General features: G+C 36.8%; 52 protein-coding genes and 2 riboswitches (2 of these 54 cut by a window edge). Of the genes, 35 read left to right on the top strand and 17 right to left on the bottom strand.

Translation table 11 applies throughout. The features are described 5' to 3' along the window. From purF to purD, 5 genes are all read left to right on the top strand, one after another. A protein-coding gene (gene purF / locus DN392_RS25780) for an amidophosphoribosyltransferase (protein ID WP_000879030.1) crosses the window boundary here: on the top strand, positions 1-406 show its end. Its footprint begins 1010 nt before the window's first position; the window shows 406 of its 1416 coding nt (coding positions 1011-1416); the start codon falls outside the window, past its left edge; the stop codon is at positions 404-406. A 101-nt stretch (positions 407-507) separates the two neighbouring features. Continuing rightward, entirely contained in the window at positions 508-1548 is a 1041-nt protein-coding gene (gene purM / locus DN392_RS25775) for a phosphoribosylformylglycinamidine cyclo-ligase (RefSeq protein WP_001262447.1), read from the top strand. After that, on the top strand, positions 1545-2132 hold the full coding sequence (gene purN, locus DN392_RS25770; protein ID WP_000088568.1) for a phosphoribosylglycinamide formyltransferase: 588 nt from the start codon (positions 1545-1547) through the stop codon (positions 2130-2132). The genes purM and purN overlap by 4 nt, the downstream gene beginning before the upstream one ends. Before the next feature lie 24 nt (positions 2133-2156). Continuing rightward, positions 2157-3692: a bifunctional phosphoribosylaminoimidazolecarboxamide formyltransferase/IMP cyclohydrolase gene (gene purH, locus DN392_RS25765; RefSeq protein ID WP_000745432.1), complete on the top strand. Its 1536-nt coding sequence runs from the start codon at positions 2157-2159 to the stop codon at positions 3690-3692. A 221-nt stretch (positions 3693-3913) separates the two neighbouring features. After that, on the top strand, positions 3914-5185 hold the full coding sequence (purD, locus tag DN392_RS25760) for a phosphoribosylamine--glycine ligase (protein ID WP_061672126.1): 1272 nt from the start codon (positions 3914-3916) through the stop codon (positions 5183-5185). Between the two features lie 36 nt (positions 5186-5221). Here purD and DN392_RS25755 read toward each other — a convergent pair whose 3' ends face one another. From DN392_RS25755 to DN392_RS25745, 3 genes are all read right to left on the bottom strand, one after another. Then, positions 5222-5386: a type II toxin-antitoxin system antitoxin gene (locus DN392_RS25755; protein ID WP_001085171.1), complete on the bottom strand. Its 165-nt coding sequence runs from the start codon at positions 5384-5386 to the stop codon at positions 5222-5224. A 15-nt stretch (positions 5387-5401) separates the two neighbouring features. Then, positions 5402-6247, bottom strand: coding sequence for an SPFH domain-containing protein (locus DN392_RS25750; protein ID WP_000660682.1), 846 nt, complete (start codon positions 6245-6247; stop codon positions 5402-5404). A gap of 219 nt (positions 6248-6466) precedes the next feature. Beyond that, positions 6467-6844, bottom strand: a complete 378-nt coding sequence (locus tag DN392_RS25745) for a YgaP family membrane protein (protein WP_000812334.1) — start codon at positions 6842-6844, stop codon at positions 6467-6469. A gap of 338 nt (positions 6845-7182) precedes the next feature. Here DN392_RS25745 and pcrB point away from each other — a divergent pair, with 338 nt between their 5' ends. The 7 genes from pcrB (at position 7183) to DN392_RS30530 (ending at position 16270) form a co-directional block, all read left to right on the top strand. Further along, positions 7183-7872, top strand: a complete 690-nt coding sequence (gene pcrB, locus DN392_RS25740; protein WP_000272092.1) for a heptaprenylglyceryl phosphate synthase — start codon at positions 7183-7185, stop codon at positions 7870-7872. Positions 7873-7884: 12 nt separating this feature from the next. After that, positions 7885-10134, top strand: coding sequence for a DNA helicase PcrA (gene pcrA / locus DN392_RS25735; RefSeq protein ID WP_142292457.1), 2250 nt, complete (start codon positions 7885-7887; stop codon positions 10132-10134). A 15-nt stretch (positions 10135-10149) separates the two neighbouring features. Then, positions 10150-12159, top strand: coding sequence for an NAD-dependent DNA ligase LigA (gene ligA / locus DN392_RS25730; RefSeq protein ID WP_000031461.1), 2010 nt, complete (start codon positions 10150-10152; stop codon positions 12157-12159). Positions 12160-12175: 16 nt separating this feature from the next. Then, on the top strand, positions 12176-13369 hold the full coding sequence (locus DN392_RS25725) for a CamS family sex pheromone protein (protein ID WP_000717038.1): 1194 nt from the start codon (positions 12176-12178) through the stop codon (positions 13367-13369). A gap of 97 nt (positions 13370-13466) precedes the next feature. Next, entirely contained in the window at positions 13467-14237 is a 771-nt protein-coding gene (locus DN392_RS25720; RefSeq protein ID WP_048567196.1) for a TSUP family transporter, read from the top strand. Positions 14238-14390: 153 nt separating this feature from the next. After that, positions 14391-15938, top strand: a complete 1548-nt coding sequence (gene pruA / locus DN392_RS25715) for an L-glutamate gamma-semialdehyde dehydrogenase (protein WP_000259557.1) — start codon at positions 14391-14393, stop codon at positions 15936-15938. Positions 15939-16132: 194 nt separating this feature from the next. Then, positions 16133-16270, top strand: a complete 138-nt coding sequence (locus DN392_RS30530) for a hypothetical protein (RefSeq protein ID WP_000521651.1) — start codon at positions 16133-16135, stop codon at positions 16268-16270. Positions 16271-16514: 244 nt separating this feature from the next. Here DN392_RS30530 and DN392_RS25710 read toward each other — a convergent pair whose 3' ends face one another. After that, positions 16515-17078, bottom strand: coding sequence for a cysteine hydrolase family protein (locus DN392_RS25710; RefSeq protein WP_002108858.1), 564 nt, complete (start codon positions 17076-17078; stop codon positions 16515-16517). A gap of 240 nt (positions 17079-17318) precedes the next feature. Beyond that, positions 17319-17425: riboswitch (SAM riboswitch) on the top strand. Between the two features lie 123 nt (positions 17426-17548). On the opposite strand from DN392_RS25710, the gene DN392_RS25705 reads away from it, so the two are divergent. The 3 genes from DN392_RS25705 to DN392_RS25695 are packed head-to-tail and all read left to right on the top strand — an operon-like array spanning position 17549 to position 20099. After that, the gene (locus tag DN392_RS25705) at positions 17549-18568 is read left to right on the top strand and encodes a methionine ABC transporter ATP-binding protein (RefSeq protein ID WP_000622963.1); all 1020 of its coding nucleotides are present in this window, start codon (positions 17549-17551) and stop codon (positions 18566-18568) included. After that, on the top strand, positions 18558-19223 hold the full coding sequence (locus tag DN392_RS25700) for a methionine ABC transporter permease (protein ID WP_001261881.1): 666 nt from the start codon (positions 18558-18560) through the stop codon (positions 19221-19223). Before DN392_RS25705 ends, DN392_RS25700 begins: the two co-directional genes overlap by 11 nt. 21 nt (positions 19224-19244) lie before the next feature. Continuing rightward, on the top strand, positions 19245-20099 hold the full coding sequence (locus DN392_RS25695) for a MetQ/NlpA family ABC transporter substrate-binding protein (RefSeq protein ID WP_000721586.1): 855 nt from the start codon (positions 19245-19247) through the stop codon (positions 20097-20099). Between the two features lie 176 nt (positions 20100-20275). Here the strand turns inward: DN392_RS25695 and DN392_RS25690 are convergent, their stop codons facing one another. From DN392_RS25690 to DN392_RS25680, 3 genes are all read right to left on the bottom strand, one after another. Further along, the gene (locus DN392_RS25690) at positions 20276-20467 is read right to left on the bottom strand and encodes a DUF3926 domain-containing protein (protein ID WP_000544095.1); all 192 of its coding nucleotides are present in this window, start codon (positions 20465-20467) and stop codon (positions 20276-20278) included. Next, positions 20460-21641 carry an ArsA family ATPase gene (locus tag DN392_RS25685; protein WP_080483068.1) on the bottom strand — a complete coding sequence of 394 codons (1182 nt, stop codon included), beginning with the start codon at positions 21639-21641 and terminating at the stop codon, positions 20460-20462. The genes DN392_RS25690 and DN392_RS25685 overlap by 8 nt, the downstream gene beginning before the upstream one ends. 75 nt (positions 21642-21716) lie before the next feature. Further along, positions 21717-22199: a MarR family winged helix-turn-helix transcriptional regulator gene (locus tag DN392_RS25680; RefSeq protein WP_048567195.1), complete on the bottom strand. Its 483-nt coding sequence runs from the start codon at positions 22197-22199 to the stop codon at positions 21717-21719. Positions 22200-22417: 218 nt separating this feature from the next. Here DN392_RS25680 and DN392_RS25675 point away from each other — a divergent pair, with 218 nt between their 5' ends. The 10 genes from DN392_RS25675 to DN392_RS25630 all read left to right on the top strand — a co-directional run bounded on the left by DN392_RS25675 (position 22418) and on the right by DN392_RS25630 (position 33078). Beyond that, positions 22418-22654, top strand: coding sequence for a YiaA/YiaB family inner membrane protein (locus DN392_RS25675; protein ID WP_001254397.1), 237 nt, complete (start codon positions 22418-22420; stop codon positions 22652-22654). Between the two features lie 141 nt (positions 22655-22795). Beyond that, positions 22796-23086: an Asp-tRNA(Asn)/Glu-tRNA(Gln) amidotransferase subunit GatC gene (gatC, locus tag DN392_RS25670; RefSeq protein ID WP_000086999.1), complete on the top strand. Its 291-nt coding sequence runs from the start codon at positions 22796-22798 to the stop codon at positions 23084-23086. 15 nt (positions 23087-23101) lie between these two features. After that, positions 23102-24559 (top strand): Asp-tRNA(Asn)/Glu-tRNA(Gln) amidotransferase subunit GatA, encoded by a 1458-nt coding sequence (gene gatA / locus DN392_RS25665; protein WP_000051449.1) that lies wholly within the window; start codon positions 23102-23104, stop codon positions 24557-24559. Between the two features lie 14 nt (positions 24560-24573). Next, complete coding sequence (gene gatB / locus DN392_RS25660; protein ID WP_001047687.1) at positions 24574-26001, top strand: Asp-tRNA(Asn)/Glu-tRNA(Gln) amidotransferase subunit GatB; 1428 nt, start codon at positions 24574-24576, stop codon at positions 25999-26001. A gap of 470 nt (positions 26002-26471) precedes the next feature. Then, positions 26472-27377, top strand: coding sequence for a diacylglycerol kinase (locus DN392_RS25655; RefSeq protein WP_000977669.1), 906 nt, complete (start codon positions 26472-26474; stop codon positions 27375-27377). A 137-nt stretch (positions 27378-27514) separates the two neighbouring features. After that, positions 27515-28261, top strand: coding sequence for an HAD family hydrolase (locus DN392_RS25650; RefSeq protein ID WP_000416639.1), 747 nt, complete (start codon positions 27515-27517; stop codon positions 28259-28261). A gap of 154 nt (positions 28262-28415) precedes the next feature. Continuing rightward, entirely contained in the window at positions 28416-29780 is a 1365-nt protein-coding gene (gabT, locus tag DN392_RS25645; protein ID WP_048567200.1) for a 4-aminobutyrate--2-oxoglutarate transaminase, read from the top strand. A gap of 115 nt (positions 29781-29895) precedes the next feature. Continuing rightward, positions 29896-31263: a sigma-54 interaction domain-containing protein gene (locus tag DN392_RS25640; RefSeq protein WP_048567194.1), complete on the top strand. Its 1368-nt coding sequence runs from the start codon at positions 29896-29898 to the stop codon at positions 31261-31263. After that, positions 31256-32707, top strand: coding sequence for an NADP-dependent succinate-semialdehyde dehydrogenase (gene gabD, locus DN392_RS25635; RefSeq protein WP_048567193.1), 1452 nt, complete (start codon positions 31256-31258; stop codon positions 32705-32707). Before DN392_RS25640 ends, gabD begins: the two co-directional genes overlap by 8 nt. Before the next feature lie 47 nt (positions 32708-32754). Continuing rightward, positions 32755-33078, top strand: a complete 324-nt coding sequence (locus tag DN392_RS25630; protein WP_000263259.1) for a DMT family transporter — start codon at positions 32755-32757, stop codon at positions 33076-33078. Positions 33079-33119: 41 nt separating this feature from the next. Here DN392_RS25630 and DN392_RS25625 read toward each other — a convergent pair whose 3' ends face one another. The 4 genes from DN392_RS25625 to DN392_RS25610 form a co-directional block, all read right to left on the bottom strand. Next, positions 33120-34349: an aminopeptidase gene (locus tag DN392_RS25625; RefSeq protein ID WP_061672132.1), complete on the bottom strand. Its 1230-nt coding sequence runs from the start codon at positions 34347-34349 to the stop codon at positions 33120-33122. Positions 34350-34465: 116 nt separating this feature from the next. Beyond that, positions 34466-35548 carry a polysaccharide deacetylase family protein gene (locus tag DN392_RS25620; protein WP_001233726.1) on the bottom strand — a complete coding sequence of 361 codons (1083 nt, stop codon included), beginning with the start codon at positions 35546-35548 and terminating at the stop codon, positions 34466-34468. A gap of 156 nt (positions 35549-35704) precedes the next feature. Then, entirely contained in the window at positions 35705-36808 is a 1104-nt protein-coding gene (locus DN392_RS25615; RefSeq protein WP_000760994.1) for a polysaccharide deacetylase family protein, read from the bottom strand. A gap of 280 nt (positions 36809-37088) precedes the next feature. Next, on the bottom strand, positions 37089-38285 hold the full coding sequence (locus tag DN392_RS25610; RefSeq protein ID WP_001200508.1) for a NupC/NupG family nucleoside CNT transporter: 1197 nt from the start codon (positions 38283-38285) through the stop codon (positions 37089-37091). Positions 38286-38487: 202 nt separating this feature from the next. Next, positions 38488-38589: riboswitch (purine riboswitch) on the bottom strand. A 121-nt stretch (positions 38590-38710) separates the two neighbouring features. On the opposite strand from DN392_RS25610, the gene rlmD reads away from it, so the two are divergent. The 3 genes from rlmD to DN392_RS25595 all read left to right on the top strand — a co-directional run bounded on the left by rlmD (position 38711) and on the right by DN392_RS25595 (position 43435). Next, the gene (gene rlmD, locus DN392_RS25605) at positions 38711-40087 is read left to right on the top strand and encodes a 23S rRNA (uracil(1939)-C(5))-methyltransferase RlmD (RefSeq protein ID WP_000023589.1); all 1377 of its coding nucleotides are present in this window, start codon (positions 38711-38713) and stop codon (positions 40085-40087) included. A 160-nt stretch (positions 40088-40247) separates the two neighbouring features. Next, the gene (locus DN392_RS25600; protein ID WP_064056283.1) at positions 40248-41237 is read left to right on the top strand and encodes a tRNA dihydrouridine synthase; all 990 of its coding nucleotides are present in this window, start codon (positions 40248-40250) and stop codon (positions 41235-41237) included. A 179-nt stretch (positions 41238-41416) separates the two neighbouring features. Next, positions 41417-43435: a GAF domain-containing sensor histidine kinase gene (locus tag DN392_RS25595; protein WP_071743085.1), complete on the top strand. Its 2019-nt coding sequence runs from the start codon at positions 41417-41419 to the stop codon at positions 43433-43435. Positions 43436-43614: 179 nt separating this feature from the next. Here the strand turns inward: DN392_RS25595 and DN392_RS25590 are convergent, their stop codons facing one another. After that, positions 43615-44526, bottom strand: coding sequence for an endonuclease NucS domain-containing protein (locus DN392_RS25590; protein WP_064056281.1), 912 nt, complete (start codon positions 44524-44526; stop codon positions 43615-43617). Positions 44527-44756: 230 nt separating this feature from the next. Between DN392_RS25590 and DN392_RS25580 the strand changes: the two genes are divergently transcribed. Then, positions 44757-45275 carry a YehS family protein gene (locus DN392_RS25580; RefSeq protein ID WP_064056280.1) on the top strand — a complete coding sequence of 173 codons (519 nt, stop codon included), beginning with the start codon at positions 44757-44759 and terminating at the stop codon, positions 45273-45275. A gap of 95 nt (positions 45276-45370) precedes the next feature. Beyond that, positions 45371-46078 (top strand): M48 family metallopeptidase, encoded by a 708-nt coding sequence (locus DN392_RS25575; protein WP_064056279.1) that lies wholly within the window; start codon positions 45371-45373, stop codon positions 46076-46078. Between the two features lie 213 nt (positions 46079-46291). Here DN392_RS25575 and DN392_RS25570 read toward each other — a convergent pair whose 3' ends face one another. Together DN392_RS25570 and DN392_RS25565 are read right to left on the bottom strand one after the other, a co-directional pair. Next, positions 46292-46987: a hypothetical protein gene (locus DN392_RS25570; RefSeq protein ID WP_064449114.1), complete on the bottom strand. Its 696-nt coding sequence runs from the start codon at positions 46985-46987 to the stop codon at positions 46292-46294. A gap of 14 nt (positions 46988-47001) precedes the next feature. Next, positions 47002-48111 carry a mandelate racemase/muconate lactonizing enzyme family protein gene (locus tag DN392_RS25565; RefSeq protein WP_064449113.1) on the bottom strand — a complete coding sequence of 370 codons (1110 nt, stop codon included), beginning with the start codon at positions 48109-48111 and terminating at the stop codon, positions 47002-47004. A 92-nt stretch (positions 48112-48203) separates the two neighbouring features. Here DN392_RS25565 and DN392_RS25560 point away from each other — a divergent pair, with 92 nt between their 5' ends. Further along, the gene (locus tag DN392_RS25560; protein WP_064449112.1) at positions 48204-49475 is read left to right on the top strand and encodes a hypothetical protein; all 1272 of its coding nucleotides are present in this window, start codon (positions 48204-48206) and stop codon (positions 49473-49475) included. Here the strand turns inward: DN392_RS25560 and nhaC are convergent. Continuing rightward, a complete protein-coding gene (gene nhaC, locus DN392_RS25555) occupies positions 49464-50885 on the bottom strand; it encodes a Na+/H+ antiporter NhaC (RefSeq protein ID WP_046953732.1) in 1422 nt (473 codons plus the stop codon). The genes DN392_RS25560 and nhaC overlap by 12 nt on opposite strands. Positions 50886-51163: 278 nt before the next feature. On the opposite strand from nhaC, the gene DN392_RS25550 reads away from it, so the two are divergent. Continuing rightward, positions 51164-52279, top strand: coding sequence for a M20 peptidase aminoacylase family protein (locus tag DN392_RS25550; protein WP_061672139.1), 1116 nt, complete (start codon positions 51164-51166; stop codon positions 52277-52279). Between the two features lie 151 nt (positions 52280-52430). Continuing rightward, positions 52431-53039, top strand: a complete 609-nt coding sequence (locus tag DN392_RS25545) for an SAM-dependent methyltransferase (protein WP_061672140.1) — start codon at positions 52431-52433, stop codon at positions 53037-53039. Between the two features lie 136 nt (positions 53040-53175). On the opposite strand, the gene ahpF is transcribed toward DN392_RS25545, so the two are convergent. Next, complete coding sequence (gene ahpF, locus DN392_RS25540) at positions 53176-54702, bottom strand: alkyl hydroperoxide reductase subunit F (RefSeq protein ID WP_000599513.1); 1527 nt, start codon at positions 54700-54702, stop codon at positions 53176-53178. A 14-nt stretch (positions 54703-54716) separates the two neighbouring features. Then, a complete protein-coding gene (gene ahpC, locus DN392_RS25535) occupies positions 54717-55280 on the bottom strand; it encodes an alkyl hydroperoxide reductase subunit C (protein ID WP_000924420.1) in 564 nt (187 codons plus the stop codon). A 588-nt stretch (positions 55281-55868) separates the two neighbouring features. Here ahpC and mtnK point away from each other — a divergent pair. Both mtnK and mtnA read left to right on the top strand, forming a co-directional pair. Next, a complete protein-coding gene (mtnK, locus tag DN392_RS25530) occupies positions 55869-57098 on the top strand; it encodes an S-methyl-5-thioribose kinase (RefSeq protein ID WP_000033235.1) in 1230 nt (409 codons plus the stop codon). 12 nt (positions 57099-57110) lie between these two features. Next, positions 57111-57671, top strand: the 5' portion of a protein-coding gene (gene mtnA, locus DN392_RS25525; RefSeq protein WP_000392489.1) for an S-methyl-5-thioribose-1-phosphate isomerase. The gene runs 483 nt beyond the window's last position; the window shows 561 of its 1044 coding nt (coding positions 1-561); its start codon is at positions 57111-57113; the stop codon falls past the right edge of the window.

Below are 57671 nucleotides of genomic sequence, written 5' to 3'. Positions count from 1 at the left end.
GAAGCTTTCAGCAGTAAGAGGCGTAGTTGAAGGAAAACGAGTTGTGATGATTGACGATTCTATCGTAAGAGGAACGACGAGTAAACGAATTGTTCGTATGCTTCGCGAGGCTGGAGCGACAGAAGTTCATGTAAGAATTGCTTCACCACCTCTTAAGTATCCATGTTTCTATGGCATTGATATTCAAACGAGAAAAGAATTAATCGCAGCAAATAATTCAATAGAAGAAATCCGTCAAATCATCGGAGCAGATTCTTTAACATTTTTAAGTGAAGATGGATTAGTAGATGCAATTGGACGTCCATATGAAGGGAAATACGGCGGTCTATGTATGGCGTACTTCAATGGAGATTATCCGACAGCTCTTTATGATTATGAGCAAGAGCTTTTAGAAAGTATGAAATAAGAAGAAAAAAGCTTCTACTTCTTTTGATGTAGAAGCTAGCTTCTTTCTTAAAACGGCCGGCCCTGGATAGGGAGAAATTAAAAGACGAGGTGTAAATAACGATGGCGAATGCATATAAGCAAGCAGGAGTAGATATTGAAGCTGGATATGAAGCGGTATCTCGCATGAAAAAACACGTACAAACAACAATGAGAAAAGAAGTACTAGGCGGTCTAGGCGGTTTTGGAGGTATGTTTGATCTATCAAAATTTGCATTAGAAGAACCTGTATTAGTATCTGGAACAGATGGCGTGGGAACGAAATTGATGCTCGCTTTTATGGCAGATAAACATGACACAATAGGTATTGATGCAGTAGCAATGTGTGTAAATGATATTGTTGTCCAAGGAGCAGAGCCGCTTTTCTTCCTTGATTATATTGCTTGTGGTAAAGCTGAACCTAGTAAAATTGAAAACATCGTCAAAGGTATATCAGAGGGCTGTCGCCAAGCTGGTTGTGCATTAATTGGTGGAGAAACAGCTGAAATGCCAGGAATGTATTCTACGGAAGAATACGATTTAGCTGGTTTTACAGTTGGAATTGTTGATAAAAAGAAAATTGTAACAGGTGAAAAAATTGAAGCTGGTCAAGTATTAATTGGCTTAGCATCTAGCGGTATTCATAGTAATGGTTATTCTTTAGTACGAAAAGTATTACTAGAAGATGGAGAACTATCTTTAGATCGCATTTACGGACGCTTAGAACTACCTCTTGGTGAAGAATTATTAAAACCAACGAAAATTTATGTCAAACCTATTTTAGAACTATTGAAGAAATATGAAGTATACGGTATGGCGCATATTACAGGTGGCGGATTCATTGAAAATATTCCACGTATGTTACCAGAAGGAATCGGTGCAGAAATTGAATTAGGATCTTGGAAAATTCAACCGATCTTCAGTTTACTTCAAGAAGTGGGAAAACTAGAAGAGAAAGAAATGTTCAATATTTTTAACATGGGTATTGGTATGGTAGTAGCAGTGAAGGAAGAAGAGGCAAAAGATATTGTTCGTCTTCTTGAAGAGCAAGGAGAAACAGCTCGTATTATTGGACGTACTGTACAAGGGACTGGCGTTACCTTCAATGGGGGCACAGCACTATGAGTAGATTAGCAGTTTTTGCTTCTGGAAGCGGCTCTAACTTTCAATCTCTCATCAATGCGGTGGAAGAAAATAGATTAGACGCAGATATTAGTTTATTAGTATGTGATAAACCAGAAGCACGTGCTGTTGGACGGGCACATTATCATCATATTCCATGTTTCGCTTTTTCAGCGAAAGCATATGAGTCAAAAGAAGCATTTGAAAAAGAAATATTAAAGAAGCTAGAAGAGTATGAAATTGATTATGTTATTTTAGCTGGATATATGCGTTTAATTGGACCGACTCTACTAGAAGCTTACGGCGGGAGGATTATTAATATTCATCCATCGCTATTACCGAGTTTTCCAGGGAAAGATGCTGTTGGTCAAGCGTTAGAAGCAGGTGTGAAAGTAACTGGAGTAACGATTCATTATGTAGATGCAGGTATGGATACAGGGCCAATTATTGCGCAAGAAGCAGTGGTTGTTTCTGAAGGGGATACGAGGGAAAGCTTACAAAAGAAAATTCAACAAGTTGAACATAAATTATACGTAAATACAGTGAATCAAATTGTTCAATCTGTGAAAGAACCAACTGTTAACTAACATACAACCAGGGGTGAAGGATAAATGAAAAAGCGTGCATTAGTAAGTGTTTCAGATAAAACAGGAGTAGTAGAATTTGTTAAAGGTTTACTAGAACAAGGGATCGAAGTTATCTCAACAGGTGGTACGAAAAAATTACTAGAAGAAAATGGCTTACAAGTAATCGGTATTTCTGAAGTAACTGGGTTCCCAGAAATTATGGATGGCCGCGTAAAAACATTACATCCAAACATTCATGGTGGTCTATTAGCAGTTCGCGATAATGAAACGCATGTAGCGCAAATGAATGAATTAGGTATGCAGCCAATTGATTTTGTTGTTGTGAACTTATACCCATTCAAAGAAACAATCGCTAAGCCTGATGTAACATTTGCTGATGCAATTGAAAATATTGATATCGGTGGTCCAACAATGATTCGCTCTGCTGCGAAAAATCATAAATTTGTATCGGTAATTGTAGATCCAGTAGATTACGATGTTGTATTAGCAGAACTGAATGAGAACGGTGAAGTAAAAGAAGAAACAAAACGTAAATTAGCAGCGAAAGTATTCCGTCATACAGCGGCATATGATGCGTTAATCTCTAACTACTTAACAGAGCAAATGGGTGAAGAAAGCCCAGAAACATTAACAGTGACATTTGAGAAAAAACAAGATTTACGCTATGGAGAAAATCCACATCAAAAAGCAACCTTCTATAAAGCACCATTCGCTGTAACTTCTTCTGTTGCATACGCAGAACAATTACACGGTAAAGAATTATCTTACAACAATATTAACGATGCAGATGCAGCACTTAGTATTGTAAAAGAATTTACAGAGCCAGCAGTAGTAGCAGTAAAACATATGAATCCATGTGGTGTTGGAGTGGGTACTGATATTCATGAAGCATACACACGCGCTTATGAAGCAGACCCAGTATCAATCTTTGGTGGAATTATTGCAGCAAATCGTGAAATTGATAAAGCTACAGCAGAAAAGTTACACGAAATTTTCTTAGAAATCATTATTGCACCTTCTTTCTCAAAAGAAGCTTTAGAAGTATTGCAAAGTAAGAAAAACTTACGTCTACTAACTGTAAATATTGAAAAAGCGACAAGTGCAAGCAAAAAACTAACTTCTGTACAAGGTGGTCTTCTCGTTCAAGAGGAAGATACGTTATCATTAGATGAAAGTACAATTTCAATTCCGACAAAACGTGAACCATCAGAGCAAGAGTGGAAAGATTTAAAACTAGCTTGGAAAGTTGTAAAACATGTGAAATCAAACGCAATTGTTTTAGCGAATGATAACATGACAGTTGGTGTAGGCGCGGGACAGATGAACCGTGTAGGTTCTGCAAAAATCGCAATTACACAAGCTGGTGAAAAAGCACAAGGTAGCGCACTTGCATCTGATGCTTTCTTCCCAATGCCAGATACAGTAGAAGAAGCAGCAAGAGCAGGGATTACAGCAATCATTCAACCAGGCGGATCAATCCGTGACGAAGATTCTATTAAAGTGGCGGATAAGTATGGGATTACGATGGTGTTCACTGGCGTACGTCATTTCAAACACTAGTAGAGGATGTTTAAAAGGTCCGGTCAAGATAACTGTCGCATGTCGTCGTTGCATTGCCAGTGCGGTACTCATGTAGGAAAGCTACATTCCGTGTCCTCCAGTCAAATGCGCCTCGACCTGCTCGGTTCTCTTGATCCTCCCTTTTAAACTTTGATTGATATGAAAACAAACTAGGAGCAGAGCTTCTAGTTTGTACTTATTTAAGTATTGGGGGATGAAATATGAATGTTTTAGTAATTGGCCGCGGTGGGCGTGAGCATGCTTTAGCTTGGAAGTTTGTGCAATCTGAAAAGGTGGAAAAGGTATATGTAGCACCTGGTAATGAAGGTATGCGCGATGTTGCAACACCAGTTGATATTGATGAAAATGATTTTGACGCATTAGTTTTATTTGCTAAAGAGAATAAGGTTGAATTAACTTTCGTTGGACCAGAAATTCCGCTTATGAATGGAATTGTTGATCGCTTTAAAGAAGAGGGACTTCGTGTATTTGGCCCAAATAAGGCGGCTGCTGTTATTGAAGGTAGTAAGGCTTTTACGAAAGAATTGATGAAAAAATATGATATTCCAACTGCGGCATATGAAACTTTTACAGACTATGAAGAAGCAGTACAGTATATTCAAAAAGTTGGTGCGCCAATCGTTATTAAAGCTGACGGCCTAGCTGCTGGTAAAGGTGTAACGGTAGCAATGACGCTTGAAGAGGCATTACAAGCTGTGAAAGAGATGCTACAAGATGTGAAGTTCGGCGAAGCGAGCAAGAAGGTCGTTATTGAAGAGTTTTTAGATGGACAAGAATTTTCATTAATGGCATTTGTAAATGGAACAACTGTGCATCCGATGGTAATTGCGCAAGATCATAAACGAGCTTTTGATGGTGATAAAGGTCCAAATACAGGCGGAATGGGTGCGTATTCTCCCGTACCACAAATTCCAGGATCAGCAGTTCAAGAGGCAATAAAAATGGTATTACATCCAACTGCCAAGGCGATGATTGCAGAAAACCGTTCGTTTACAGGAATTTTATATGCGGGACTTATTTTAACAAATGATGGCCCAAAGGTAATTGAATTTAATGCACGCTTTGGTGATCCTGAAACGGAAGTAGTATTACCTCGCTTAGAAAATGATTTAGTTGATGTATGTAACGCTGTATTAGATGAAAGTGAATTAACGTTACAGTGGTCAGAGGAAGCGGTAATTGGTGTTGTACTTGCTTCGAAAGGGTATCCGGAAGCATATAAAAAAGGTGAAATTATTAACGGATTAGACACATTGCAAGATGTAATTGTTTTCCATTCAGGCACAGCTATGAAGCACGGTGACTTTGTAACAAATGGTGGCCGTGTACTATTTGTTACTTGTAAGGCGGACAGTTTACAAGCAGCGAAAGATAAGGTGTATAAAGCAATTGGTAAAATTGAGAGTGATGGTCTATTTTACCGAAGTGATATAGGATATCGTGCAATTGGTCATGAGATGACGAGAAGCTAATATGTAAAAATCCCGCTGATTTCTCAGCGGGATTTTTTATGCGTCTTTATCTTTTTTCAATTTTCCTTTTTGCTTTGCCATTTCTCGAAGTAAATACTCGATGTGTGCATTGACGCTACGAAACTCATCATTCGCCCATTTTTCGATGACTGCGTGTAATTCAGGATCAATACGTAATGGAAAGCTTTTCTTTTTAGCCATAATGATTACAACCTTTTAATATAGGCTTCCTGTATTAATAACTGGTTGCGCACCTTTATCTGAAACGATGGCAACTAATAAGTTGTTCACCATATTTGCTTTACGCTCGTCATCTAATTCAAGTACGCCTTCCTCATCTAACATATGGATTGAATCTTTCGCCATCTTCACAGCACCTTCAACAATCTCTTTTCTAGCAGCTAATACTGCTTTTGCTTGTTGACGTTGTAGCATTGCATGGGCAATTTCTGTTGCGTAAGCTAAATGTGTTAAACGAGTTTCTAATACTTCTACGCCAGCGATTTCAAGGCGCGCTTCTAACTCACGTTTTAATTCTTCAGAGATTTCTTCAGTATTTCCGCGTAACGTGATACAAGTTTCATCTTGGAAATTGTCATAAGGATATTTTGTTGCGACGTGGCGGATTGCTGTTTCACTTTGAATTTCTACAAATCGATCGTAATGTTCAACACCGAACATTGCTTTTGCAGAATCAACAACTTTATATACGATAACGGCTGCAATTTCAATTGGATTTCCCTCAATATCGTTTACTTTTAACTTCTTACTATTAAAGTTTTCAACACGTAACGATACAGTTTGACGGAATGCGAATGGAATTGTTAAAAATAAACCGTTTTGACGAATTGTTCCTAAATAATTACCGAAAAACGTAATGACTTTTGCTTGGTTTGGTTGAACAATACCAATACCTGTAGCAAGAACTGCGGCTAAAATAATAGTTAATGCCGCTCCTATGAAAATTTCTTGTACAAGGAAAAATACACCGATAGCGGCTAAAATTAAAATCCCGATAATACCGAGAAAACCATTTACATAAAAAACTTGTTTTTCTTTCATATGATCGCCTCCTGATATATAAATGATATCACTTTTATATCATTTTATGCAAGGGCTTTACACCTAATTTTCTGAAATTAATGATTAAGTATCTCTTATGTATATTTTGAGGTTTGAAACGAGAATATACGTTCTGTCTTATGGTAAAATAAAGAAGACTTAACCGCCCACTGCAGCAGCTAAGTCCCTTTGAGAGCATCTTGCATCGTGACAAATGATTCAAAGCGGTTTTGCCAGGATTATATCTTCAATCGCTGACTCAATCTCTTTGTCAGAAGTGTCATAACTTCCATTTGACTTTGGTTTGTCGTGATTGGAAGTTTGGTTCACTTCTTCTTTAGCATGTCCCTTTTCAGCGACATTCATGCTAGGCATTTTAAATGCCCCCATATTCATGTATTTTCCGAATTTCCACATTTCAACAACAGGGCAGAAACGAACAATTCCCTCTGCAATTTTCATTGCACCAATCCATAGCAAGACGTTAGACCAAGTGCACCACGGCTTGCGTACAAGTTTAGCGCTACTACAGCCGAAGAGGATAAGTCCGAGCGTAATTCGAATTAGGGCATTTATTGTACCGATGTTTTGCTTCATTAGAAAAACACTCCTTTTTATGAAAGTTGAAATAGATAATACTATTTCTCTTATTAGTATCCCTTGTGATTTTTGGGATATGTAATCCAACATTTGACGTTGAAAAAGATGTTGGAATGTGCGTGTGTGTAAGTAGCTTTTTTTGTTATAATGAAAGAATGCACAAAAGGAAGTTCAAAGTTAAATCCTCTCGTTTGAAAAACTATGGAAGAGGGAATTCCAAACTTAATTCTCCGTTTTAAACAAATATTTAAGATGAAGTTAAAAAAATCCTGATGAAAATAAACTGTTATTTTGAACAGAAATATATATAAATAGAGAAAAGAAAGGGTGTTTTCATGTACGATATTTCCGGGTGGAAACATGTATTTAAGCTTGATCCAAATAAGGAGTTAAGTGACGAACATTTAGAAATGATTTGTGAGTCTGGAACAGATGCTGTTATTGTAGGCGGAAGTGATGGAGTTACAATTGATAATGTATTACACATGCTAGTTAGCATTCGTAGATATGCAGTTCCTTGTGTGTTAGAGGTTTCTGATGTGGAAGCAATTACACCAGGATTTGATTTTTATTATATCCCAAGCGTTTTAAATAGCCGAAAGGTAGAATGGGTAACAGGTGTTCATCATGAGGCTTTGAAAGAATTTGGGGATATTATGGACTGGGATGAAATTTTTATGGAAGGGTATTGTGTTTTAAATCCGGAAGCGAAAGTAGCTCAGCTTACAGATGCGAAATGTGATGTAACAGAAGATGATGTAATTGCATACGCGCGTTTAGCAGACAAGCTATTACGTTTACCGATATTTTATTTAGAATATAGCGGTACGTATGGAGACGTTGAACTTGTTAAAAATGTAAAAGCAGAATTAAAACAAGCGAAGTTATATTATGGCGGCGGTATTTCTAATGCTGAACAAGCGAAGGAAATGGCACAATACGCTGATACAGTAGTTGTTGGAAATATTATTTATGATGATATAAAATCCGCGTTAAAAACAGTTAAAGCAGTAAAAGGAGAGTAGGTGCAGGCGTATATGAGTAAGACAGATAAGTTATTAAATGGTTTAAATCCGCAGCAACAAAAAGCAGTACAAACAACGAACGGACCACTTCTATTAATGGCAGGGGCAGGTAGTGGTAAAACACGTGTGTTAACACATCGTATTGCGTATTTACTTGGTGAAAAAGGTGTAGCGCCATGGAATGTACTAGCTATTACCTTTACAAATAAAGCGGCTCGTGAAATGCGCGAGCGTATTGATACACTTGTCGGACCAGAAGCAGAAGATATTTGGATTTCTACGTTCCACTCTATGTGTGTACGTATTTTACGACGTGATATCGATCGTATTGGTATTAATCGTAACTTTACAATCTTAGATTCAGGCGATCAGTTAACTGTAGTCAAAAAAATTATGAAAGAGCGCAATATTGATCCGAAGAAATTTGAGCCACGCTCTATTTTAGCTGGTATTAGTAATGCGAAAAATGAATTGTTATCTGCAGATAAATATGCGAAAAAAATTACAATCGCTGATCCATATGAAAAATTAACGAGCGATGTATATACAGAATATCAAAAACGTCTTCTGAAAAATAACTCATTAGACTTTGATGATTTAATTATGACAACGATTCAGCTATTTGAACGTGTTCCAGAAGTACTAGAGTTTTATCAGCGTAAGTTCCAATATATTCATGTGGATGAGTATCAAGATACGAATAAAGCACAGTACCTTCTTGTAAAACATTTAGCAGCACGTTTTAAAAATTTATGTGTTGTAGGTGACTCAGATCAGTCTATTTACCGCTGGCGCGGGGCTGACATTTCTAACATTTTGTCATTCGAAAAAGACTATGAGAATGCGCAAGTTATTCTGTTAGAACAAAACTATCGTTCGTCACAAAATATTTTAAATGCAGCGAATGCTGTTATTGAAAAAAATTCAAACCGTAAACCGAAAAAATTATGGACAGACAATCAAGTTGGAAGCAAAATCTCATATTACCGTGCTGCGACGGAAAAAGACGAAGCATATTTTGTTGCGAAAAAAATTCGTGACGATATTCAAATGGGAAAACGAAAATATACTGATTTTGCAGTGTTATATCGTACAAATGCCCAGTCTCGTATGGTCGAGGAGATTTTCCTGAAATCTAATATTCCTTACAAAATTGTCGGCGGTACGAAGTTCTACGATCGTAAAGAGATTAAAGACATTTTGGCGTATTTACGTTTAATTGGGAATCCAGATGATGAGATTAGTTTCGCACGTATTATTAACATGCCAAAGCGCGGAATTGGTGCGACTTCTATCGATAAAATTATTAATTACGGTGTACAAAATGGAATCTCATTGACTGCTGTATTCGATGAGATTGAGCATGTTGGAGTAAGTGCAAAAATTACAAAGGCAGTAAAAGAATTCGCAGGTTTATTACACAACTGGGTAAATATGCAAGAGTATTTATCTGTTACAGAATTGGTAGAAGAAGTTATTGAAAAAACAGGCTATCGCGATATGTTGAAAAACGAGCGTACTTTAGAAGCAGAAGGTCGTTTAGAGAACTTAGATGAGTTTTTATCTGTTACGCAAACATTTGAATCTCAAAGCGAAGATAAGAGTCTTGTTGCATTCTTAACAGACTTAGCGCTTGTTGCTGATATTGATCGTGTCGATGAAGATCCAACTGCTGGTGAGGAAGTTATTTTAATGACGATGCACTCAGCGAAAGGATTAGAATTCCCAGTTGTCTTTATTGTTGGTTTAGAGGAAGGAATATTCCCGCATACTCGTTCTCTAATGGAAGAAGATGAAATGCAGGAAGAGCGTCGCCTTGCTTATGTAGGTATTACTCGTGCAGAAGAAGAGTTATATTTATCTAACGCACAAATGCGTACTTTATTTGGTAGAACAAGTATGAACGCTGCCTCTCGATTTATTACAGAAATTCCGGCAGAGCTAGTAGAATCGTTAAATGAAACAGCGCCAAAGCGTGAAACTTCGTTTGGTGCAAAAGGAAGAACGACAAGTACAAGTAGAATGACAACTACAACCACAACACGCTCTCGTTCAGCTTTCGCGCGTCCTGCAGCTAAGACGACAGGTGGCGAGCAAATTGGCTGGGCAGTAGGCGATAAAGCTTCCCACCAAAAATGGGGAGTCGGTACAGTTGTCAGTGTAAAAGGTGAAGGTGATGCAAAAGAATTAGATATTGCGTTCCAAAGCCCGATTGGTGTTAAACGTTTGTTAGCAAAATTTGCACCTGTGACGAAACAATAGGAAAGGAATGAGGGTATGTCAAAAGAGATAGCAAAACAACGTATAGAAGAACTGCGTGATTTGTTAAATACATTTAACTATCAGTATCACGTATTAGACAATCCTTCTGTTTCTGATGCGGAGTATGACCGTAATATGCAGGAGCTTATAAAATTAGAAGCAGAGAATCCAGAGTTTATGAGTGAAGACTCCCCCTCCATTCGCGTTGGGGGAACGGTTCTTGATATATTTGAAAAAGTAACACATAAGTCACCGATGTTAAGTTTAGGAAATGCATTTAACGAAGGAGATTTACGTGATTTCGACCGACGAGTACGCCAAGGAATTGATGATGCGAATGTAAGATATATATGCGAATTAAAAATTGACGGACTTGCTGTTTCACTTCATTATGAAAAAGGACGCTTCATTCAAGGGGCAACGCGTGGTGATGGTGTAACAGGGGAAGATATTACCCAAAATTTAAAAACAATTAAAGCGATCCCGCTCCGTTTAAATGAAGAAGTAACGTTAGAAGCACGAGGCGAAGCTTATATGCCGAAGCGTTCATTCGTTAAGTTAAATGAAGAAAAAGAGCAAAATGGTGAAGATGTATTTGCGAATCCGCGTAATGCGGCAGCAGGTTCAATACGCCAACTTGATCCCAAAATTGCAGCGAAACGTAACTTATCTATGTTTGTGTACGGTCTTGCGAATGTAGAAGAAAAAACAATTCCATCACATAGTGAATCGCTTGATTTCTTAGGTGAACTTGGATTCAAAACAAATCCAAATCGTCGTACATGTGAAACAATCGAAGAAGTTATAGCTTATGTAGAAGAATGGCAAGAAAAACGTCCGCATCTTGATTATGAGATCGATGGAATCGTTATAAAAGTAGATGATGTTGCTCTTCAAGAAAGTTTAGGAACTACAGCAAAGAGTCCAAGATGGGCGATTGCTTATAAATTCCCGGCTGAAGAAGTTGTAACAAGATTAACAGGCATTGAATTAAGTGTTGGTCGCACAGGGGTTGTAACACCGACTGCAGAGCTAGAGGCAGTGCGAGTGGCTGGTACTATCGTTCGTCGTGCCTCTTTACATAACGAAGATTTAATTCGTGAAAAAGACATTCGAATTGGTGACTATGTTGTTGTGAAGAAGGCCGGAGATATTATTCCTGAAGTTGTGAACGTTATTTTTGATAAGCGTACTGGTGAGGAAGAAGAATATCATATGCCAACGCATTGCCCAGCATGTGAGAGTGAACTAGTTCGTTTAGAAGAAGAGGTAGCACTTCGCTGTATAAATCCAACTTGTCCGGCTCAAATTCGAGAAGGATTAATCCATTTCGTTTCAAGAAATGCAATGAATATTGATGGACTCGGAGAACGTGTCATTACACAACTCTTTGATGCTGATTATATTCGTACATTCGCTGATTTATATTCGTTGACGAAAGAGCAATTATTACAGCTAGAACGATTCGGTGAAAAATCAGCAACGAATTTAGTACAAGCAATTGAGAATTCTAAAGACAACTCATTAGAACGATTATTATTTGGTCTTGGTATTCGCCATGTTGGAGCGAAAGCAGCACGTACATTTGCAGAGCATTTCGAAACGATGGATGCGCTTGTGAAAGCAACGGAAGAAGAACTAAAAGCAATTAATGAAATTGGTGAAAAAATGGCTCAATCCGTCGTGACGTATTTTGATAATGAAGACGTATTAGAGCTATTACAACAATTTAAAGAGTATGGCGTGAATATGGCATACAAAGGCATAAAAATTGCTGATTTACAAAATGTTGAGTCGTACTTCGCAGGAAAAACTGTCGTTTTAACAGGGAAATTAGAAGTTATGGGACGTAGTGAAGCGAAGAAAAAGATTGAGGCATTAGGTGGAAAAGTAACAGGAAGTGTTAGTAAAAGTACGGATTTAGTTGTTGCAGGTGAAGCAGCAGGTTCGAAATTAGCACAAGCAGAGAAGCATAATGTTGAGGTTTGGAATGAAGAGAGGTTCTTACAAGAGCTAAATAAGTAAGAGGTGCAAACTTACCATGAAAAAAATAGCATTAGCGGTATTAAGCCTTGGCCTACTCGTAAGTGGGTGTAGTGCAGGTGCCGATAAAGATGAAAAAGTGGTTGAGAAATCGGGGAAAGCAAAAGAGCAAGCAATCGTTCCGAAGTACGCTATTTCGGATGAATACTATAAGGCGACTATTCCATTTGAAGCAGGATCTGCACGTGGTTTAGTTGTACAAGGAGTAAGTAATCGTCTTGATATAGATGAATTTGAAACAGGATTAATGCGTATTGCAAAAGAATCCTTTAGTACGAAAGATCATTTCTTTAAAGGTGGAAGTACTCTAGATACTCAAAATGTGCAGATGCTTGTTAAAAGAAAGCGTACAGATGCTGAACAAAAGGAACTAGAGGACAAATTAAAAAAAGATGCAGTTAAATTTCCAAACATTGGGTTAAACCCAGCGTTAGGTGGAGGATCTGAATCATTAGAGGAAAAGAATAAAAAAAATCCAATATATATTTCAAATATTTTAGAGCATGATTATTATGTGAAAAAAGGCGAATCAGATGAGCGCCAAGGCATTGTAATTGGTTTAGCGATGAACTCGGTTCATTATTACGAGGAAGAGCATGGTTATCCGCGTGAGGCTAAAATTGAGCAAGAAAAAATGGTAGCTGAAGGGAAAAAAATGGCGCAAGAAGTCTTGAAATTTATGCATCAAAAACAGCCTGAAACAAAAAACCTTCCGATAACATTTGCAATTTATCGTCAGGCTCCAAAGGCTTCACTCGTGCCAGGTAACTTTGTTTCTTATGCGAATGTTGAAAAAGGCAGTGAAACGGTTGAGGATTGGAAACAAATTAATGAGAAATATTATTTGTTCCCATCTGAACAAGCGAAAACAGATAATAAACGTGAAGATCTGGCGAGAGTATCGAACTTTAAATCAAAACTAAGCGATTATTTCCAAGGCGACTATACAGCTGTTATCGGTACTGGTATGTATAGAGATGATGAATTAAGAGAAATAAAGCTTGATATTCCTGTCCAGTTTAATGGGAAAGCAGAAATAATTGGTTTTACACAATATGTAGCTGGGCTTGTTATGGAATACTTCCCGAATTATATGAAAGTACAAGTAACGATTAAATCTGTAGAACGCCCAGAAGCAATTATTATACGTGAAGCAAAGCAAGATGAACCATTTGTGAAAATTTTAGATTAAATAGGAGGGCTGTTCCTTTATGGAACGGCTTTTTTTCTTGAGGAATTTTGTTATAATTTAAAATGTTATAAATAATGGGGTGTAAGGGGTAAAGCACATGGACGAATTAAGTTTTCAAGTCATTATTTTATTAATTGCATTCGGCTTTTTAGCAGCTTTTATTGATTCAGTTGTTGGCGGTGGAGGATTAATTTCGCTTCCAGCACTTATGTTTGTTGGTTTACCACCAGCTTCGGCAATTGCAACGAATAAATTAGCTGCAACGATGGGGACGTTTACGAGTGCAGTTTATTTTATTCGATCAGGAAAGGTCGATTTTAAAATTGTAGGAAAGTTAATCCCGTTAACTGTTATAGGAGCGGTCGCAGGCGCTTTAGTAGTAAAGTTTATTCCGCCAGATATTTTACGTCCGTTAGTGCTTGTGATGTTGGTGTTTATTGCCATTTATATTATTGCAAAAAAGGATTGGGGAAGTGTATCTACCTATAAGAAGATGACGAAAAGAAAAACATTAATATTTTTCTTTGTTATTTTAATGATAGGGTTTTACGATGGATTTTTTGGACCAGGGACAGGATCCTTTTTAATTTTTGCATTTTTATTAGTTGGTTTGGATTTTATTCAGGCGGCAGCATCTGGAAAACTTTTGAACTTTGTTAGTAATATCGTATCTTTAATTACTTTTTTATTTTTAGACGTAATTCATTTTGAATACGGTATTATTATGGGATTGTCGATGATTTTTGGCGCTTATTTTGGATCGAAGTTTGCAGTCCAAAAAGGTGTTGGATATGTAAGAACTTTATTTTTGTTAGTAACTATTTTATTGATTGGAAAAAACATTTTGGAATATACTCATATTTTGTAGAGTTATACGTATGTATAACTCTATTTTTTTATTATATTTTAAAAATTAATTAATTTTTAAAATATAAGTCTAGGAATATTTGAATAAATCTAAATTATCGTGTAGAATAATGTTGTAAAATGTAAACGTTTTTCTAAGGGGAGGCTAAAAAGAATGGTAGTAGCATACAAACATGAGCCATTTACAGATTTTTCAGTGGAGGCTAACAAATTAGCGTTTGAAGAAGGTTTAAAGAAAGTAGAATCTTATCTTGGACAAGACTATCCATTAATTATTGGGGGAGAAAAAATCACTACAGAAGACAAAATTGTTTCTGTAAACCCTGCAAATAAAGAGGAACTTGTTGGTCGCGTTTCAAAAGCAAGCCGTGAGTTAGCTGAAAAAGCAATGCAAGTAGCGGATGAAACATTCCAAACTTGGAGAAAATCAAAGCCAGAAATGCGTGCAGACATTTTATTCCGTGCTGCAGCAATCGTTCGTCGCAGAAAACATGAATTCTCTGCTATTCTTGTAAAAGAAGCAGGTAAACCATGGAATGAGGCAGATGCTGATACAGCAGAAGCAATCGACTTTATGGAATATTATGGTCGTCAAATGTTAAAATTAAAAGACGGTATTCCAGTAGAAAGCCGTCCAATTGAATATAATCGTTTCTCTTACATTCCATTAGGAGTAGGTGTTATCATTTCTCCTTGGAACTTCCCATTCGCAATTATGGCAGGTATGACAACAGCTGCTTTAGTTTCTGGTAACACAGTATTACTAAAACCAGCTAGTACAACTCCTGTAGTAGCAGCGAAATTCATGGAAGTATTAGAAGAAGCTGGCTTACCAGCTGGCGTAGTAAACTTCGTTCCAGGTAATGGTTCTGAAGTTGGTGACTACTTAGTAGATCACCCTCGTACACGTTTCGTGAGCTTCACTGGATCTCGTGATGTAGGTATCCGTATTTATGAGCGCGCAGCGAAAGTAAACCCAGGCCAAATTTGGTTAAAACGCGTTATCGCTGAAATGGGTGGTAAAGATACAATCGTTGTTGATAAAGAAGCAGATCTTGAATTAGCAGCTAAATCTATCGTTGCATCAGCATTCGGATTCTCAGGACAAAAATGTTCTGCATGTTCTCGTGCAGTAATCCATGAAGATGTATACGATCACGTATTAAATCGTGCTGTTGAATTAACGAAAGAATTAACAGTTGCTAACCCAGCTGTATTAGGTACAAACATGGGTCCTGTTAATGACCAAGCTGCATTCGATAAAGTAATGAGCTATGTTGCAATTGGTAAAGAAGAAGGTAGAATCTTAACAGGTGGCGAAGGAGACGATTCTAAAGGCTGGTTCATCCAACCAACAATCGTTGCTGACGTTGCAGAAGATGCTCGCTTAATGAAAGAAGAAATCTTCGGACCAGTAGTAGCATTCTGTAAAGCAAAAGACTTTGATCATGCACTTGCAATTGCAAACAATACAGAATACGGTTTAACAGGTGCTGTTGTTACTAATAACCGTGACCATATTGAAAAAGCACGTGAAGAATTCCACGTGGGTAACTTATACTTCAACCGTGGATGTACTGGTGCAATCGTAGGTTACCAACCATTCGGTGGCTTTAACATGTCTGGTACAGACTCTAAAGCTGGTGGCCCTGACTACTTAGCACTTCACATGCAAGCAAAAACTACTTCTGAAACTTTATAAGAAATAGTAGAAGAGATCTTCGCAGTCTGCGAAGATCTCTTTTTTTTTTTTTTTTTTGAAAAATTTTCTATATTTGGATCAAGATAGATATGAGTAGAAAAACTAATAAAGTAATAAGGTTTACTTCAGTAAATAAGGTATACTATATTTGTTGAATAGATTCTCTTTAAAGACAAGAAAAGTAGGTGAACAAAGTGGGAAAATATCAATTGGATTACAAAAGTCAGGTAGCCGTGGCAAAGTTTCATGAAAAACAGACGCCTGCCAAATTTGATAAAAAGCAGCAAATTGAAAAATTGCGTGCGGAGTATTTGAAAAAGAAGCAAAAATAAACAGATAAATAATATGTTACGTTTTTGATAGGAGAAACCAGTTCTAAGTACCGTATATTACCATTCGGTACTTGGAACTAGCTAAACCTTATTAATATCGGGATAAACATGTAAATAGAAACAAAACAACGAGAAAAGTTGACTTATTAGTCATATTTTTTAGTATTCATTTTAAGGATTTCCTGTATAATACAATTTGAAAGAAAATCTATGGTTTGACAAGAAACACTCTTTTCGGTTTTGCTCACTGAAGGGAGTGTTTTTTTGTAGCCAAAAACTCCTCTGTACTCATTACAGTTGCATATACTCCATTTAAACTAGCCAAAATTGTGTTATGAATATAAACGGCCGGTATAGTAGCATTCTTAAAAGAAAGATCTTTTGTAGCACAAGCATCATGTATAACGGTACATGGAAAGCCGAAATCAAAAGCAGCCCTTACGGTAGCATCAATACACATATGAGTCATCATCCCGCATATGATGACGTGCTCAATGTTTAAACGTTGTAATTGTTCTAGAAGATCAGTTTCGCGAAAACTATTTGGATAATGTTTGAGTATAACGGTTTCTTCTCTAAGTGGACGTACGCTTTCATGAATATGTACACCTTCTGTATTGGGTAGGAAAAAAGTAGCGTCATCTTTTATTGCTACATGTTGGATATGAAAAATAGGTTCGTTTTTCGTTCTAAAGAGTTGTAGCAGCTGACTAGCATATTGGCTTGCTTCTACTGGATTACGCAATTCCATCTTTCCATGTGGAAAATAATCATTTTGAATATCAACGAGTAAAAGAGCTGTTTTCATATATTCATCTTCCTCCGATTTCATATTCAAATAATGGTATTCAATTTATAGAAAGGATTCTCCTTTTAAAAAATATGAAGGAGGAGAATTTAACATAACTTTAAAAATCATTATTGTATGTGATTTTTTATTTGAAAATTTTAATAGAGGAATAATTAATATTTTTCTAAAAAATGTATTGACTCTTATTATTCTGAGTTCTATAATGAGAATTAATTAAACGACAATTAAATCGATACATTCTTATCCAGAGAGGTGGAGGGACTGGCCCTACGATACCTCAGCAACGGGTTTTTTAATACCGTGCTAACTCCAGCAAGCCTTATAAAAGGCTTGGAAGATGAGAAGATGTGAACGAGTACATATAAGTGCTCTCCTTCTTATCTTTATGGTTGATAAGAAGGAGAGCACTTTTTATTTTACCTCGAAAGCTCTACTTCAAGTTTTTACAGCATATAGGAGGGAAGAAAATGATTTCTTTTAACAACGTAAGTAAATTATATGAATCAGGTGGGCAATCTGTTCATGCGGTGGAGGATGTAACATTATCAGTTGGGAAGGGCGAAATTTTCGGTATCATCGGTTTTAGTGGCGCTGGAAAGAGTACGTTATTACGCCTAGTAAATATGTTAGAGAGACCAACGGCAGGAACGATTTCAATAGATGATAAAGATATTACATCTTTATCGACGAAAGAATTACGGAAGCTAAGACAAAGAATCGGGATGATTTTTCAAAGTTTTAATTTATTTAATTCAAGAACAGTGTTTGGGAATATTGCTTATCCATTAAGGTTAGCGAAAGTACCAAAGAATGAGATAAAAGAAAGAGTAAATGAACTGCTGAAGTTTGTAGGATTAGAAGATAAAGCAAACTATTATCCAGAGCAACTATCAGGTGGTCAAAAACAACGTGTTGGCATTGCTAGAGCACTTGCAACATCGCCAGACATTCTTATATGTGATGAGGCAACATCAGCTTTAGATCCAGAAACAACGACAGAGATTCTGAACTTATTAAAGAAAGTAAATCGAGAATACAATGTAACGATTCTACTCATTACACATGAAATGCATGTTGTGAAAGAAATTTGTCACCGTGTAGCTGTAATGGAGAAGGGAAAGGTTATTGAAGAAGGAAAACTATTTGACGTTTTCACACAACCAAAAACAAAGACAACTCAAAACTTTGTACGCTCCATTATTAATGATCATTTACCGGAAAGTGTTCTAGGGAAAATTCAAAATGGTGGACAAATTTATCGCTTAACATTTACTGGTGAAGAGACAGGGCAGCCGGTACTATCATATATCGCGAAAAACTATAACGTCGATGTAAACGTACTGTACGGAAATATTATTGAACTTCAAAATGTGCTATTTGGAAATCTACTTGTAGAACTGCAAGGTGAGCAGAAAGAAATTCAAAAAGCATTACAACATCTACGACTACAAGTGCAGCTGAAGGAGGTAAAAGCTCATGCGAGTTGATTGGAGTATATTTTGGCCCCGCATAGTAGATGCGACGGGGGATACCCTCTTAATGGTAATTGTAACCCTTATATTTGCTACAATTCTTGGTATACCTCTAGGTTTACTGTTATATGTAACGAGAAAAGGGAACTTTTTAGAAAATAAATGGGTCTTTTCTATTCTTAATATCATTATTAACACAATTCGTCCGGTTCCATTCATTATCTTCTTAGTAGCTTTAAGCCCACTAACAAGAAGTGTTATCGGAACGACGATTGGAACAGCAGCAGCAATCTTTCCGATGACGTTAGTTGCATCAATCGGTATTGCTAGAATGGTTGAAACAAATCTTGTTTCAGTTCCAAAGGGAGTCATTGAAGCAGCTCAAGCGATGGGGGCTTCACCAATTAGAATTGTTTTTGAAATCCTTGTGCCAGAAGCGTTAGCGCCATTGATTTTAGGTGTTACGTTTATGACAGTTGGTTTAATTGAATTTTCTGCAGTTGCTGGGCTTGTCGGTGGTGGCGGTCTTGGTGACTTAGCGATGACATATGGTTATCAACGTTTTGATACATCAGTTATGTTCGTAACGGTCGTTTTACTTATTATTCTTGTACAGGTAGCTCAAAATTTAGGAAACTACTTTGCGAAAGTCTTTTTACGCAGATCATAAAAAGGAAGAGGGGAAAAGAAAATGAAGAAAATTTTAGCATTTGCATTATCAGCGATTGTAGGAATTTCAGCGTTAAGCGGCTGCTCAAGTGGAGACACGGGGGCAGGAGCAAAAGAGAAAGTAGTTCGCGTTGGCGTAACCGGAACAGATGGAGACGCTTGGGAAATTTTAAAGAAAAAAGCTGAAAAAGAGGGAATTAAAATTAAACTGGTTGAGTTCTCTGATTACACAACGCCAAATAAAGCGTTAGCTGATGGAGATATTGAACTAAACTCATTCCAGCACGTTGCTTTCTTAGAGCAATTTAAAAAAGAGCATAAGTTAGATATTACAGCTGTTGGTACAACGCAAATTGCACCAATGGGCTTATACTCTGAAAAATATAAGAAGGCAAATGAAATTCCAGATGGTTCAGAAATTGCGATTCCAAATGATCCAACGAACCAAGCTCGTGCATTAAAACTTCTTGATGCAGCTGGATTATTAAAGCTTAAGAAAGACTTTGGCTTATTCGGAGATCCAAGCGGCATTGCTGAAAATCCGAAGAAGTTAAAAATTACACCGGTTATCGCACAGCAAACACCTCGTGTATTAAAAGATGTTGCAGCTTCAGTTATTAATAACGGTGTTGCTGGTCAAGCTGGATTAGATCCAGCGAAGGATCCAATTTTCTTAGAAGATCCAAAGAATGAAAATGCGAAGCCATATATCAATATTTTCGCAGCTCGTACGAAAGATAAAGATGATCCAACACTGAAAAAAGTAATTGAACTATATCATTCAAAAGAAGTAACAGATGCAATTAAGAAAGAAACAAATGATGGTTCCATTTCAGTAGATCTTTCACTTGATGAGCTTGAAAAAATCGTAAAATAATGATTGAGTTTAACGGACTAGCAGAAGGAACCCCTCCGCTGTTAGCTCGTTCAACATATAATCTACTTAACAAACAAAACCCTAATTCTGTACCTTCCAATTCTGTATAACGTAGAATCCAATGTTTGTTAAGTAGAGTGATGGACCAGGAGTTTTCCTGGTCTATTTTTTTGTGGTTATTCGATTACGATACTTTTTAAATTATCCTCATGATGCTCTTGTTCTTTCGGATAAGCAGCTAGCTCCTCTTGCAAAATATTTAGTATTTGCTTAGCTGATTGTTGGATTGGGGTAGGTAACTCTTCTAATATATTCATACCGACTTTTATTTTTGTACGAATTACCTTTCTTAGTAGTTCCTCATGCATGTACTACACCTCCAAACCGAATATTTAGTACATCTTCTTCGAACTTAGCTCCTTGAATAGAAAGGTGTGTTAACGTTTTTGGTAATGTGATGTTCCGTTTCACAGAACCTGAACAAATGATAAGTTCATCACCTTTTTGATTTAATGAAAGTTCACTTTTGTTTGAGAAGGGAATGGAGAGAACGAAAATATACTCATCGCCATCTTTTTTTACATATTGAGTGCGCCCGTTAAATTTCACTTCCGTAGGGGAAGAATCTGATTTAAATAAAGCGTCTCCTACACGCTCTAACATGGACAAACCGACAACTTCTTGTTCAAACATAGGAGCTTCGTAAATAGGAAGCGGCTGAAAACTATTTTGAATTAATGTTTTATATTTTTTTTGAGTATCTTTCCATGCTTGAAAATAAGGATCGGTGACAGTGTTAGGGATGACGCGGTTAATCATAATGGCATCTACGTTATAATCGTATAAATTTAAATACGTAAAGCTACGCTGAGCTTCTTTAATGACCATTTTTTCGGGATTTACAACGATGCGGATACTTGTTATTTCTCGATTTGATAAAATATCTCTCATTTCTCCGAGCTGTTCAAGTGTATTCGTTAATTCGTCCATAATATCATCGGTTGGAAGGGGGACACCAAGAAGTGGTTGAGCTACAGGACGAACAACTTTTAAAACTTTTCTTTTAATAGGAAAGAGTTTTTCCATCCACCAGCCGAGCATGTCTGGAAAGCTGAGCATTGCTAATGTTTCTCCTGTTGGAGCACAATCAATGATAATAACATCATATGTGTTTTGTTTATAATAATCGAGTACGCGAAGTAAGCGAATTAAATCTTCCATACCAGGAAACATCGTTAATTCTTCTGTTGTAATATCATCAGCTGCTTTGGAGGTGAAGAGTAGCGTAATATATTTCTGTAATTTCCCCCAGCCTTTTTCCATCTCATAAATCGTATTAATTTCTTGTGCCCACAAATTTTCACGAATTTCTAATGGCTCAGAAGATAGCTTTATACCAAATGAATCTCCTAAACTATGAGCAGGATCTGTACTCATTACTAATGTTTTTAATCCTTGTTTTGCGCTTTGAAGTGCTGTTGCTGCTGAAATGCTAGTTTTTCCTACGCCGCCTTTACCTGTATACAAAATAATTCTCATTATTCTATCCCCTTTGTTTCGAGTATCGAATATTACGAATGCCGAAATAAAATGTTGAATAAAAACCCAACTAGGGTTTTATTCAATCGGAATGTTTTTCATTTTAGGTGTAGAAACCTTTTCTTCTGTTTTTTGCTGTGACGTAGCGATGTGATTCATGATCTTTTGGAAGATTTGTAGTAAGAATGCCTTTTCTTCTTCTGATAATGCTTCTGTCACTAGGTTAAAGTAATGGGCTGCATTTTGTTTTACTTCTTGGACGAGCGTTACGCCGTTTTCTGTTAAACGAATTAATACAATGCGTCGGTCGTTTTCAGCACGGTACCTTTCAATATATCCCTTTTTTACGAGGCGATTTACAACACCTGTCGTTGTACTCATCGGTATATCAAGAAGGTCAGCAATTTTTGTCATTGTAATATCTGTATTTCGCTCCATCCAAAGTAAACAAAATACTTCTGTTTTAGAAAGTGTTAAATCTAGGCTTACCCATTCTTCAGGATAAAAAAGTTTCTTGGCGTTATCAAGCAGTAAGTCTAAAAAATGTTCATATTGCAACAATTATTTCCACTCCCGTATATTTCGAGGTTCGTAATATTTGTTTTTATTTTATGCAGAATTGAAATAAATGTCAATAGTTTTGATTGTTTTTTCAGATTAGACAGAAAACTTACTTTGAAATGGTAGATTTATAAATATAAAACTAGAATTTACATAAAAATCCATCATGGTAAATATACTTATCTATAATGGATGCACAGCTAACGAGGGGGAGAACAATGAGAAGACGTAATACGCAAGCGTTCACGTTTTTAGCATGGACTTCATTTGTTTGCGCGCTTTCAGGTATGCTAATTGGAATTTATACGTTAGATGAAACGCTTAGTGTAAAAGGGTACTATTTATTAGGCACATTATTTTTAACGATGTCTTGTTTTGTATTACAAAAAACAATTCGTGATAATGAAGAAGATAACGAGAGATTTCCGAAAAATAAACCGGTAGATAAGGAGTAAATTGTAAAGAAAGGCAATTGCCTTTCTTTTTTTATGTAAAAATGCAGTAAGTGCCGTGTGTTGACTTGCTTGAAGTACTGAAAATTTGGTATCATCAATAGTATTGTAGATTGAACGATATATTATGGAGGTGGCCTAGCCGTGTCAAGAATTTCCGTTGAGAATGTAAAGCACGTAGCACATTTAGCACGTCTTGCAATTACTGATCAAGAAGCTGAAAAATTTCAAAAACAACTAGATGCAATTGTTACATTTGCAGAACAGTTAAATGAATTAGATACAACTGATGTAAAACCAACAACTCATGTATTAACTATGAAAAATGTTATGCGTGAAGATGTACCAGAAAAAGGTTTACCAGTTGAAGAAGTATTAAAAAATGCACCGGATCACAAAGATAATCAAATCCGTGTTCCAGCAGTATTAGAATAGAGGAGGGGAATTTCGATGTCATTATTTGATCATTCAGTATCAGAGTTACATAAGAAATTAAACAACAAAGAAATTTCCGTTACGGATTTAGTAGAAGAATCTTACAAACGTATTGCGGATGTTGAAGATAACGTAAAAGCTTTTCTTACATTAGATGAAGAAAACGCACGCGCGAAAGCGAAAGAATTAGACGCAAAAATTGGTGCTGAAGATAATGGTTTATTATTCGGTATGCCAATTGGTGTAAAAGATAACATTGTAACTAACGGTCTTCGTACAACTTGTGCGAGCAAAATGTTAGCAAACTTTGATCCAATTTATGATGCAACAGTTGTGCAAAAGCTAAAAGCTGCTGACACAGTTACAATCGGTAAGTTAAATATGGACGAGTTCGCAATGGGTTCTTCAAATGAAAACTCAGGTTTCTACGCTACGAAAAATCCATGGAACTTAGATTACGTTCCAGGCGGATCTAGTGGTGGTTCTGCAGCAGCTGTAGCAGCAGGAGAAGTATTATTCTCTCTAGGTTCTGATACGGGTGGTTCTATCCGTCAGCCAGCTGCATATTGCGGCGTTGTAGGTTTAAAACCAACTTACGGACGCGTATCTCGTTATGGATTAGTAGCATTCGCATCTTCACTTGACCAAATCGGACCGATTACACGTACAGTAGAAGATAATGCATACTTATTACAAGCTATTTCAGGTATTGACCGTATGGATGCAACTTCTGCTAACGTTGAAGTAGGAAACTACTTAGCTGGTTTAACAGGCGACGTTAAAGGTTTACGCATTGCTGTACCGAAAGAATACTTAGGAGAAGGTGTTGGCGAAGAAGCTCGTGAGTCAGTACTAGCTGCTTTAAAAGTATTAGAAGGTATGGGCGCAACTTGGGAGGAAGTATCTCTTCCACACTCTAAATACGCTCTAGCAACGTATTACTTATTATCTTCTTCTGAAGCATCTGCTAACCTTTCACGCTTTGATGGCGTACGTTACGGTGTTCGTTCTGATAATGTAAATAATTTATTAGACCTTTACAAAAACACACGTAGCGAAGGTTTTGGTGATGAAGTAAAACGTCGTATTATGCTTGGTACATTTGCACTTAGCTCTGGTTACTATGATGCGTACTACAAGAAAGCACAACAAGTACGTACATTAATTAAAAACGACTTTGAAAATGTATTTGCTAACTACGATGTTATTATTGGACCAACAACGCCAACTCCGGCATTTAAAGTGGGCGAAAAAGTTGATGATCCAATGACAATGTATGCAAATGACATTTTAACAATCCCAGTAAACTTAGCGGGTGTTCCAGCGATTTCTGTTCCATGTGGATTCGGTGCTAACAACATGCCACTTGGTCTACAAATCATTGGTAAACACTTCGATGAAGCGACAATTTACCGCGTTGCACATGCGTTTGAGCAAGCAACAGACTATCATACAAAAAAAGCAAGTCTGTAAGGAGGCGAGCATAGATGAATTTAGAAACAATTATTGGTTTAGAGGTTCACGTTGAGTTAAAAACAAATTCGAAAATTTTCTCTGCGAGTCCAACAGAATTCGGAGCGGAGCCAAATACACAAACAAGTGTAATTGACTTAGGATACCCAGGGGTACTTCCTACTTTAAATAAAGAAGCAGTTAACTTTGCAATGAAAGCTGCAATGGCATTAAACTGTGAAATCGCAACGGAAACGAAGTTCGACCGTAAAAACTATTTCTACCCAGATAATCCGAAAGCTTACCAAATTTCTCAATTCGATAAGCCAATTGGTGAAAATGGTTGGATTGAAATTGAAGTAGACGGTAAAAAGAAACGTATCGGTATTACACGTCTTCATTTAGAAGAAGATGCTGGTAAATCAACGCATACAGCTGATGGTTCATTAGTAGACTACAACCGTCAAGGTATGCCTTTAATCGAGATCGTATCTGAGCCAGATATGCGTACGCCAGAAGAAGCATATGCATACTTAGAGAAGTTAAAATCAATCATTCAATACACTGGCGTATCTGATTGTAAGATGGAAGAAGGTTCCTTGCGTTGTGATGCGAACATTTCCCTTCGTCCAGTTGGACAAGAGAAGTTCGGTACAAAAGCGGAACTGAAAAACTTAAACTCATTCACTTACGTACAAAAAGGTCTTGAGCACGAGCAAGTGCGCCAAGAGAAAGAATTGTTATCTGGTGGTATCATCCAACAAGAAACACGTCGTTATGATGAAGCAACGAAGAAAACAATCTTAATGCGTGTGAAAGAAGGATCTGACGATTACCGTTACTTCCCAGAGCCAGACTTAGTTGAACTTTACATCGATGATGAGTGGAAAGAAGAAATTCGTGCTTCGATTCCAGAACTTCCAGATGCACGTAAAGCTCGCTACGTTGCAGAAATTGGCTTACCTGCTTATGATGCACACGTATTAACATTAACGAAAGAAATGTCTGATTTCTTTGAAGCTGCAATTGCAGACGGTGCTGATGCGAAATTAACATCAAACTGGTTAATGGGTGAAGTGCTTGCATACTTAAACAAACAACAAAAAGAATTAAAAGACGTTGCATTAACGCCTGCTGGTCTATCTAAAATGGTTCAATTAATTGAAAAAGGTACAATTTCTTCTAAAATCGCGAAGAAAGTATTTAACGAATTAATTGAAAAAGGTGGAGACCCAGAAGAAATCGTTAAAGCGAAAGGTCTTGTTCAAATTTCTGACGAGGGTACACTTCGTAAAGTTGTAACAGAAATTCTTGATAATAATGAGCAATCTATCGAAGACTTTAAAAACGGTAAAGACCGTGCAATTGGCTTCTTAGTTGGTCAAATTATGAAAGCTACAAAAGGACAAGCAAATCCGCCGCTTGTTAACAAAATCTTACTTGAAGAGATTAATAAGCGATAATAGTAGTAACTTTTAAAGATTAAGCAGAAAAACACCCGTACATGGGTGTTTTTCTAGGTTAATCAAACGTTTGTTTAAATGAGAGAAGATCGTTTAAACAAACGTTTGATTAACTGTCAAAAGTGGAAAAATGTTTGTATAGCAACTATGGTATGATAGTTGCAAAAAGGTGGGAATAATGATAAATCTAGACATAGAGGTTTTTTTTCATCTCATGAAATAATAGATAATTATTATTCGTTATATGTAAATTGTTGTGAGGAAATAGATAGACATAAATTTTTTGTCAAATAAAACAAAACCATTGAAATGAATATTTATTTTTGATGGACTACACGAATCGGGTTCTTACTGCCTGTTTGAGCGGGATAAAAGAAGGATAGGAAGATGAGAGGAGGTAGGCATAGGAATACTGAATAGAAGTTCGGTATGTTCTTTTTGATATATAAAGAAATTTCCTGTGCTAATAAATGATGAAACGAGCAAGAATTATTTATAATCCTACTTCTGGGCGCGAGCTATTTAAGAAGAGCTTACCGGAAGTATTACAAAAATTAGAACAAGCTGGATATGAAGCGTCTTGTCATGCGACAACTGGTCCTGGAGATGCGACTGTGGCAGCGAGGCAAGCTGCGGATCGTAAGTTTGATGTTGTTATCGCAGCTGGTGGTGATGGTACATTAAATGAAGTGGTGAACGGTTTAGTAGGACATGAACATCGTCCAAAGTTTGGAATTATTCCAGTTGGAACGACCAATGATTTTGCGCGTGCGATCGGTGTACCTCGTGCTATTGAAGAGGCTGCGGATATTATTTGTGAAGGGAAAACAGTTCCGTTAGATCTTGGTAGAGCGAATGATACATATTTCATTAATATCGCTGGTGGCGGCCGTATTACAGAATTAACATATGAAGTGCCAAGTAAGTTAAAAACGGTATTAGGACAACTTGCTTATTATTTAAAAGGTATCGAAATGTTACCATCATTACATCCAACATATGTTGAAATTGAGTATGATGGAAAATTACTACAAGAAGAAATTACGATGTTTTTAATTACGAATACTCGTTCAGTGGGCGGCTTTGAAAAAGTAGCACCATATGCATCGATTAATGATGGTTTATTTGATTTATTAGTACTGAAAAAAGGTTCTATCGCTGACTTAATTAAAGCAGCAACACAAGCGCAGCGTGGTGAACATATTAATAACCCAAAAGTGCTATACACACAAGCAAATCGAATTAAAGTGCATTCACCAGATAAACTAATGATTAACTTAGATGGTGAATACGGTGGAGATGCACCGATGGAATTCGAAAATATATATCATTGTCTTGAACTATTTGTTCCTGAACAACAAGAGGATGCCCTGTAAAGGCATCCTTTTTATTATATAGAGGAATTGTAAATTGGAAGTTAGTTTGATTTTTATGGTATTTTTACAATTCGTTTATTTTATATCCATACTTTATTGATACACTGGAGGAGATAAGAAACGAGAGGTAGGATGCTATGGAGAAGGTAAAGGCAATACTATTTGATAAAGACGGAACATTAATGGATTTTCACTCAATTTGGATAAAAGTAGCTGAAGAGCTTGTCGCTGAATGTATAAAATTATATCAACTTCCACAGTCAATGCAGCCTACTTTATTAAAAGAAATCGGCGTGGAGGGGGTGGTTGTGAACCCTCGTAGTGCAATAGCTGCTGGAACAAGCCTCGATGTAGCAAAGGGGCTTTGTAAGTATATTGCGTCATCTAAGGAAGAGGAGATGCATGAGTGGGTAAGTGAAAAATTATTTTCGCTTATGTACGAGTACCGCTCCCATATGAGAATGACAGCAGATTTACCGAGAATTTTACAAGGTTTAAAGGATAGAGGATTTATTTTAGGTGTTGTTACAGCGGATGATTTCGCGCCGACAGAATTATTTTTAAAACAATATCAATTAGAATCTTTTTTTGATTATGTTGTGGCTTCAGATACGTTTCCGGCACAGAAACCTGATAAAAGAATTGTAGAATCCTTTTGTGAAAAGTTTCATTTAGAGGCATGTGAAGTAGCGGTCGTAGGGGATACGCCAACAGATTTGTATTTAGCTAAGAACGGTGGCGATTGCTATGCAATCGGAGTACTGTCTGGTACAGGAGATCGTCAAACGTTAGAACCACTTGCGGATTTAGTAGTACAATCTGTTGGGGAGTTTATTTCTCATTCGGGTGAGTTGATTTGGGAACAAGGAAAGTCTAATGTGTAAGGAAAATAAGTCTATAAGGACTCTTAAAGAGTCTTTATAGACTTATTTTTTATGTCGACATAGAAGGCATGTAGGATGAATGTTGGAAAAGAATGTTGGCATACATTTTGCAATGAAAAGAGAAAACAATGTAAAGAAAAGGATGGGGTACGTAATGAACATAAAAAAATTTGCTAAAGTAAATGAACAAATTCCTGGACCGAAAGCAGCGTCTTTATTAGAACGCCGCCAAAATATAGTACCAAAAGGAGTAAGTAACGGCATCCCAACGTTTGTACAATCTGCAAATGGTGCTCTTGTAACAGATGTTGATGGCAATCAGTACATTGATTTCGCGGGAGCAATTGGAACAATTAACGTAGGACATTGTCATCCAGCTGTTAAAGAAGCGCTTCATAAACAAGTAGATCAATACATTCATACTGGATTTAATGTCATGATGTATGAGCCATATATTGAATTAGCAGAAAAACTTGCGGCATTAGCGCCAGGAAGTTTTGATAAGCAAGTACTATTTTTAAATAGTGGTGCAGAAGCGGTTGAGAATGCGGTGAAAATCGCTCGTAAATATACAAAAAGACCTGGTATTATCGCATTTTCTAAAGGTTTCCACGGACGTACATTAATGACAATGACGATGACAAGTAAAGTAAAACCATATAAATTTGGATTTGGCCCATTTGCACCGGAAGTATATAAAGCGCCGTTTCCGTACGAATATCGCCGTCCAGAAGGATTAACGGAAGAGCAGTACGATGACTTTATGATTGAAGAGTTTAAGAATTTCTTCATATCAGAAGTAGCACCAGAAACAATTGCAGCTGTTGTAATGGAACCTGTTCAAGGGGAAGGTGGATTTATCGTTCCAAGTAAGAAGTTTGTTCAAGAAGTACGCAATATTTGTTCAGAACACGGCATCTTATTTGTAGCGGATGAAATTCAAACAGGATTTAGCCGTACAGGAAAATACTTTGCCATTGATCATTATGATGTCGTTCCAGATTTAATTACGGTATCTAAATCATTAGGCGCTGGTGTACCGATTAGTGGTGTTATTGGGCGCAAGGAAATTATGAATGAATCTGCGCCAGGAGAGCTTGGTGGAACGTATGCAGGAAGCCCACTAGGATGTGCGGCAGCGTTAGCAGTACTTGATGTAATAGAAAGAGAGAATTTAAATGATAGAGCGATAGAATTAGGAAAAGTCGTAATGAACCGATTCGAAGAGATGAAAAATAAATATAATTGCATCGGTGATGTGCGTGGTTTAGGAGCGATGTGTGCATTTGAGCTCGTTCAAGATCGGAAGACGAAAGCACCTGATAAAACGTTAACAGCTAATTTGTGCGCAGAGGCAAATAAACGCGGATTACTCCTACTATCAGCAGGGACATATGGTAATGTTATTCGTGTGTTAATGCCATTAGTGATTACAGATGAGCAACTTGAAGAAGGGTTAACAATAATTGAAGAATCATTGCAAGTCTGTTATGAGAAAGCAAATACTGCTCGTGTTTAAAAGCTAAATAATAAATCGCAAACATTCTAGCTGACTCTATATAAAATGCAGAAAATTCACTTTATAATAAAGGTAGTGAAGTGAATCGATGGATTGGAAGTTAGGGGTGGCTAGGATGGTTGGAGAAAAGGAACGAGTGTTAATGGATTTACAAGATGTATTTGAATATGCGTTTGACGAAATTTTTGTGACTGACGAAAAGGGAATCGTTGTGCGTGTAAATAGTACATGTGAAAGGCACTATCAACTAGCTGCTAAAGAGTTAGTAGGTAAGCATGTGAAAGAATTGCAGAAGGATGGTATCTTTTATCCATCGGCAACGTTAGAAGTAATTGAAAAAAAGAGACCGATTGAACTCGTTCAAACGACAAAATCAGGAGAGTATTTACACGTTCGTACAAGGCCTGTTTTTGATAATGAGGGAAATTTAAGAAGAGTAATTAGTTATTCTCGTGATCTTACAGAGCTCTACCAATTACGTCAAAAGGTAGAGGAAATGGATAATCAGTTAAAAACATATAAAAAAGAATTAAGAGAAACATATGAACATGAAGGACTTATTTTTAAAAGTATCGCTATGCAAAAAATAGTCGAGACAATCAAGAAAGTATCCGTGGTAGATAGTACAGTTCTCGTTTTAGGTGAGACAGGAGTAGGGAAGAGTCGATTAGTACGTCATTTACATGAAGTGAGTAACAGGAAGAATGAAAGTTTCCATGAAATTAATTGTGCGGCATTGCCAACGAATTTAATTGAATCAGAGCTTTTTGGATACTCAGGTGGATCTTTTACAGGTGCGAATCGTGAAGGGAAAAAGGGAATATTAGAATCAGCTCATAAAGGAACTCTTTTCTTAGATGAAATTGGCGAAATGCCACTTGAAATTCAAGCGAAACTTTTGCAAGTGTTGCAAGAAAAAACGTTCCGCCCTATTGGCGGAAGAGAATTAAAAAAAGTGGATGTTAGAATTGTAGCGGCAACAAATCGAGATTTAAGTATGATGGTGAAACAAGGAACATTCCGGAAAGATTTATATTATCGTCTGAATGTCATTCCAATTTTAATTCCGCCACTCAGGGAAAGAACCGAAGACATTTTGCCGCTCATTTATCATTATTTACAGCACTTTAACGAGAAATATGGCCGGAATGTAAAATTAGCACCTAGCACATTACAAATGTTTGTTGGTTACCCGTGGGAAGGAAATAATAGAGAAATTGAAAATGTGATTGAGAGAATTGTTATAACTGCTGATGATATCGTTACGATAGAAGATTTGCCAATAGCGATGCAAGAATCAACGGTTGAACAGTCCGGCCAAAGTCTCTATAAAATGTTAGAAGAAGTAGAACGTAATATTATTTTGAAAGCATATAAAACATATGGATCGAGTTATAAAGTAGCGGAGTTTTTAAAAATAAGTCAATCTGCTGCCACTAGGAAGATAAAGAAACTTATAGAGGAGGAAGAAAATATTGGATAAAAAAGCGACGTTTGTAAATGTAGAGAAAAAGGCGATGTATATAAATGGTGAGTGGATTACATTGCAAGAACAAATCGAAGTAAATAATCCAGCAACGAAGGAAATATTTGCGACGGTACCAAAGGGCGGGGTAACAGAGGCAAAGCAAGCTGTTGATGCTGCTCATGAAGCTTTTAAATCATGGTCTAAGTTAACAGCGGCAGACCGTGCAGTGAAGTTAAAAAAATGGTTCACACTTATTGATGAAAATAAAGAAGAGATTGCAGCAATCATGACGAGGGAACAAGGAAAGCCGTTTGCAGAAGCACTTGGTGAAGTGAATTATGCAAATAGCTTTGTTGAATGGTATGCAGAAGAAGGAAAACGCGTATACGGTGAAATGATTCCTGCTTCTCATCCAAATAAACGTATTTTAGTTATGAAGCAACCAGTTGGGGTTATGGCAGCTATTACACCTTGGAATTTCCCGGCTGCTATGATTACGAGAAAGGTAGCTCCAGCGCTTGCAGCAGGATGTACAGCGGTTGTAAAACCTGCAAGTCAAACGCCGTTAACTGCGTTAAAATTAGCTGAATTAGCCCATGAAGCGGACATTCCTAAAGGTGTAATAAACATTGTAACAGGTAGTGCGAAAGCAATTGCTGATACGTGGATGGAAGATGGACGTGTTCGAAAAGTTTCCTTTACAGGATCAACTGAGATTGGGAAAGAATTAATGGCTAGTGCTGCACAAACGATGAAAAAGGTTTCACTTGAGTTAGGTGGTCACGCGCCGTTTATTGTTATGAATGATGCGGACTTAGATAAAGCTGTAGAGGCGGTAATCGGTTCGAAATTCCGTAACGCAGGACAAACGTGTATATGTACAAACCGAGTATTTGTTCAGGAAGAAGTGTATGAAGTATTTGCAGAGAAGTTTCAAAAGGCAGTAGGGCAGTTAAAAGTAGGAGACGGCTTTGGTGACGGAACGACTGTAGGACCACTTATTGACGAGAATGCAGTTTCGAAAGTACAGGAACATATTGAAGATGCTATTCAAAAGGGTGGAACAGTTTTATATGGTGGCCAAAAGGTTGCAGAGCTAGATGGACACTTTATGCAACCAACTGTAATTGGATTGGCGAACGATACGATGCTTTGTATGAATGAAGAAACATTCGGACCAGTAGCACCAGTTGCGAAATTTAAAACGGTTGAAGAAGTAATCGAACGTGCAAATCATACACCATATGGCTTAGCTGCTTATATTTTCACAAAAGATATTAGTCAAGCATTCCAAGTTAGCGAGGCATTAGAGTACGGTATTATCGGATTAAATGATGGACTTCCATCAGTTGCACAAGCACCGTTTGGTGGCTTTAAAGAAAGTGGTATTGGCCGTGAAGGAGGGCATTTCGGTATCGAGGAATATTTAGAAATTAAATATATTTCATTAGGACTATAAGTAGTATACTAGAATCTCTATAAGGTAACAGAGAAGGAGATTCTAGTATGGTATATTGGCTATTATTACTCGTAACAATTATTTTTGAAGTAGCTGGAACAATTGCAATGAAATTATCAAACGGTTTAACAAAGCTCGTTCCAAGTGTACTGATTTTCGTATTTTATGGAATTTGTTTCAGCGTATTTGCTATCGTTGTCAAAAAAATTCATTTAAGTATCGCTTATGCCATTTGGTCTGGTGTAGGAACATTACTTATTACAATCATTAGCGTGTATTTTTTTAAAGAGCACATTAACTTATTCCAAGCATTTTGTATTCTCTTTATTGTTTTAGGAGTAATTGGACTTAAGGTTTCATCGGCATCATAAAAGGCTATCTTCCGGTGCGGGAGATAGCCTTTTGTTTTTTATTAAAATGCCCAGTTACCTTTACGGAAGATTGGTTCATGTCTTCCGTCATCTGTAATACCATCGATATCAAGCTCAGCTGATCCGATCATGAAGTCGTTGTGTGTAATACTAGTATTTGCTCCGTTTTCAGCAAGTTCTTCTTTAGACATTGTTTTTCCGCCAACTAAGTTGAATGCATAAGCACTTCCGATTGCAAGGTGGCAAGATGCGTTTTCGTCAAATAGCGTATTGTAGAATAAAATATTTGTGTTTGAAATTGGTGAGTCATGAGGTACTAAAGCCACTTCTCCTAAGAAGTGAGAACCTTCATCTGTTTCTACTAAATGTTTTAAAGCCTCTTCACCAGTTTCAGCTTTATAATCTACGATACGTCCGTTTTCAAATGTTAACGTGAAGTTATCGATAATGTTACCTGCAAATGCTAACGGTTTTGTACTAGATACTTGGCCGTTTACACCTGTTTTAAGTGGCATTGTAAATACTTCTTCAGTTGGAATGTTCGCCATAAATGGTACGTTCTTTTCATTTAAGCTACCAGCACCAGCCCATACATGCTTTTCTGGAAGTTCGATTGTTAAATCTGTTCCAGGACCCGTATAGTGAAGAGCTTTATAATGTTTTTCGTTTAAGTAATCAACTTTTGTATGTAACGTTTCATCGTGTTCTTTCCATGCTTCTACAGGATTTTCTAAATCAGCGCGAGTCGCTTTAAAGATAGCATCCCATAGTTTTGCTTCTTGTTCTTCTGGTGCAACGTCAGGGAATACTTTCGCAGCCCATTCTTTCGTAGGAACAGAAATGACACACCAGCTTACTTTATCAGCTTGTACGTAATCACGATATACTTTCATTGCTTCACCGGCTACTTTATGAGCAGCTGCAATACGCGTTGATTCTACACCTTTTAATAAATCAGGATTTTCTGCATAAATAGACATAAATGCAGCGCCTTCTTTTGCTAATTCTTCACGAGCGTGTGCTTTCCAAGAAGGGAATTCAGAGAATGCTTCTTCAGGAGCTAGATCGAACTTTAAGCGTGTTAACGTTTCATCATTCCAATCAACATATACGTGTTTTGCACCAGATTTATATGCTTTCTCTGTAACGAGGCGTACAAATTGTACAGCTTCAAGAGGTGCACTAATTGATAATGTTTGTCCTGGTTGAATATTAACACCAACATTGACTGCAAGAGCAGCATATTTCTCTAACGTTTGTTCAAATGACATATGTATAATCTCCTTTAATTTGAAAGATTTCTTACTATATATAATACAAGAAAATTCAAAAAATATATATAAATATAGCGTAAAAAGAGAGCTCAAAATATATTGAGCTCTGATCGTTATTTAATCGAAGAAGCAAATTGTTCTACTGTCGTCGTATTGTGTATGCGAACACGCTTCATTTTTAACAGCTCATCGGGTTCACCTTTCGTAATGAACTTTCCGGGCTTTGTTGTCGTCGCAAATTGATAATACTTCTTCGTTTCTGCAACGACTTTATCATCTACATGACCGAATGGATAAGCAACTGCGATAACAGGCTTACCTGTTATTTTTTCTAGCTTTTCTTTCGATTCCTTTAATTCTTCTTCATAGTTTGTAATCTTCGGTAAGTCTGCATGTGTTGCAGTATGAGATTGCATGGAGAAAATACCCGAATCAACCATTTCTTTTATGTCGGATGTAGAAAGAGATCCGTCAGCATCGGCATTATTAACAATCATATATTCTGTTGCTGTTGGTTTAAACGTATCGTCTTTTAGCTTTTGCAAAATATGAAATGCATTCATATTATTTTTCATACCGTCATCAAATGTAACGAAGATAGGTTTATTTACTTTATTAATATCGCCCCAACGTTCAAAAGTTAGTAATGTATAGCCGTTGTCCTTTAAATATTTCATTTGGGCTTCAAAATTAGCAGGTGATACGAATAAATCTTTAATGCCTTGTCCATGATAATCATCGATTGCATGGTACATAAGAACGGGAACCTTTTGCTGGAAAGTAATAGTAGATTTTGTGAGTGGAATGTTTTTCCCATCTTCTTTCCTTCCTATTGCTTCAATTTGAAACTCACCGCGTTTTCCTTCAAATTCTTTTATGTCAAAAGGAAGTGAAAATTGCTTTTCCTTTTCTTTAGAAGACAAAGATTTAGCAGTTTCCTTTCCATCAGCAGTTCGCCAAATTTTATATTGTACTTCAGCTAAAGTATCTTTTATATCTGCCATATGAATAGTAGTGTTTGTAGATTCGTGTGTAATAGGAAGATAAGAAATTTTACCTTGTTCTTGTACGGTCACTTCTTGTTTCTTAGTCTCTTGAACCTTTTTCTCTTTTTTAGGATCTTGACTTACATTGCTAGTATTACAACCTGCTAGAATGGCAGACGTACATAAAGCGATTGCTGCGTATTTTCTCATAAAATCACCTTCTATTGTGTATTATGTTGCATACGTATTTAAAATCCCCACCGCTGTAAGAGAGGTGGGGACATACCCTTGTTCATCATATCATTTTTAATTATGAGATAGGTTAGTGCCTTTCGATAGAAATATTCTTTCGTCTTTTAGTAAAGTTTACTTTATAAGAGATATGAATTTTTCCATAGATGTATTAGGTCCTACAAAATGGCGTTTAATTAAGTACTGTTCGTTTGGCATCCCTTTTGTAATGTGATTACCATGATCAGTAGTTACTGCGAATTCATAATGTTTTTTTGTTTCTTCAACAGCTGGATCATTATAAGAACCTACTGGATAGGCGAGAGCAATGACTTTTTTACCAGTAAGGGCTTCGATTTTTTCTTTCGAACTACGTAATTCCTCATCATAATTACTTGAATGAGCCATCATCGTATGATTAGCAGTATGCGATTGAATAGAAAAAATGCCTGAATCCATCATTTGTTTTATCTCATCTGTTGATAGACGATTTGGTTTGTCTATCTCATTTGCAGTAAGAAATTCAGTAGCCGTAGGTTGGAATCTATCATCCTTTAATTTTTGTAAAATATGAAGAGCATTCATATTATTTTTTCGACCATCATCCATCGTTACAAAAATAGGTTTATTTACACGATTTATATCATTCCAACGTTCAAACGTAAGCATCGTATAACCGTTATCTTTCAAATATTGCATATGCTTTTCGAATTGCTCAGGTGGTACGTATAAGCCGTAATCCCCATCACTTGGTCCAGGGTATTTTTCAATCGCATGGTACATTAATACGGGTACATGTTGCTGGAATGTAATTTTAGATGTTACTAGATCTGTTTCAGTATGATCTTCTTTGATTCCTACTGTTTCAATTTGAAATTCGCCACGTTTTAAATGAAATGATTTTAAATGTAGTGGGAGGGCAAAGTCACGATCTTTTTCTTGTGAAGTAAAAGTTTGTTTGCTTTCAGGACCATCAGCAGTACGCCAAATATTGTAACGTACTTGTGTGAATGAATCTCTTAAATCTTTGGTATAAAGCGTGGTGTTTTGTGCGTTATATTCATAAGGATCCCATGTAATAATCCCTTGTGTTAAAGGCAGTTCAACCGCTTTCGCTTTTTTTTGTTCAACTGTTTGTTTCGCCGTTGCTTCTTTTATTTGTTTATCACTAGTGCTACTAGTGTTACAACCTACGAGAATAGCAGAAGAAAGTAAAGCGATATATGTATATTTTTTCATTCTATCATCCTTCTATTGTGTTTTAATTATCATCACTTATGTCTTGAAATTATCATTCGTATAAGTGACACTAACTCAAATTTTCGATTTTAAAAATTTGAATTATACCCTTGTACATCATATCACTATAGAATATAGAGGGGAATACATTTTTGGAATAATTCGGAAAAACACTTTATATTTTTCTGGTGGAGTTTACATAAAAATACATATAGAAGAAAGTAAAAAAACTCCACTTAAATTTCCTTTTGAAAAAGGAGAAGTAAGGTGGAGTTTTTTATTATATAAACAATCCAGCGATTGTTGCAGATAAAATAGAAGCAAGTGTTGATGCAAATAACATTTTCCAGCCGAATTTAGAAACGATGCTTCCTTGTTTTTCAGAAAGGGCACGGATTGTACCGACAATCGCACCAATTTGGCTAATACTTGCGAAGCTAATTAAGAATACTGTAACGATTCCAACTGTACGTGGAGATAATGTTGATGCAACATCTTTTAAATCAAGAATTGCTACAAATTCGTTTAATACAATCTTCGTACCCATAATACCACCAGCTGGGATAATATCTTGAGTTGGAATACCCATTAAGAATGCGAATGGAGCAAGTATATAACCGAAGATTTGTTGTAACGTAACAGCATATCCCATTGCACCTGAAGCTGCGCTAATTACGTAGTTTACAACTTCCATCACACCGATGAAGGCGATCATTAATGCAGCAACGATACCAGCTACTTTTAAACCATCAAGCGCACCGTTAATCATTGCGCCGATAAAGCTGTCTCCGAATAAAGTTCTATCAAATTTTTGAATCACTTCATCTTCTTTCTTCGTATCAACTGGTGTTAATAGCGAACAAACGATTAAGCTTGAGAATAAGTTTAATGGAAGAGCTGCTAGTACATATTTCGCATCTAACATCATTACGTATGATGCTGTAACAGAAGCAGAAACGGAACTCATTGCAGAACAACAAATGATAAACATACGGTTTTTGTTAAAATGTTGTAAATCATTTTTAATAACGATTAACGCTTCACTTGAACCGAAGAATACAGAGTTTACTGCGTGGAATGACTCGACGCGTGGTAAACCGGTAATTTTTGAAATGGCACCGCCGACAACGCGAACGATGAATGGTAAAACACCTAAATAACTAAAGATAGAAAGTAGTGCTGAGAAAAATACGATAATTAATAATACATTTAAGAAAAAGACAAAATCTCTTTGAATTCCATTAAAGAGAAAATCGACACCTGTCGTACCAAGTTTAATTAGTTTGTTGAAAACTTTACCAATGAAAATAATGACTTGTTGACCAATCTTTGTGCCAAACATAAACCAACCGATTAAAATTTGAAAACCAATCATAATAGCAATTGCACGGAAGTTGATTTTACTTTTGTTGTTTGACAAAGCAAAACATAAACCTAAAACGACAAGAATACCGATAATGCTCATTACATATTGCATGTAGTTGCCCCTTTCAGAAGTTCGTATAAAGTTTGTACATAAAACGCTCGTTATATTACTAAAAATAAAACAAAGAGGTTTTATGTCATACGTAAGATGTCTGACCTTTTAGAAAAATAAAAATAAAAAAAGACCCATATGGATTCACTTTCATCTATGAGAGAAAGCTAATCAATATGAGTCCTTTTTTGCACATAGGCTAATATTCATTAGTTTTCCCCATAGTCCAGCAATTTAAGGTTGCCGGGTAGAAACTCTCGATCCATATTATCGAATATATATGAGGTAACATCGTCCGTATTAAATTAGTAGTAGCGTAACATTAACAGAGAACTATCGTCAATAGCTTTTTTTCTTCCGATAGAAATAGACCATATAAGTATGATAAAATGTAACGCAGTGTTATGAAAAAGAGAGGTCGGAAAATGAGTATAAAAATGACGCCACCAGTTGAAAAAAACGAGTTTATAGATGTAGTATTTGAAGATTTAACACATGATGGTGCCGGTGTTGCGAAAGTAAAGGGCTATCCTATTTTCGTTAAAAACGGATTACCAGGTGAAGAAGCACAAATTAAAATTATTAAAGTGAAGAAAAACTTCGCATTCGGTCGTTTAATGAAGCTTCATACAGAGAGCCCATATCGTAAAGATGCAGAATGCCCAGTGTACAATCAGTGCGGCGGTTGTCAGCTTCAGCACTTAACATATGAAGGACAATTACAAGCGAAAGAAAAACAAGTACGTGACGTTATGCAGCGCATTGGCGGATTAAGCGATGTTCCTGTGCACCCTGTACTTGGTATGAAGAACCCATGGGTATACCGTAACAAAGCACAAGTACCAATTGGAGAACGTGAAGGTGGACTTGTCGCTGGTTTCTATCGCCAAGGAACACATGACATTATTAATATGGAATCATGTTTAATTCAGGCAGAAGAAAACGATGCATTAATCCAGGAAGTAAAGCGTATTTGTGAAAAACACGGTATTTCGGCATACAACGAAGAGCGTAACAAAGGAACACTTCGCCACGTAATGGCTCGTTACGGACAAGTAACAGGGGAAATTATGCTTGTCTTCATTACTCGTACAGCAGAATTACCAAACAAAAAAGCAATCATTGAAGAAATTGCTGCGAAATTCCCAGAAGTAAAATCGATTGTTCAAAACGTAAACACGAAACGTACAAACGTAATCTTCGGAGACACGACGACAGTACTGTACGGATCAGAATACATTTATGACTTTATCGGTGACATTAAATTTGCAATTTCAGCACGTTCATTCTATCAAGTAAACCCAGAGCAAACGAAAGTGCTATATGATAAAACGTTAGAATATGCAAAACTAGATGGCAACGAAACAGTAATTGATGCCTATTGCGGAATTGGATCAATTTCCTTATTCCTAGCGCAAAAAGCGAAAAAAGTGTACGGCGTTGAAATCGTCCCAGAAGCAATCGAAGACGCAAACCGAAACGCAGCACTAAACAACATGACAAACGCTGAGTTTGGCGTAGGAGAAGCAGAAGTAGTTATTCCAAAATGGTACAAAGAAGGCATAATCGCCGACACAATGGTCGTAGATCCACCGCGTAAAGGTTGTGATGATGCACTACTAAACACAATCATCGACATGAAACCAAAACGCGTCGTATACGTATCATGTAACCCAGCAACATTAGCGCGTGACTTAAAAGTACTAGAAGAAGGCGGATATAAAACGCAGGAAGTACAACCTGTTGATATGTTCCCGCATACGACTCATGTGGAGTGTGTAGCTTGGCTTAAGTTGGTATAATAGAAAAGCAGTTGATATAGGAAAATCTATACCATCTGCTTTTTGGTTTACAAAAATACCATTTATAAGCGATTTTAGTTAAAATAAATATTGCTGATTTTCACAAATTATAAATTGAGAGTTTGAAATTGTATTCATAGTGAGAGGATTTGAATTTGAAATGATAGATAATTTTTGGCGTGATTTACCACGACCATTTTTCGTACTTGCACCAATGGAAGATGTGACAGACGTTGTTTTTCGTCACGTAGTAAGTGAAGCTGGTAGCCCAGACGTATTCTTCACAGAGTTCACAAACTCGGATAGCTATTGTCATCCAGAAGGTATGAAAAGTGTACGTGGCCGTTTAATTTTCACAGAAGATGAACAACCGATCGTGGCACATATTTGGGGAGATAACCCTGAATACTTCCGCCAAATGAGTATTGGTATGGCAGAGCTAGGATTTAAAGGTATCGATATTAATATGGGATGCCCTGTACCGAACGTTGCATCAAGAGGAAAAGGGAGTGGCCTTATTCTACGTCCAGACGTTGCGGCAGAACTTATCCAAGCAGCAAAAGCGGGCGGACTACCTGTCAGCGTAAAAACACGACTTGGCTTTAAAGAGTTAAGCGAGTGGGAAGATTGGTTAACGCACATTTTCAAACAAGATATTGCAAACCTTTCTATTCACTTACGTACAAGAGAAGAAATGAGCCAAGTAGATGCGCACTGGGAACTAATTCCGGAAATAAAAAAATTACGTGACCGCATTGCACCAAATACGCTAATAACAATCAATGGAGACATCCTTGATCGTAAAATGGGGCTGGAACTTGCTGAAAAATACGGTATTGATGGCGTAATGATTGGACGAGGCATCTTTAAAAATCCATTTGCTTTTGAAAAAGAGCCAAGAGAGCATAGCAGTAAAGAACACCTTGATCTTTTAAGACTACAACTCGATCTTCAAGATCAATATGCAGAAGTACTACCACGCTCCATCACAGGGCTTCACCGTTTCTTCAAAATTTATGTAAAAGGCTTCCCTGGAGCTGCTGAATTGAGAAATCAATTGATGAGCACGAAGTCGACAGATGAAGTGCGTGCATTACTTGATAAGTTTGAGGCGAGTGTTAATAAAGATGGGGATAGTGAAACAGTGTAACTTTTGAAAGTTACACTGTTTCATTTTAATTAAGGTGAACCGTATTATAAGTAAGGGCGGTATTCTATGTCGAACAAGGGTAAGAAAAGAATACAGGAGAAAATCGAAAATGGTTGGTCTTGATTTTCAATGATAGTATCATGTTTATTTTATTATGCCTATAATTGGAGGCCATGTGAATGTTAAGTGATCAGGCGAGATATTCTAGGCTCGCGAATATAACAAAAATCATAAATACAAAATTAGAACTACGTGAAGTATTGCAGCGTGTAACAATGGCTATATCAGAGGAGATTGTTAAGTGCAACGCTGTTGGAATTTATTTACCCCAGGAAGATGGAACATTTAGAGGGTTTGCAGGAAAACCAGAGACAATAAATGGCGTAACGCTCGATACTCAGGTAATCGATCCTGAAATAGACTTACTAGCAAAAGAAGTTATTGAAACAAAAAAAACCATTTATATCCCTGATACATCAAAGGATGATCGGCCGGATTCGAGACCAGTTGCTGCGTTCAAAATTAAGTCCTTATTAGCTCTACCTATCTCATTTGGGCAAGAGTTATTTGGTCTGGTTTTTTTATTTGATTATGGAGTTCCAATGAACTTAACAAATTCAGAAATTCAAAGTGTTGAAGCTTATGTAAATATGGCCGCGGTCGCAATTCAAAACGCAAATAATTTAACTCAAAAGGAAAACCTTATTGCCGAGAAGCAGCTGTTACTAAATGTTACCCGTGATTTATCAATGTGTTCCTCGATACAGGAGAGTTTTGATAAATGTTTTCTTTACTTAGGACAGATTTTAGAGAGTAAAAACATGGCTGCCCACCTTTTAGACCCGCTAGACAAAACCACGATTAAAACAACGAAGTTAAGCAAGGACTGTGATTGGACAGAAGCGGATTGGATGGAGAAAAGCTATGAAGCCAAGATCCAAGAGGTTATTCAAACAAAAAAAATAGATTGTAAGGGTCTACTGATGATTCCATTGGTTTCAATGGGAGAAGTATTAGGGGTAATCGTCGTTGGCAAAGAGGGAAAAGCTCACAATTATGATAATTCCCAAATGCAACTGGCAAAATCTATCGTTGATGCCACAGCGCCTACATTTTCCAACTTGTTATATATGGATCGACTTGAAAGCATGGTGGAAGAGCGAACGAGAGAACTGGCTGTTGCTAATGAAAAAGTTACAAGTGTGATTGAAAGTATTACGGATGGATTTTTTACTTTGAATAATACATGGGCATTTACGTACGTAAATAAGCATCAATATTTTCCACAAAGAAAAACAGCAAAAGATGTATTAGGCAAGAATATATGGGGTATTTTCCCAAGTAGCGTTGACGAAGTTATGTATAAGGAACTTCATCGTGCAATGTCAGAGCGAACTACAGTTTGTTTCGAATTTTTTTCTACCTCTGATGAATATTGGCACGAAGTTATTGCATACCCGTATGATGATGGTATTTGTTGTATTTTTAAAAACATAACGGAAAAAAAGCAATATGAGCAGGAATTGAAAAGGTTATCGAACCTAGATTTAATAGGGCAAATGGCAGCAGGCATCAGCCATGAGATTAGAAATCCAATGACAACAGTACGAGGATTTTTGCAGTTATTAAAAGAAGAGCCCACCTATGAGAAACATAATAAGCATTTTAATTTAATGATTGAAGAACTTGACCGTGCCAATTCTATTATTACTGAATTTCTCTCAATGGGTAATACAAAGAAATCAGATTTGCAGATGTTAGATTTAAATTCAATTATCCGCGATATTATTCCTTTAATAAAGATTGATACGTATAATCAAAATAAATATATTCAAGTCGATACAAATGACATTCCGGAATTACTTTTAAATCGTAATGAGATACGGCAATTATTAATAAACCTATATCGTAATGGCTTAGAAGCGATGGGCACAGAGAAAGCTCTAACCATTAGCACCTACAAAGAAGGTCAAAATTGTGTGGTGCTTGCAGTGCGGGATCAAGGAAAAGGTATCAGGCCTGAAGTATTAGAGAAACTGGGTACTCCATTTTACACGACCAAAGATAATGGAACTGGATTGGGGTTAGGCATATGTTATGCCATTGCTGCCCGTCATAATGCAAAAATTGAAATTCAAACAGGATCGGAAGGCACTACCTTTTTTGTTAAATTTAATTATAAAAATAATAAACAATAACTTTATTTAGATTAGTTACGGTGAACCGTACCACAAATAAAAAGTAAAACCTAAGTAAACATAATCAATATATTTCACCTGAATTTTGCGTAACATTCATGTTTGAGTTGCCCACTAAATTAGAGGTGCATAACAAGAAATGGACTAACCTATATCAGGGTAGTCCATTTTCAAGTGTGTTAATTAATCGTAAACCCCCAACCATAATTTCGCACGATTATCTCATCCTTTTTTGCTTTATTAATATCATCTTCAAAGGAAGGAGCTATCCCATTACCAACTAAAATACCTTTTACAGTATGTAATTTTAACTCTTTTTTACATAGTTTGATATAATGTTTAATTTGATTTAAAGCATTTCGATCAATAGGCCCTTTCTTAATTTCTACTACAATAAATTCGTTATTAGAAGTATCTCTTAGTAACAAATCTAAACGTGATTCATCTGAGAAGACATGCTGTGATTTTTCAATTATATAGTTTGCACCAAGTATTGCAGGGTTAGAAATGATGAATTTTTCGATATCTCTTTCTAAAATTTGAAATACTTCTTCAGCGGTTAAAATTCTATTAGTGAGTCTACCTTTAGACTCATTTTGTTCAATTAACTCTAACAATAAATTGATATCAGATGGATTCAATTCTTTCCAAGTGCGAAGAGCAGAAGAAATTGCACTTAACAAGGTTTGACTAGGATTAAGATTTGCAGGCCTTGATAATTTACTCAGTAATTCAGGTGTAATTTCCAAAGGAACTTGAAGGACCTTAGATTGAATAGGATTTCCAAACGCAATACATTCGCTTGGTGTCAGTTGCTTTATCTCTTTCTTTAGGTGAGGATTATCATATTTATTCATTATTAGCCGATTCTGTTTGATATCTTTTATAAGCGCGACCTCTTCGACCATATAATATGCGGTTATATAGCGCTTGTTATGTATTGTTTTATGAAAGAATAGAAAATCTCCCTTTTGTACTTTTAGGAGCTTTTCGGTATTAGATCCTGACTCTCCATATGTATATTCTCTTAGCATTGGGTCCTCATGTCCGAAGTTTCGTTCAGCATCTTTATAACCAATTAGATAATTCAATATTGATTCCCTCCCATATTAATTCTGTTATCATTATAAATTAATTGGGTTAAAATGGATAATTTAAAGTACCTAAACAACATATGTTGCTGTTTGAAAATCATCCCCATAAGCATTAATCCACCTAAGACTACAAAACCTCCACCTAAAATGTTAAAGTAGTAACTTAACGACATTAATTTACACATGCTAAAAGCATTACTATAATCAACATTTCAGGAGGCAAAACAATGGCAATGAGCAACAACGATATATTAAAAAGAGTAAGATACGCTTTAGATATAAAAGATATAGATATGGTGGAAATCTTTAAACTTGGCGGAATGGAAGTAACGAAAGAAGACGTAGTTGATATGCTTACAAAAATAAAGAGAGCACCTCAGCATGAAGCTGAAAATGATGATGTAATCGAAGATGAGTACGTAAAAACATGCGATATGATGATGTTAGAGGCATTTTTCAATGGATTTATTACTTTAAAAAGAGGGAAGCAAGATCCGAAACCAGGACAACCGGCACCTGTACAAAGCAAAGAGAGTGCGAATAATCTTCTTCTAAAGAAAATGAAAATTGCACTATCTTTAACGAGTGAGGATGTACTTGATATATTAGATAGCGTAGGCGTTATAGTAACAAAGGGAGAATTAGGAGCCCTATTAAGAAAGAAAGGCCATAAAAATTACAAAGAGTGCGGCGATAGATACGCAAGGAATTTCATTAAGGGATTAGGTGTAAAGTATAGAGGGTAATGAGTTTGTTAAAGCAGCAAATGATATAATAGGTAGAGTAGGGCGTTTGTATCCTACTCTTTTTTATTTGTAAAAATAATATGCTAGGTGATGAAATGGTACATACATATTTAGGTGAGACAATTAATTTTCATATAACTTATAAAAAGAAAAAGTCGGTGCGTCTTTTTGTAGATTCGTACGGAAATGTGGAAGTGCAGGCTCCGAAAGGGACACCTGTTGAATACTTAGTCCAGTTGCTGGAGGAGAAGTGGGATTGGATTCAGAAAACATGTAAGGAAATGCAAGAGCGAGCGCTTGGACCACAGGAAAAGGATTATGATCAAGGAGAGGATTTTCTGTATTTAGGGAATACGTATCCGATACAGATTTCCCAAGATGCAAGTATTACGCAAGACAATGCAGTGTTTGAAGAGGATAAGCTACATATTTATGTGAAAGAGCTTAAGGATGAGAAAGTCCAGCAGGCTTTAAAACGATTTTACTATAAGCAGTGTAAGTCATTAGTAGAGAAGAGTATTAAAGTGCATCAAAGTAACTTCAAAACAAAACCGCGTTCTATTCGTATTACAGATAGTAGTCGAACGTGGGGAACTTGTGATTCAAATTTACAGCTAACATTTAATTGGAAGTTAGCGATGGCACCACAGCAAGTAATTGATTATGTAGTTGTTCATGAAATGTGCCATATGGTTCATTTAAATCATGATCGCTCTTTTTGGCGTCTTGTCGGGAAGATAATGCCCGATTATAAGGAAATGGAGAATTGGTTAGCGTTATCTAGCTGGAAGATGACGGTTTAGTAAGGAATATCGATTTTTATCGGTAAATCGAAATTTATCGTCGAATCGTTGATATATTGTAAGTTACGATAGATATATTTGAAAAATCGTTGATATATTGTGAGTAATGATAGATATACTCGAAAAATCGTTGATATAATTTCAGTTACCATAGAATCGTTTGGTGAAGAGAAAGTAAAAAGGAAGGGATACCCCTTCCTTTTTACTTATAGATTATCGTCCAAACTTCACAATAAAAGTATCGTCTATTTTTACCATCTCATACCCACGATACCCTTCCGAAAGCAACGCCTGCTGTCCAACAGCGTCACTCATCGGAACACTCTTAACATCCGTCCAATTTCTTTCCTTGTCCCCACGCAATTCCTTCACAAAAACATAGCGCATACTCCCGCCATATTTCTTCTTCAATGCAGCAATCTCCATTCCTTGCGCAAATTTATCCTTTAAACTTGGAATGTTAAAAGGAGCAACGGTGCAGCAAACGTAATCGTATTTGCTATCTTCTTTTTGTAATTCGTCCATGATGACTGTCGCTAATATTTTTTGCATCCCATTTCTGCGGCTGTTCGGGTGAACATTTGAAATTTCTTGATAGATGACGCGATGTAGTTCGCTTTCTGCTATGCCAATATCAAGCCCTAAATGTTCATCATCGATAGGGGGGACGAGTAGAGCGCGAAATGCGATGAGTTCGTTTTCGATAAAAGCACCGATCATCATGCCGTTTCCTTCTAGAATGTATTGAAATTCTTCTTGTGAGAGTGGTTGTAAACGATTTTTATCTTCTAGTGCTTCCACTACGATGTTTTGTAGTGATAAAATTTGTTCGATGTGCTCTAGTGATAGTAATGTAACATGAAATGATTCGTTATTTTGTTTTAATGTTCCTTCGTATAGAACCGTCATATGATAGTCCTCCTTTAGCGTACAACGTCTTGAAAGACGGTTAGTTCTTGTAATGTATCTTCATTTATTTCAATGCCGAGTCCTGGCTTTTCGTTTAAGCGAATAAATGGTACGTCGTAATGTAAGTTTCCGATGTCTTTCGTGAACTTTAATGGACCTGTAAGTTCAACGCTCGTAATGATTTTTTTTGAGAAAGCGACATGGAATCCTGCGGAAGAGGCAACGGATGATTCGACCATGGATCCAACTTGGCATTCAATGCCGGCCATTTCTGCTTGATGAGCAAGTTTTACAGCTGGATATATGCCGCCGCATTTCATTAGTTTTATGTTTACTTTATCAGCCGCGTCTAATTTAATGATTTGGCGCATTTCACGAGAACCTTTTAATCCTTCATCAATCATAAGCGGAAGGTCTGTTTTAGAGCGAATGTGAGCCATTGCGTCAATATCGTCTGCGACAACAGGCTGTTCAATCCAGTCGATGTTTAAATGATCTAATGAACGAAGGGCCGTTAATGTGTTTGCACTATTTTGCCACCCTTGGTTTACATCAACACGAATCGCGATATCACTTCCTACACGTTCACGTACAGCTTCAATACGTTTTACATCTTCTTTTACATTTGTACCGACTTTCATTTTGAAAGATTGGTAACCTTTCTGAATCATAGAGGCAGCTTCTTCTGCCATGTCCTCTGGATTAGCAATACTTAAGACGTGAGTGACAGGGAAGTCTTCATGGTAGCGCCCGCCAATTAATTGATATACAGGTTGATTTAATTTTTTGCCCATTATATCAAAACAAGCAATATCAATCGCGGCCTTCGCAGTAGGCACACCGTAAATTGTATTGTCCATCATATCGTGTATTTTCTCGATATTCATTGGATTTTGTCCGATGAGAGCAGGTGCAAGTGTATGTTTTAAAGTATGGAAAGTACTTTCCCATGATTCGCCTGTAACGTGATCATCAGCAACGCCCTCACCGTAACCGATAATGCCTTCATCTGTTTCCATTTTGACGATAATAGAAGGCATATCAGAATAAGAACCATAACTAATAACAAACGGATCACGAAGCGGTAAACGAATTGCATAAAGATGAATAGCTGTAATTTTCATTGGGTAGAGACCCCTTTCTGTTTACAATAGTTTTGTACATTTGATATAGTTGACGTTAAATAGTCGTTAATTAATAATAAGGAGTTAGAGAAATGATGATAAAAATTGCAGTTGTCGGTTCAAAGGAGTTTATGGAGAATCTTTTACCTATTGCTCATAAACTAGAAGAAATAGAGATTGATCCATACATTTACCTCCATCCGGCGGAATCTTCTGAACTTTTGAAGCGTTTAAAGCCTTGTGATTTCATCTTTTTCTCAGGTGCTTTACCTTATTATATGGCAAAAGAAATAAGAGAACAATTACGAATTCCAAGTACGTACTTACAGCAAGACGAGACAACTGTCGCATCTTCCATTCTTTCTGTCATGTATCATCAAGGTATTCAACCACATAACATTTCAATTGATTTAGTAGACCGCTCATTCATTACAAATGTGTTCCATGATATCGGTATAAAAGAAAGTCCACAAGTGTTAGATTATGAAAACATGCTGTGGAGTAAAGATGAAATAAATAGAGTTATTGATTTTCATGTAGCTAAATATCAATCTGGAGATGCTCATTTAGCTTTAACTAGCATTCACGCTGTCTATGATGAACTTCAAAAAATAGGTATTCCTTCAGAGCGTATGATAGATCCGAAGCAATCCATTATACATGGGTTAAAAGATGCGAAAATAAAAGCTGAGTTAGCAAAAAGCCATTCAGCTACTGTTGGTGCTTGTATGATTTCTTCTTTAGAATTACGAGAAGGTATGCTTGAGCAATTAGATGTCATTTCAAAAGAACTACGTGGTTCATTTAAAAAAGTTGATGAAATGACGTTCATTTTGTATACGACTCGTGGTGATATTGAATCGATTATAAAAACAAATATGATAAATAATTTATTTGCGAGTATAGAAGGAACGATAGCTATTGGATTTGGTTACGGAAAAACTGTGAAGGAAGCAGAGCAAAATGCTAAAATCGCTCAAAGTTTTGCGAAGAATAATCCAATAGACCACTGTTTTTATATACTAACAAGTGATAAAGAACTATTTGGTCCGTTCCCGAAAGAACAGAGAGTACAAAGTTTGAAGAATGACAACCCGGAACTCATGAAAATAGCGAAGGAAACGAAACTGAGTCCAGCAAACTTATCAAAAATTATTCAATTTAGTCAATCACATCCGTCATTGAAGTTTACAGCAGCGGATCTTTCTGAATACTTACAAGTGACTCGGCGATCGACAGAAAGGTTATTAAAGAAACTAGTTGATTATGGGTATGCTCATATTTGCGGCGAGGAAATGCCCTATCAACAAGGGCGCCCCCGCGCAATATATGAAATGAATTTACCGGTATCTTTAAGCTTCTAGTTGTGCCTTTTGTTTTTTTAGTAGTTCCGCTTTTTCAATGTCTGATAGTTTCGTAATTGTGAGACCAGTTATGCCGTAAATGATTGAAATAATAGGTACGATGAAATTCAATATAGCATAAGGAGCATATTCGAATGCGCCAACTCCAAGTGTTGCGAGTATAAATACACCACATGTATTCCAAGGTACGAAAACAGAAGTTAATGTTCCGCCATCTTCTAATGCTCTGGATAAATTTTTAGAATGTAGTCCTTTTTCTGTGTATGCATTTGCGTACATTCTTGAAGGAACAACAATCGAAATATATTGTTCAGAGCAAGTAAGGTTTGTTGCAAAGCAAGATGCGATAGTAGAAGCGATAAGTCCTTTTGCTGATGTCGCTAATTTTAAAATTTGATTTACAATTGAGCGAAGAATGCCAGTATGTTCTAATACTCCTCCAAAAGTCATAGCGACAATTGTCATAGAAACTGTATTCATCATCGAATTTAAGCCACCGCGGTTAAAGAGTTCGTCTACTAGCTTGTTACCAGTGTCTATGACAAACCCATTTTGGAGTGCACCGACAGATGCGGAGACAGAACCACCTTGAATAAAGACTTGTGATAAAAATCCTAAAATAATACCTACGAGAATAGCCGGGATCGCAGGAACCTTTTTAGCGACCAATACCATAACAACTACAGGTATGATTAATAGGAAAGGTGAGATAACAAAGTTTTGTTGCAATACTTGTAACGTTTGATCGATACCTTTTGCATCAATATCGTTAGCGCCGAAGCTTCTTCCTAAGAACGCATAAACGATAAGAGTAATAATTAAACCTGGAATTGTAGTAAATAACATATGACGAATATGTGTGAATAGATCTGTATTTGTTAATCCTGCAGCTAAGTTTGTCGTGTCTGAAAGCGGTGACATTTTATCGCCGAAATAAGAACCGGAAATGATAGCACCGGCAACCATTGGAGCTGGGATTCCCATACTTAGGCCAATTCCCATTCCTGCAACCCCAATTGTTCCCATTGTAGACCAAGAGCTACCGATAGCTAATGCAACAATAGAACAAATAATTGTAATTGAAACTAAAAATAGTGATGGAGTTAAAAGATTTAAACCGTAATAAATCATTGTTGCGACGATTCCGCCGCCAATCCAAGCACCAATCGTTAAACCTACTAGAATAATGATAACGATAGCGGGTAATGCGAGGCGAATTCCTTTATACATTGCTTCTTCAATGTCGTTCCATTTGTAACCGTAACGCCAAGCAACGATAGAAGCAACGGTTGTACCGATAATAAGTGGGACGTGAGGGCTTTGTTTTAATACAACAATTGTAACCATCATAACTGCAACTGTAATGATAATAGGGATTATTGCTACGCCAAAAGGTATTTCTTTTTTCATAAATTGCCTCCTCATTATGTATGTTTGTATTTTTAGAATTGTCGCAAAATAGACGTTATTAAATTATAATAACTAAAAATTGATATGAGCGTCAATGAAAAAAACAGAAAATAAGGAATGTTCTATCGTTATAAAGTGAATAGAAATAAGTTGTCGATCGTATTTAAAAATAAACAATTGACTTTTTTCTTAAAATTCAATATGTTCATAAAAACATCTGTTTTTCATAAGTATAATTAACCTGAATGGTTTTGAAATTTGGGAAGGAGAATGTAGCTTTGAAAACATTAGAATTACAAGAGCGGTTAACTGAAATTTTTCAGCATTTACATGAAAACCCTGAAGTGAGTTGGAAAGAGTATGAAACGACAGCGTATATTACTAACTTTTTAAAAGAAGAAGGAATTTCATATAAAATATTTGATGATTGCCCAGGCGTGATTGCTGAAATTGGAAGCGGAAATCCAGTTATTGCAATTCGTGCCGATATGGATGCACTTTGGCAAGAAGTGGACGGAGAGTTTAAAGCGAATCATTCATGTGGTCACGATGCTCATATGACAATTGTGATGGGGCTTATTTTACAATTGAAAAATATGAGATGGGATAGTGGAACGGTTAGATTTATTTTTCAGCCGGCAGAGGAAAAAGGAAATGGTTCTTTAAAGATGGTAGAGAAGGGTGCTGTGGATGATGCTGATTTCTTATTTGGTGTTCATTTAAGACCGATTGAAGAACTGCCTTTGAAACAAGCTGCCCCGTCTATTCGTCACGGAGCAGCAGGATTTTTAGAAGGAACGATTCATGGAGATGATGCACATGGGGCACGCCCACATCAAGGGGTAAATGCAATTGACGTCATTTCTATGATCAATATCGGTTTGAAAAATATATGGCTACCACCGCAAAGTTCATATTCAGTGAAGATGACAAGGTGCCAAGCTGGTGGAGATAATTTAAATATCATTCCAGGTAACGGGCATTTTAGCTTAGATGTCAGAGCAGAAAATAATATATTACTAAATGAATTGAAGCAAAAAATAGAGCGAGTAATTCTATCAGCGGAATCAATGGGATCTAAAGTATGTTATGAGTGGATTGATCTTGCACCAGGAGCTGAAGTGTCAGAAGAAGCTGAGCGCTTTATGCGAAAAGGCATTCTTGAAGTATACGGGGAAGAGGGGTGCACTGGACCGCTGTATACGACAGGAAGCGATGATTTTCATTACTACACAGTGAAGAGACCACATTTAAAAGCTGTCATGCTTGGACTAGGTGCAAACCTACAACCTGGATTACACCATCCGTATATGAAGTTTGATCATAGTTGTATTATGGATGGAGTAGAAATATTGAAGCAAACTGTATTAAAGGTATTAGAGGACAGGGGCTAGATAGCTCCTGTTTTTTTGTAGGAATTTGTTGTTAAGTCGATATATTGAAAAAATCGTTTATATAATTTCACGTACCTATTAATTTGATGAAAAATCCTTCTCCAGTACATGGTGTATAATAAGAAGTACCATTTCTTAATAGGAGAAAAAAATGAACGAACAATATTATGATGCAGTTTTAAATATAAAAACAGTAGGTGAACAAAAAGGGTTTAACAAGTCTATGCACTATCACCGTTATGAACCGACCCCATATAGCGGATTAGATGAGTTACTGAATCAATATGAGATAAAACGTAGTGACCGAGTTGTAGATTTCGGATGCGGAAAAGGACGATTAAACTTTTACATGCATCATAAGTGTGATGCTTCAGCGGTTGGAATTGAAATGAATGAAGAGTTTTATAAAGAAGCAATGGATAATCTTGAGCGTTATGCACGAAAGGTAAGAAACAGTAAAGATAAAATTGGGTTTGAATGTTGTTTAGCGCAAGAATATGAGATTGATCCACGTGATAATCGGTTTTATTTCTTTAATCCATTTTCTGTACAAGTGTTTATGAACGTAGTCAATAACATTTTGCTTTCGGTAGAGGAAACAGAGAGAGAAGTGGATATTATTTTATATTATCCTTCTGAGGACTATATTTTCTTCTTAGAAAATCAGACTGCGTTTGAATTGAAGAGGGAAGTTAGATTGCCAGGTGTTTATGAGAAGAATGGGAATGAGAGGTTTTTAGTGTATAGATTGGAGTGTTAATGTATGGGTGCTTGGGGAGTAGCAATATTATCAGACGATATCTTTAATATGCTGGAAGGAATTTGACGACCATATAATGTAATAAAAAAAGACGCGCTCCCAATTGGGAGCGCGTCTTTTACTCACGTCTATATAATTAGTTACGGATTAAGTAATCAAATGCACCTAAAGCTGCGTTTGCACCTGAACCCATAGAGATGATGATTTGTTTGTACGGATTATTTGTACAGTCACCTGCAGCAAACACTCCTGGTACGTTTGTAGCGCCGTGCTTGTCTGTTACGATTTCACCGCGAGCGCGTTCAACTGTTTCGCCTAACCAGTCTGTGTTTGGCACAAGACCGATTTGTACGAATACACCTTGTAATTCAACGTGATGAACTTCTTCAGTTTCACGATCGATGTAAGAAATACCGTTTACTTTATCAGTACCAGTGATTTCTTTCGTTTGAACGTTTTTCAGAACAGTTACGTTTGGTAAGCTGTTAAGACGCTCTTGTAATACAGCATCAGCTTTTAATTCTGGCATGAATTCAAGAACAGTTACGTGCTTAACGATACCAGCTAAGTCGATAGCTGCTTCAATACCAGAGTTACCTCCGCCGATAACTGCTACGTCTTTTCCGATGAATAATGGACCGTCACAGTGTGGGCAGTATGCTACACCTTTATTTTTGAACTCAGCTTCACCTGGTACGCCAACGTTACGCCAGCGAGCACCTGTTGAAACGATTACGCTCTTACTTTTCAGAATAGCGCCGTTTTCAAGTTCCACTTCAATAAGTTCTTTTTTCTCTAAACGTTTCGCACGTTGTAGATTCATTACATCGATGTCGTATTCTTTTACGTGCTCTTCAAGACTTGCTACTAGCTTAGGACCTTCAGTGCGTTTTACGCTGATGAAGTTCTCAATACCCATAGTATCCATTACTTGACCGCCGAAGCGCTCAGCAACGATACCAGTGCGGATACCTTTACGTGCTGCATAAATCGCTGCACTTGCACCAGCAGGGCCGCCACCAACAACAAGAACATCGTATGGATCTTTATCAGAAAGCTCTGATGCATCTGGACCGTTACCCATTTTAGCTAAAATTTCTTCAAGTGTCATACGACCGCTTCCGAAAGATTCGCCGTTTAGGAAAACTGTTGGTACTGCCATGATGTCTTTGCTTTCTACTTCCTCTTTGAATGCAGCGCCATCAATCATAGTATGTGTAATACCAGAGTTTAGAACGCTCATTACGTTAAGAGCTTGTACAACATCAGGACAGTTATGACAACTTAGGCTGATATAAGATTCAAAATGATATTCGCCTTGAATGTTTTTAATTTGATCGATTAATTTTTGTTCAACTTTTGGAGCGCGTCCACTTACTTGTAGTAAAGCTAACACTAATGAAGTAAATTCGTGTCCTAATGGAATACCAGCGAATACGACACCAGTGTCTTCACCAGGGCGATTTACGCTAAAGCTTGGTGTTCTCTCTAATTCAACTTTTTCTACTGTAATCTTAGATGACATAGTAGCTAATTCGTCTACTAGAGATAACATATCTTTAGATACGTTATCGTCTCCAGCGCTTACTTTAAGTAAAATATCGTTCTCCATTAACTGAAGGTATTGGGATAGTTGTGTTTTTATATCTGCATCTAGTATCATTTTGATCGAACTCCTTAGATTTTGCCTACAAGGTCAAGGCTTGGTTTAAGTGTTGCAGAACCCTCTTGCCATTTAGCTGGGCAAACTTCACCTGGGTTGTTACGTACGTATTGAGCTGCTTTAATTTTGTTAACAAGAATGCTTGCGTCACGGCCGATACCGTCAGCATTGATTTCCATAGATTGGATAACGCCGTCTGGATCGATGATGAATGTACCACGAGCAGCAAGACCTTCTTCTTCCATTAAAACGTTGAAGTTTGTAGTGATTGTGCGAGTTGGGTCACCAATCATGATGTACTCGATTTTGCCGATAGTTTCTGAGCTATCATGCCATGCTTTGTGAGTGAAGTGAGTGTCTGTAGATACAGAGTATACTTCAACGCCTAAGTCTTTAAGAGTTGCATATTGGTTTTGTAAGTCTTCAAGTTCAGTTGGGCAAACGAATGTGAAGTCAGCTGGGTAGAAACAAACTACACTCCATTTTCCTTTTAAACTTTCGTCAGTAACTTGGATAAATTCTCCATTATGGTAAGCATTAGCTTTAAACGGTTTTACTTCTGTGCCGATTAATAACATATTAAAATTCCTCCTAAATGTTGGTTTTGAGCATCAAAAAATAGTGTGCTCATAAAATATATTTTTTAATTAACTATAATAATTCTAATTCGATATTAATTATCATATAGAAGTGGTTATTTTGTCAAGAGAATAAACCAACTTTATATCAATTTAATTAATATTTATTCTCAATTAAGGTTGTTAGAGAATTAAAAGGTAGTTTTCATGTAATCGATTTTCAACGAGTATGTAAAAGAGTAGTGCGTATGTTAGAGACATGGTGTAAGTATAAATTGTTAGGAAGGGAATATTTCTTAGAAGTTGTGGATTTGAAAAGGATTGCTTATTTCTATTTTACAAAGAATTGTGCGATAAATAAAATAAAATGAATTAGAATCTTTTTGAACATTTTTTGTCATCTCAAATATATAATTAGGAAGCATATTGCAGTAATATAGAAACATTGACTCAAGATGTTAACAAGATATAATAAAACCTAGATATACCTTTCAAAAAGAAGGAGATATAATATAGGATGAAAAAATTTCACCCTATTATTTTTTATAGCTTTTAGAAAACGCTTACAATTAGTGTGGAGGGGAAACCATGTCTAAGTTCACGAAGTATTTTTTAATGGAAGCTAAAGATGTGATTGTATATGTGAAAGAGAAATTATGTAAGTTTGAGGATGCAAAGGGGTTACAGTGTAAAGAAATAGGCGATGGTAATTTAAATTATGTATTCCGTGTTTGGGATGAACAGAAGAAGATTTCTGTCATTGTAAAGCAAGCTGGGCATACAGCACGCATTTCAGACGAGTTTAAGTTGTCGACGAATCGTATTCGTATAGAATCGGATGTTTTGCAGTTAGAGGAGGAGTTAGCACCTGGGCTTGTTCCAAAGGTATATTTGTTTGATAGTGTGATGAATTGTTGCGTAATGGAAGATTTATCGGACCATACAATATTACGTACAGCACTTATAAATCATCAAATATTTCCGAGGCTTGCTGACGATGTAACGACTTTTTTGGTAAACACACTCTTATTAACATCGGATGTTGTAATGAATCATAAAGAGAAGAAGGAACTTGTGAAGAATTATATAAATCCTGAATTATGTGAGATTACAGAAGACCTCGTCTACGCTGAGCCATTTACAAATCATAATAAGCGTAACGAGTTATTTCTGTTAAATGAAGGATGGATTAGAGAGCATATTTATAGTGATAAAGAGCTTCGTTTAGAAGTAGCAAAACTTAAGTTTTCTTTTATGACGAATGCACAGGCGCTTATTCATGGTGATCTGCATACTGGTTCTGTTTTTGTGAAAAATGATTCCACGAAGATTATTGATCCTGAGTTTGCCTTTTATGGACCAATGGGATATGACGTTGGGAATGTAATGGCGAATTTAATGTTTGCTTGGGTGAATGCAGATGCGACCATGGCGCTTGGAGCTGAGAAAGATACGTATATGGGTTGGCTACAATCGACAATGGTAGAGGTAATTGATTTATTTAAGAAGAAGTTTTTAGATGCTTGGAATATTCATGTGACCGAGATTATGGCGAAGGAAGAAGGCTTTAACGAAGTATATTTACAATCTGTATTAGAGGATACAGCTGCAGTGACGGGCCTTGAGTTAATTCGTCGTATTGTTGGGCTAGCGAAAGTAAAGGATATTACTTGTATCGAGAATGAGGAAGCACGTGCTAGAGCAGAACGCATTTGTCTTCAAGTAGCGAAGAAATTTATTTTACGGGCTAATCAATATAAAACAGGCACAAGTTTTGTAGAAACGTTAAAAGAACAGTCAATGCACTACGCGAAGTAAGGGGAGAAGATGATGGAAGAGCAATTAATACCCATTCAGTGGAAAGATGATGCTTTAGTTTTATTAGATCAAACATTATTACCGAATGAGGTTGTCTATGAATCTTTCAAGACAGCTGAAAGTGTGTGGGATGCCATTCAAGTAATGAAAGTACGAGGAGCACCAGCGATTGGTGTTTCGGCAGCGTATGGTGTGTATTTAGGAACAAAGGAAGTTACTCAAAGTAAGATGGAAGACTTTATAGAGGAAGTCAAAAAGGTATGTGTATATTTGGCAACATCAAGGCCAACAGCAGTAAATTTATTTTGGGCACTTGAAAGAATGGAGACAGTCGTGGCAGAGAACGCGCACTTATCAATCGCTCAGTTGAAAGATAGATTACTAGAAGAGGCAAAAGAGATTCATAGAGAAGATGAAGAAATTAACCGTCAAATCGGAGAACATGCATTAACGTTATTCCATGATGGAATGGGTGTATTAACACATTGTAATGCTGGTGCGTTAGCGACGACTAAGTATGGGACTGCGACAGCTCCAATGTACTTAGCGAAAGAAAAAGGATGGGACTTAAAA

This window comes from Bacillus sp. BB51/4 (genome assembly GCF_008368845.1).
In the GTDB taxonomy this organism is placed as follows: Bacteria; Bacillota; Bacilli; order Bacillales; family Bacillaceae_G; genus Bacillus_A; species Bacillus_A wiedmannii.
Note: the sequence above shows the minus strand (reverse complement) of the source record. Positions and strands in the feature narration are given on the sequence as shown.

Coding starts and splice junctions, on each gene's coding strand:
- purM (WP_001262447.1), top strand. CDS start 508: ATGGCGAATGCATATAAGCAAGCAGGAGTAGATATTGAAGCTGGATAT.
- purN (WP_000088568.1), top strand. CDS start 1,545: ATGAGTAGATTAGCAGTTTTTGCTTCTGGAAGCGGCTCTAACTTTCAA.
- purH (WP_000745432.1), top strand. CDS start 2,157: ATGAAAAAGCGTGCATTAGTAAGTGTTTCAGATAAAACAGGAGTAGTA.
- purD (WP_061672126.1), top strand. CDS start 3,914: ATGAATGTTTTAGTAATTGGCCGCGGTGGGCGTGAGCATGCTTTAGCT.
- DN392_RS25755 (WP_001085171.1), bottom strand. CDS start 5,386: ATGGCTAAAAAGAAAAGCTTTCCATTACGTATTGATCCTGAATTACAC.
- DN392_RS25750 (WP_000660682.1), bottom strand. CDS start 6,247: ATGAAAGAAAAACAAGTTTTTTATGTAAATGGTTTTCTCGGTATTATC.
- DN392_RS25745 (WP_000812334.1), bottom strand. CDS start 6,844: ATGAAGCAAAACATCGGTACAATAAATGCCCTAATTCGAATTACGCTC.
- pcrB (WP_000272092.1), top strand. CDS start 7,183: ATGTACGATATTTCCGGGTGGAAACATGTATTTAAGCTTGATCCAAAT.
- pcrA (WP_142292457.1), top strand. CDS start 7,885: ATGAGTAAGACAGATAAGTTATTAAATGGTTTAAATCCGCAGCAACAA.
- ligA (WP_000031461.1), top strand. CDS start 10,150: ATGTCAAAAGAGATAGCAAAACAACGTATAGAAGAACTGCGTGATTTG.
- DN392_RS25725 (WP_000717038.1), top strand. CDS start 12,176: ATGAAAAAAATAGCATTAGCGGTATTAAGCCTTGGCCTACTCGTAAGT.
- DN392_RS25720 (WP_048567196.1), top strand. CDS start 13,467: ATGGACGAATTAAGTTTTCAAGTCATTATTTTATTAATTGCATTCGGC.
- pruA (WP_000259557.1), top strand. CDS start 14,391: ATGGTAGTAGCATACAAACATGAGCCATTTACAGATTTTTCAGTGGAG.
- DN392_RS25710 (WP_002108858.1), bottom strand. CDS start 17,078: ATGAAAACAGCTCTTTTACTCGTTGATATTCAAAATGATTATTTTCCA.
- DN392_RS25705 (WP_000622963.1), top strand. CDS start 17,549: ATGATTTCTTTTAACAACGTAAGTAAATTATATGAATCAGGTGGGCAA.
- DN392_RS25700 (WP_001261881.1), top strand. CDS start 18,558: ATGCGAGTTGATTGGAGTATATTTTGGCCCCGCATAGTAGATGCGACG.
- DN392_RS25695 (WP_000721586.1), top strand. CDS start 19,245: ATGAAGAAAATTTTAGCATTTGCATTATCAGCGATTGTAGGAATTTCA.
- DN392_RS25690 (WP_000544095.1), bottom strand. CDS start 20,467: ATGCATGAGGAACTACTAAGAAAGGTAATTCGTACAAAAATAAAAGTC.
- DN392_RS25675 (WP_001254397.1), top strand. CDS start 22,418: ATGAGAAGACGTAATACGCAAGCGTTCACGTTTTTAGCATGGACTTCA.
- gatA (WP_000051449.1), top strand. CDS start 23,102: ATGTCATTATTTGATCATTCAGTATCAGAGTTACATAAGAAATTAAAC.
- gatB (WP_001047687.1), top strand. CDS start 24,574: ATGAATTTAGAAACAATTATTGGTTTAGAGGTTCACGTTGAGTTAAAA.
- DN392_RS25655 (WP_000977669.1), top strand. CDS start 26,472: ATGATGAAACGAGCAAGAATTATTTATAATCCTACTTCTGGGCGCGAG.
- DN392_RS25650 (WP_000416639.1), top strand. CDS start 27,515: ATGGAGAAGGTAAAGGCAATACTATTTGATAAAGACGGAACATTAATG.
- gabT (WP_048567200.1), top strand. CDS start 28,416: ATGAACATAAAAAAATTTGCTAAAGTAAATGAACAAATTCCTGGACCG.
- DN392_RS25640 (WP_048567194.1), top strand. CDS start 29,896: ATGGTTGGAGAAAAGGAACGAGTGTTAATGGATTTACAAGATGTATTT.
- DN392_RS25630 (WP_000263259.1), top strand. CDS start 32,755: ATGGTATATTGGCTATTATTACTCGTAACAATTATTTTTGAAGTAGCT.
- DN392_RS25625 (WP_061672132.1), bottom strand. CDS start 34,349: ATGTCATTTGAACAAACGTTAGAGAAATATGCTGCTCTTGCAGTCAAT.
- DN392_RS25620 (WP_001233726.1), bottom strand. CDS start 35,548: ATGAGAAAATACGCAGCAATCGCTTTATGTACGTCTGCCATTCTAGCA.
- DN392_RS25615 (WP_000760994.1), bottom strand. CDS start 36,808: ATGAAAAAATATACATATATCGCTTTACTTTCTTCTGCTATTCTCGTA.
- DN392_RS25610 (WP_001200508.1), bottom strand. CDS start 38,285: ATGCAATATGTAATGAGCATTATCGGTATTCTTGTCGTTTTAGGTTTA.
- rlmD (WP_000023589.1), top strand. CDS start 38,711: ATGAGTATAAAAATGACGCCACCAGTTGAAAAAAACGAGTTTATAGAT.
- DN392_RS25600 (WP_064056283.1), top strand. CDS start 40,248: ATGATAGATAATTTTTGGCGTGATTTACCACGACCATTTTTCGTACTT.
- DN392_RS25595 (WP_071743085.1), top strand. CDS start 41,417: ATGTTAAGTGATCAGGCGAGATATTCTAGGCTCGCGAATATAACAAAA.
- DN392_RS25580 (WP_064056280.1), top strand. CDS start 44,757: ATGGCAATGAGCAACAACGATATATTAAAAAGAGTAAGATACGCTTTA.
- DN392_RS25575 (WP_064056279.1), top strand. CDS start 45,371: ATGGTACATACATATTTAGGTGAGACAATTAATTTTCATATAACTTAT.
- DN392_RS25570 (WP_064449114.1), bottom strand. CDS start 46,987: ATGACGGTTCTATACGAAGGAACATTAAAACAAAATAACGAATCATTT.
- DN392_RS25565 (WP_064449113.1), bottom strand. CDS start 48,111: ATGAAAATTACAGCTATTCATCTTTATGCAATTCGTTTACCGCTTCGT.
- DN392_RS25560 (WP_064449112.1), top strand. CDS start 48,204: ATGATGATAAAAATTGCAGTTGTCGGTTCAAAGGAGTTTATGGAGAAT.
- nhaC (WP_046953732.1), bottom strand. CDS start 50,885: ATGAAAAAAGAAATACCTTTTGGCGTAGCAATAATCCCTATTATCATT.
- DN392_RS25545 (WP_061672140.1), top strand. CDS start 52,431: ATGAACGAACAATATTATGATGCAGTTTTAAATATAAAAACAGTAGGT.
- ahpF (WP_000599513.1), bottom strand. CDS start 54,702: ATGATACTAGATGCAGATATAAAAACACAACTATCCCAATACCTTCAG.
- ahpC (WP_000924420.1), bottom strand. CDS start 55,280: ATGTTATTAATCGGCACAGAAGTAAAACCGTTTAAAGCTAATGCTTAC.
- mtnK (WP_000033235.1), top strand. CDS start 55,869: ATGTCTAAGTTCACGAAGTATTTTTTAATGGAAGCTAAAGATGTGATT.